At 40.7% G+C, this 57,671-nt stretch carries 43 protein-coding genes (1 of these 43 only partly in view); 26 read left to right on the forward strand and 17 right to left on the reverse strand.

Annotated features, from left to right (window positions below; translation table 11 throughout):
• The 17 genes from OC25_RS19140 to OC25_RS19220 form a co-directional block, all read left to right on the forward strand.
• Nucleotides 1-781: the 3' portion of a LacI family DNA-binding transcriptional regulator gene (locus OC25_RS19140; protein WP_039479415.1), read on the forward strand. It extends 233 nt beyond the left edge of the window; the window shows 781 of its 1,014 coding nt (coding positions 234-1,014); its start codon lies off the left edge, out of view; the stop codon is at nt 779-781.
• 433 nt (nt 782-1,214) lie between these two features.
• Complete coding sequence (locus tag OC25_RS19145; protein ID WP_039479418.1) at nt 1,215-4,190, forward strand: SusC/RagA family TonB-linked outer membrane protein; 2,976 nt, start codon at nt 1,215-1,217, stop codon at nt 4,188-4,190.
• 13 nt (nt 4,191-4,203) lie between these two features.
• The gene (locus OC25_RS19150; protein WP_039479566.1) at nt 4,204-5,793 is read left to right on the forward strand and encodes a RagB/SusD family nutrient uptake outer membrane protein; all 1,590 of its coding nucleotides are present in this window, start codon (nt 4,204-4,206) and stop codon (nt 5,791-5,793) included.
• 19 nt (nt 5,794-5,812) lie between these two features.
• Complete coding sequence (locus OC25_RS19155) at nt 5,813-6,829, forward strand: SusE domain-containing protein (protein ID WP_039479421.1); 1,017 nt, start codon at nt 5,813-5,815, stop codon at nt 6,827-6,829.
• A gap of 72 nt (nt 6,830-6,901) precedes the next feature.
• Nucleotides 6,902-8,842 carry a glycoside hydrolase family 13 protein gene (locus OC25_RS19160; RefSeq protein ID WP_082018657.1) on the forward strand — a complete coding sequence of 647 codons (1,941 nt, stop codon included), beginning with the start codon at nt 6,902-6,904 and terminating at the stop codon, nt 8,840-8,842.
• Between the two features lie 41 nt (nt 8,843-8,883).
• Nucleotides 8,884-9,570, forward strand: coding sequence for a beta-phosphoglucomutase (gene pgmB / locus OC25_RS19165; RefSeq protein ID WP_052266318.1), 687 nt, complete (start codon nt 8,884-8,886; stop codon nt 9,568-9,570).
• 91 nt (nt 9,571-9,661) lie between these two features.
• Complete coding sequence (locus OC25_RS19170; protein ID WP_039479424.1) at nt 9,662-11,980, forward strand: glycoside hydrolase family 65 protein; 2,319 nt, start codon at nt 9,662-9,664, stop codon at nt 11,978-11,980.
• Between the two features lie 158 nt (nt 11,981-12,138).
• Nucleotides 12,139-13,821, forward strand: coding sequence for an alpha-amylase family glycosyl hydrolase (locus tag OC25_RS19175; protein WP_245222085.1), 1,683 nt, complete (start codon nt 12,139-12,141; stop codon nt 13,819-13,821).
• A 70-nt stretch (nt 13,822-13,891) separates the two neighbouring features.
• Complete coding sequence (locus OC25_RS19180) at nt 13,892-15,265, forward strand: MFS transporter (protein WP_039479429.1); 1,374 nt, start codon at nt 13,892-13,894, stop codon at nt 15,263-15,265.
• Nucleotides 15,266-15,423: 158 nt separating this feature from the next.
• Nucleotides 15,424-17,304 (forward strand): alpha-amylase family glycosyl hydrolase, encoded by a 1,881-nt coding sequence (locus tag OC25_RS19185; protein WP_039479432.1) that lies wholly within the window; start codon nt 15,424-15,426, stop codon nt 17,302-17,304.
• 124 nt (nt 17,305-17,428) lie between these two features.
• The gene (locus OC25_RS19190) at nt 17,429-17,983 is read left to right on the forward strand and encodes an RNA polymerase sigma factor (RefSeq protein WP_039479435.1); all 555 of its coding nucleotides are present in this window, start codon (nt 17,429-17,431) and stop codon (nt 17,981-17,983) included.
• Nucleotides 17,984-18,179: 196 nt separating this feature from the next.
• The gene (locus OC25_RS19195) at nt 18,180-19,244 is read left to right on the forward strand and encodes a FecR family protein (protein ID WP_039479437.1); all 1,065 of its coding nucleotides are present in this window, start codon (nt 18,180-18,182) and stop codon (nt 19,242-19,244) included.
• A gap of 186 nt (nt 19,245-19,430) precedes the next feature.
• The gene (locus OC25_RS19200) at nt 19,431-22,706 is read left to right on the forward strand and encodes a SusC/RagA family TonB-linked outer membrane protein (RefSeq protein ID WP_245222087.1); all 3,276 of its coding nucleotides are present in this window, start codon (nt 19,431-19,433) and stop codon (nt 22,704-22,706) included.
• A gap of 19 nt (nt 22,707-22,725) precedes the next feature.
• Nucleotides 22,726-24,306: a SusD/RagB family nutrient-binding outer membrane lipoprotein gene (locus OC25_RS19205; RefSeq protein ID WP_039479575.1), complete on the forward strand. Its 1,581-nt coding sequence runs from the start codon at nt 22,726-22,728 to the stop codon at nt 24,304-24,306.
• A 419-nt stretch (nt 24,307-24,725) separates the two neighbouring features.
• Nucleotides 24,726-25,127: a hypothetical protein gene (locus OC25_RS19210; RefSeq protein WP_039479439.1), complete on the forward strand. Its 402-nt coding sequence runs from the start codon at nt 24,726-24,728 to the stop codon at nt 25,125-25,127.
• A 157-nt stretch (nt 25,128-25,284) separates the two neighbouring features.
• Complete coding sequence (locus OC25_RS19215; protein ID WP_039479440.1) at nt 25,285-26,844, forward strand: S10 family peptidase; 1,560 nt, start codon at nt 25,285-25,287, stop codon at nt 26,842-26,844.
• 497 nt (nt 26,845-27,341) lie between these two features.
• Complete coding sequence (locus OC25_RS19220; protein WP_082018658.1) at nt 27,342-28,304, forward strand: acetyl-CoA carboxylase carboxyltransferase subunit alpha; 963 nt, start codon at nt 27,342-27,344, stop codon at nt 28,302-28,304.
• Between the two features lie 171 nt (nt 28,305-28,475).
• Here OC25_RS19220 and OC25_RS19225 read toward each other — a convergent pair whose 3' ends face one another.
• Both OC25_RS19225 and OC25_RS19230 read right to left on the reverse strand, forming a co-directional pair.
• The gene (locus OC25_RS19225; RefSeq protein ID WP_039479442.1) at nt 28,476-31,517 is read right to left on the reverse strand and encodes a DUF2723 domain-containing protein; all 3,042 of its coding nucleotides are present in this window, start codon (nt 31,515-31,517) and stop codon (nt 28,476-28,478) included.
• A 216-nt stretch (nt 31,518-31,733) separates the two neighbouring features.
• The gene (locus OC25_RS19230; RefSeq protein WP_039479444.1) at nt 31,734-34,760 is read right to left on the reverse strand and encodes a glycosyltransferase family 117 protein; all 3,027 of its coding nucleotides are present in this window, start codon (nt 34,758-34,760) and stop codon (nt 31,734-31,736) included.
• Nucleotides 34,761-35,130: 370 nt separating this feature from the next.
• On the opposite strand from OC25_RS19230, the gene OC25_RS19245 reads away from it, so the two are divergent.
• From OC25_RS19245 to pth, 3 genes are all read left to right on the forward strand, one after another.
• Entirely contained in the window at nt 35,131-36,072 is a 942-nt protein-coding gene (locus OC25_RS19245; RefSeq protein ID WP_039479579.1) for a ribose-phosphate pyrophosphokinase, read from the forward strand.
• A 172-nt stretch (nt 36,073-36,244) separates the two neighbouring features.
• A complete protein-coding gene (locus OC25_RS19250; RefSeq protein ID WP_039479449.1) occupies nt 36,245-36,829 on the forward strand; it encodes a 50S ribosomal protein L25/general stress protein Ctc in 585 nt (194 codons plus the stop codon).
• Nucleotides 36,830-37,039: 210 nt separating this feature from the next.
• Nucleotides 37,040-37,600, forward strand: coding sequence for an aminoacyl-tRNA hydrolase (gene pth / locus OC25_RS19255; protein WP_039479452.1), 561 nt, complete (start codon nt 37,040-37,042; stop codon nt 37,598-37,600).
• A gap of 680 nt (nt 37,601-38,280) precedes the next feature.
• On the opposite strand, the gene OC25_RS19260 is transcribed toward pth, so the two are convergent.
• Complete coding sequence (locus OC25_RS19260; protein WP_039479455.1) at nt 38,281-38,946, reverse strand: tetratricopeptide repeat protein; 666 nt, start codon at nt 38,944-38,946, stop codon at nt 38,281-38,283.
• A gap of 122 nt (nt 38,947-39,068) precedes the next feature.
• On the reverse strand, nt 39,069-39,461 hold the full coding sequence (locus OC25_RS19265; RefSeq protein WP_143009655.1) for a hypothetical protein: 393 nt from the start codon (nt 39,459-39,461) through the stop codon (nt 39,069-39,071).
• Nucleotides 39,462-39,584: 123 nt separating this feature from the next.
• Here OC25_RS19265 and recF point away from each other — a divergent pair, with 123 nt between their 5' ends.
• Entirely contained in the window at nt 39,585-40,688 is a 1,104-nt protein-coding gene (gene recF, locus OC25_RS19270; protein ID WP_039479460.1) for a DNA replication/repair protein RecF, read from the forward strand.
• Nucleotides 40,681-40,971 (forward strand): DciA family protein, encoded by a 291-nt coding sequence (locus OC25_RS19275; RefSeq protein WP_039479462.1) that lies wholly within the window; start codon nt 40,681-40,683, stop codon nt 40,969-40,971. The genes recF and OC25_RS19275 overlap by 8 nt, the downstream gene beginning before the upstream one ends.
• 78 nt (nt 40,972-41,049) lie before the next feature.
• On the opposite strand, the gene OC25_RS27680 is transcribed toward OC25_RS19275, so the two are convergent.
• The 3 genes from OC25_RS27680 to OC25_RS19285 form a co-directional block, all read right to left on the reverse strand.
• Nucleotides 41,050-41,226 (reverse strand): hypothetical protein, encoded by a 177-nt coding sequence (locus tag OC25_RS27680; RefSeq protein ID WP_208599718.1) that lies wholly within the window; start codon nt 41,224-41,226, stop codon nt 41,050-41,052.
• A gap of 295 nt (nt 41,227-41,521) precedes the next feature.
• Complete coding sequence (gene bamJ / locus OC25_RS19280) at nt 41,522-42,289, reverse strand: BamJ family beta-barrel-assembly machinery protein (protein WP_039479464.1); 768 nt, start codon at nt 42,287-42,289, stop codon at nt 41,522-41,524.
• Between the two features lie 133 nt (nt 42,290-42,422).
• The gene (locus tag OC25_RS19285; protein WP_039479466.1) at nt 42,423-42,842 is read right to left on the reverse strand and encodes a nucleoside-diphosphate kinase; all 420 of its coding nucleotides are present in this window, start codon (nt 42,840-42,842) and stop codon (nt 42,423-42,425) included.
• Nucleotides 42,843-43,049: 207 nt separating this feature from the next.
• On the opposite strand from OC25_RS19285, the gene OC25_RS19290 reads away from it, so the two are divergent.
• The 4 genes from OC25_RS19290 (at nt 43,050) to OC25_RS19305 (ending at nt 47,175) form a co-directional block, all read left to right on the forward strand.
• Nucleotides 43,050-44,063 carry a DHH family phosphoesterase gene (locus OC25_RS19290; protein WP_039479468.1) on the forward strand — a complete coding sequence of 338 codons (1,014 nt, stop codon included), beginning with the start codon at nt 43,050-43,052 and terminating at the stop codon, nt 44,061-44,063.
• Nucleotides 44,064-44,107: 44 nt separating this feature from the next.
• The gene (locus OC25_RS19295) at nt 44,108-45,100 is read left to right on the forward strand and encodes an FKBP-type peptidyl-prolyl cis-trans isomerase (protein WP_039479470.1); all 993 of its coding nucleotides are present in this window, start codon (nt 44,108-44,110) and stop codon (nt 45,098-45,100) included.
• 153 nt (nt 45,101-45,253) lie between these two features.
• Nucleotides 45,254-46,222 (forward strand): FKBP-type peptidyl-prolyl cis-trans isomerase, encoded by a 969-nt coding sequence (locus OC25_RS19300; protein WP_039479581.1) that lies wholly within the window; start codon nt 45,254-45,256, stop codon nt 46,220-46,222.
• 317 nt (nt 46,223-46,539) lie between these two features.
• Nucleotides 46,540-47,175 carry a LuxR C-terminal-related transcriptional regulator gene (locus OC25_RS19305; protein WP_039479472.1) on the forward strand — a complete coding sequence of 212 codons (636 nt, stop codon included), beginning with the start codon at nt 46,540-46,542 and terminating at the stop codon, nt 47,173-47,175.
• Between the two features lie 43 nt (nt 47,176-47,218).
• Here the strand turns inward: OC25_RS19305 and OC25_RS19310 are convergent, their stop codons facing one another.
• The 10 genes from OC25_RS19310 to eat form a co-directional block, all read right to left on the reverse strand.
• Nucleotides 47,219-47,641, reverse strand: a complete 423-nt coding sequence (locus OC25_RS19310) for an SH3 domain-containing protein (protein ID WP_039479475.1) — start codon at nt 47,639-47,641, stop codon at nt 47,219-47,221.
• Nucleotides 47,642-47,649: 8 nt separating this feature from the next.
• Entirely contained in the window at nt 47,650-48,114 is a 465-nt protein-coding gene (locus OC25_RS19315; RefSeq protein WP_039479478.1) for a BON domain-containing protein, read from the reverse strand.
• 139 nt (nt 48,115-48,253) lie between these two features.
• Nucleotides 48,254-48,724, reverse strand: coding sequence for a CYTH domain-containing protein (locus OC25_RS19320; RefSeq protein WP_039479480.1), 471 nt, complete (start codon nt 48,722-48,724; stop codon nt 48,254-48,256).
• Nucleotides 48,724-50,673, reverse strand: coding sequence for a beta-N-acetylhexosaminidase (locus tag OC25_RS19325; RefSeq protein WP_039479481.1), 1,950 nt, complete (start codon nt 50,671-50,673; stop codon nt 48,724-48,726). The genes OC25_RS19320 and OC25_RS19325 overlap by 1 nt, the downstream gene beginning before the upstream one ends.
• Before the next feature lie 234 nt (nt 50,674-50,907).
• The gene (locus tag OC25_RS19330; protein ID WP_039479482.1) at nt 50,908-51,297 is read right to left on the reverse strand and encodes a DUF7793 family protein; all 390 of its coding nucleotides are present in this window, start codon (nt 51,295-51,297) and stop codon (nt 50,908-50,910) included.
• A 1-nt stretch (nt 51,298) separates the two neighbouring features.
• Complete coding sequence (locus OC25_RS19335; RefSeq protein ID WP_039479584.1) at nt 51,299-52,663, reverse strand: aldehyde dehydrogenase family protein; 1,365 nt, start codon at nt 52,661-52,663, stop codon at nt 51,299-51,301.
• A gap of 103 nt (nt 52,664-52,766) precedes the next feature.
• Nucleotides 52,767-53,477, reverse strand: a complete 711-nt coding sequence (locus tag OC25_RS19340) for a gamma-glutamyl-gamma-aminobutyrate hydrolase family protein (protein ID WP_039479484.1) — start codon at nt 53,475-53,477, stop codon at nt 52,767-52,769.
• 120 nt (nt 53,478-53,597) lie between these two features.
• Entirely contained in the window at nt 53,598-54,746 is a 1,149-nt protein-coding gene (locus tag OC25_RS19345) for an iron-containing alcohol dehydrogenase (protein WP_039479485.1), read from the reverse strand.
• Between the two features lie 82 nt (nt 54,747-54,828).
• Nucleotides 54,829-56,190: a glutamine synthetase family protein gene (locus OC25_RS19350; protein ID WP_039479487.1), complete on the reverse strand. Its 1,362-nt coding sequence runs from the start codon at nt 56,188-56,190 to the stop codon at nt 54,829-54,831.
• Nucleotides 56,187-57,503 carry an ethanolamine permease gene (eat, locus tag OC25_RS19355; protein ID WP_039479489.1) on the reverse strand — a complete coding sequence of 439 codons (1,317 nt, stop codon included), beginning with the start codon at nt 57,501-57,503 and terminating at the stop codon, nt 56,187-56,189. Before eat ends, OC25_RS19350 begins: the two co-directional genes overlap by 4 nt.
• Between the last annotated feature and the right edge of the window lie 168 nt (nt 57,504-57,671).

A 57,671-nucleotide genomic window follows, 5' to 3' on the forward strand; every position in this document is an offset into this window, starting at 1 on the left:
GGCCATACATGGTATAGAGCGGGTAGCGCGTGAAAACGGTTATCATATCCTCATCTATGTAACAGATGATGAATATAAAAAAGAGGTTAATTTTATCCGTCACTTGCACAACGGCAGGGCCGATGGCATTATCATGTCGGTATCGGGCGAGGCCAACGATCATAATTACCTGAATAAATTTGGCGCAAAACGTTTGCCTCTGGTATTTTTCGACAGGATTTATGAAGATATTGAAACCCCACGGGTAATTACGAACGATTACAACAGTAGTTTTCTGGCTACTGAGCACTTGATAGAGCAGGGGTGTAAGCGCATTGCCTACCTGGTGGTGAACAAAAGTCTATCTATCGGTAAAACCCGTATGCAGGGCTATATCGATGCGTTGACCAAACATGAGGTGCCATTTGATGAGCATTTGATTGTAGATTGCAGCAACAGCTATGAAGAAAATAGTGTGATCATTAAAGAGGCTTTGACCGAATTAAAGCCCGATGGTGTTTTTACTTCGGTAGAACGTTTGGCCTTTGCTACTTACTATGCCTGTTACGATTTAAAAATCAATATTCCGACTGATTTAAAAGTGATCAGTTTCTCTAGTCTCGAGATTGCGCCATTGCTAAATCCTTCACTTACCACCATCACTCAACCGGCAACAGAAATAGGGGAAGAGTCGGCCCGATTACTGTTCTCCATTTTAGATAATAATGCAGATAAAAACACCCCGAATGAGGTAGTTTTAAGTTCAAAAATTATCGCCCGGAATTCGACTTCAAAAGGCTAAAAAACAGCTCAAAAATCAGCTCATTTTTTAGCTTAAAAATTTCAAAAATTTTCGGCACTTAGTGTAAAATACGCAGAATTTCGACTCGTTTTCGGGAACGTTCCCGAAAATTGACTTTAAAATGATCCTTATTTTTCGGGAACGTTCCCGAAAAATAAGCTAAAAATGGCTTAGTGTAAAAAATACACTTTATTTTTGAATTTAACATTTTTAATTAATTGATTTTTAGGTAATTAATAATTTAACAATTATTTAACGTGACTTTTAGTTACGTCGAAAAACGATTTTTATGACCGAAAATTATCAACCGAAAAACAGCCCGAAATATATTTTTTAAATAAATTTTGAAATGTCGTTATGGGCTGTAAATTAGTCCTATGTGTAAATCACTATAATATTTAACCAAATTTTTATACTTAAACGAGCTTCAAATATGAGAGTATTTTACCTGTTAAAACAGGGGCTTTTGGTGCTGTTAGTTTTTTCAGCATTAATGGTAAAAGCACAAACCGGATCGGTGTCTGGAAAGGTGCTTGATGAAACCGGCTTGCCATTACCTGGTGCTTCCGTAGTTATTAAGGGAACAACCAGAAGTACAGCAACAGACGCAAATGGCGTTTTTAAACTGGCAGGATTATCGAATGGTTCGGTAACCCTATCGGCTAGTTTTATCGGTTATCAAACCCTCGATAAAACAGTTAGCGTTTCGGCAAATGCTACTGTCGATTTTCAATTGGTGCCCGATGCACAAAAACTTAACGAAGTGGTGGTAATTGGTTACGGTACAGCCGAAAAGAAAAACCTTACGGGATCTATCACTACGGTAAATGCTAAAGATTTTCAAAAAGGTACCATTACTACTCCTGAGCAATTGATTCAGGGTAAAGTAGCCGGGGTTAACATTGTTTCCAACAGTGGTCAGCCAGGTGTGGGTAGCACCATCCGTATCCGTGGCGGTGCATCGCTTAATGCCAGTAACGATCCTTTGGTGGTAATTGATGGAGTGCCATTTAGCGGTAACTCAATTGGCAATGCGCCAAGCCCGTTATCATTGGTAAACCCGAATGATATTGAAACTTTTACCGTTTTAAAAGATGCCAATGCAACGGCCATTTATGGTTCGCGAGCATCAAACGGGGTAATTTTAATTACCACTAAAAAAGGTGCTTCTGGTGCTCCGGTAATTAATTTCAGTACCAACAACTCTATCGCTACGGTAGCTAAAAAAGTAGATATTTTATCATCCGATCAAATCCGCAGTTTTGTAAATGCCAACCCAAATGCTTCTTATGATGATGGTAAGAAATTTACTGCTTTACTAGGCGGTTCAAATACCGACTGGCAGGATGAAATTTATCAGAATGCTTTCTCAACCGATAACAGCTTAAGTATTGCCGGTTCGTTTAAAGGCGTACCTTACCGTGTTTCGGCAGGTTATTTAGATCAGCAAGGACTTTTATTAACCGATCATTTTTCGCGTGGAACAGGTGCTATCAGCATTTCGCCAAAATTATTCCAGGATCACTTAAAAATCGATCTGAACCTGAAAGGTGCTTTAACCGAATCGCATTTTGCCAATTCGGGTGCTGTAGGTTCGGCTATTCAATTCGATCCAACGCAATCGGTAACTGCCAACAATAATTTTGGTAACTATTTCGAATGGTTAAGAAGCGATGGTTCGGTAAACCCGAATGCACCGCGCAACCCGGTAGCTTTAATCAGGCTTAACGATAACAATGGTAAAGCAGAAAGAAGCTTTGGAAATGCACGTTTCGATTATTCTTTCCACTTTTTACCTGAGTTACATGCCAACTTAAATTTAGGTTACGATATTTCTAAAGGTTATGGTTCAGTACGTGTTCCGATTTTTGCGGCACAAAGTGTGGCTACCCAGGGTTCTTACACCCGCTCTTTAAACACAGAAACCAATAAACTTTCTGAGTTTTATTTAAATTATGCCCATACTGCGGCCAGTATTAAAAGCCGTTTCGATGTAACTGCCGGTTACGGTTATTACGACAATTCTAAAACCGGTTATAATTTCCCATCATACAAAGGAACAGGTGAGGTATTGGTAAACCCGGTTTTCCCTTTCTCTACCGATCGCGATAAATTGCTTTCGTACTATGGCAGGTTTATTTATACTTTGGCCGATAAATACATCTTATCTGGTACTTTAAGGGCCGATGCTTCTTCTAAATTCTCAGAGAAAAACCGTTGGGGTTATTTCCCTTCGGCAGCTTTTACCTGGAGAATTTCGAACGAAAACTTCCTGAAAAACAGCGAATCGGTATCTGACCTGAAATTGCGTTTAAGCTACGGACAAACTGGTAATAAAGATGGTATCGGTTATTACGATTATTTGTCTAAATATTACGCTAACAGTAACACTGGTCAGTATCAGATTGGTAATACTTTCTACAATTATTACACACCGGCAGCTTACGATCCTGATTTGAAATGGGAAACTACAACCACTTACAATGCAGGTTTGGATTATGGTTTTATGAAAGGCCGTTTGTACGGAAGTATCGATGTGTACTACAAAAAAACTTCTGATCTGTTAAGCAAAATCAATATTCCGGTTGGTACCAACTTCAACAACGAATTAACCACCAATGTGGGTAATATGGATGTGAGAGGTGCTGAGGCCAGCTTAAATTTCGCAGCTATTAAAACCGAAAATACCAGCTGGGATTTAGGTGTAAATGTTGCCTATAACAAAAGAAAGGTAACCAACCTAACGCTTAACCCTGATCCGGCTTCGAAAGTGGGCGCTGGTGATATTACCGGTGGTACCGGTGTAACCTTAAAATACAATGCAGTTAACCAGATTCCGGGATCATTTTATGTATACAAACAGGTATATAATGCAGATGGCAAACCATTGGAAGGTGTGTATGAAGATTTGAACAAAGATGGTGTAATCAATACCAGCGATCAGTATTTCTACAAAGCTCCTGATCCAAATATTACCCTGGGTTTCAATACTACTTTTTCTTATAAAAAATGGAGTTTTACCACTTCACTTAGGGCAAATTTTGGCAACTATGTGTACGATAACGTTTCTTCAAACTTTGGTATCAGATCGAACATCTTAAGTCCATCGGGTGTAATCAACAACGCATCAACCGATTTCTTATTTACCAATTTCCAGAACAACCAGTTCCTGAGCGATTACTATGTTAAAAATGCTTCGTTCCTGAAAATGGATAATGCAGGTATATCTTACAATGCCGGAAAATTATCTAAAAACGGAAATACAACGTTAAGGATCTCGGCAAACTGCCAGAACGTTTTCACAGTTACAAAATACAATGGAATTGATCCTGAGTTAAGCAGTGGTATCGATTACAACCTGTATCCACGTCCGCGTACTTACACGTTAGGTTTAAATGTTGGTTTTTAATAAAGAGAGAGAAATGAAAAATTCATTTAAAACGATATTGGCATCAGGTATTTTATTGTTGTCATTAAATTCATGCAAAAAAGGAGACCTGAACGTTTTGCCTACCAACGATGTGACTTCGGCAAGCGTTTATGCTACTCCGACAGGTTACAAACAAAGTTTGGTTAAACTGTATGCAACTTATGCATTAACCAGTTCAACCGGGTCTGATAACAGCGATATCGGCGGATTAAACTCTGGTTTCGCAGATTTTTTACGCTTATTCTGGACTTCGCAGGAGCTGGTAACCGATGAGGCTATCTGTGCCTGGGGCGATACCGGTATTCCGGAACTGGATTACGGTACACCAAGTGTAGATAACCAGTTTTTAAGAGGTTTATACTCGAGGAGCATTCTGCAAATCACGGTTTGTAACGAATTTCTTCGCGAAAGCACACCAGAAAAACTGGCCTCGCGCAACATTACCGGCGCAGATGCTACTGCGATTGCAAAATACCGAGCCGAAGCCCGTTTTTTACGTGCTTACCAATATTGGGTATTGTTAGATGCCTTTGGTAACCCTCCATTCGTTACCGAAAACGATGATATTGGTAAAGTTGCCCCAAAACAAATTCAGAGAGCTGCCCTGTTTTCTTATGTAGAATCAGAGCTTAAAGCCATCGAAGGTGATTTGGCCGATCCGCGTACCAATGAGTATGGCCGTGCCGATAAAGGCGCCGATTGGGCTTTACTGGCCAGGTTATACCTGAATGCACAAGTATATACCGGTACTGCAAAATATACTGAAGCCATTACTTATTCAAGCAAAGTAATTGCAGCCGGTTATAGCTTAAAAGCCAATTACATGGATCTTTTTAAAGCAGATAACAACATCAACAATACCGAAAATATCCTCACAATTAATTATGATGGGGTAAACGGAACCAATTATGGTGGTACTACTTTTTTAATCAATGCTGGTATTAATGCCGATATGGGAACAGCATCGTACGGTGTGCCAAACGGTGGCTGGGGCGGTAACAGAACCCGTCAGAATTTGCCTGCGCTATTTCCTGATGCCAATGGCAGCGCCGATAAACGTGGTACTTTCTTTGGAGCAAAAAGTGCAGTAGATGAAATTGGTGTATTTACCGACGGTTTGCGCGTAACCAAATTCAAAAACGTAACCTCAACTGGTGTAACACCTGCATCATTAAACGGTACTTTCAGCTCGCTTGATTTTGCCTTATTCCGTTTGGCAGAGCAATATTTAATTTATGGCGAAGCTGTAGCCCGTGGTGGTTCTGGTGGTAATGCTGCTCTGGCATTAACTTATGTAAATGCTTTGCGTCAGCGTGCTTATGGCAATGCCAATGGCAATGTTACTGCAGCTGCTTTAACGGTAGATTTTTACCTGGATGAGCGTGCCCGTGAGTTATATTGGGAAGGTCACCGCCGTACAGATTTGGTACGTTACGGTAAATTTGCCGGTTCTACTTACCTATGGCCATTTAAAGGTGGCGTTAAGGCCGGAACCTCAATTCCAGCCTACCGCAACATTTACCCGATTCCGGCAGCAGATTTAATTGCCAATCCGAATCTGGTTCAAAACACAGGTTATTAATCTTCATATTTAATAAGAGATGAAATCAATATTTTTCAAAACCTTAGCCTTTTGCTTCCTGGCTTTATCGCTTTGGTCGTGCAAAAAAGATGAAACCCAAACGGTTTCGGTGGTTGGAGCAGCAGGAACATTAACTGCTTCTACAACTGCATTGAATTTGGTACAAGCCAATGGTGCGCAGGCAGCGTTAACATTAAGCTACCCTTTGGCTACTTCAACCGGTTATGTGGTGCCGGTAAATACTACCTTACAGTTTGCTTTAAAGGGTACCAACTTTGCAGCCCCAAAAGAGGTAGTAGTTACCACCAAAACTTATTCGCCAACCGTAACCGAAATCAACAACATGATTTTAGCCTTAGGCGGCAAAGTTAAAGAGCCTGCCCAGATAGAAGTACGTTTAAAATCTGGAGCTGCAGTAAACGATTTAACTTATTCGAATATCATTACCTTAAGTGCTACGCCTTATTTAGCCTCAGCATGGATTTATGTGCCAGGTGCTTATCAGGGCTGGGACCCGGCAACAGCTGATAGCTTAGTTTCTTTATCCAGTGATGGCGTTTATACTGGCATGATTGCCTATACTGCCGGAAATCTGGAATTTAAAATTACACCAGCCAAGAAATGGGATGTTGCCTATGGCGATGCCGGATCGGGGAGTATCAGTGCTTCTGCAGGAGCCAACTTAAAAGCACCTGATGCTGTTGTAAAACAGGTTACTGTTGATCTGAATAAAAAAACATTAACTTTTTCTACACCAAAAGAATGGTCAATTATTGGCGATGCAACAGCTGGTGGCTGGGGTAATGATACCGATATGAAAGTAACCAACGATGGTAAATCTAACTTTTACACCATTAAAGCAACTTTAACTACAGGAGCTTTTAAATTCAGGTTTGGTCACGACTGGACCACAAATCTTGGTGGTAGTTTAACCGCTTTAACCGCTGGAGGCGATAATATTGCCGTAACAACAGCCGGTACCTATACTATTACTTTAGATGTAGCGGCCAAAAAAGCCACTATGGTTAAAAATTAATCATTAACTAAAATCGCCCTGTGAAGATCGTTTTGATCTTTGCAGGGTTTTTTAACCTTTTAAAGTTTAAGCATGATCAGATTTCTTACCTCAGCTATTTTTTCTTCCGTTCTTTCTTTAAATAAAAATGCTCAAACTAAAATCCAGTCTAAAACCAAATCGACCGGATTAAAAAAAATATTCATTATCCTGGTGCTGCTATTGTCGGGTACCAGCCTCTTTGCCCAAAAATTAGAACGTATTGAACCCATGTTCTGGTTTACCGGCATGCAAAACCCTAAATTACAATTACTGGTACATGGCGATCAGATTGCCCGTTCAACAGTAACCTTAAATTATCCTGGCGTTAAACTCGTTAAGGTAAATAAAGTAGAAAATCCAAATTACCTTTTCCTTGATTTAAGCCTTTCGGCAACCGTAAAACCGGGAACGTTCCCAATTAATTTTCTCGTAAACGGCAAAAAAATATTCAGTTACAGCTACGAATTAAAAAAACGCGATAAAAGCGCAGGCCGGATTCAGGGCGTAACACAAAAAGATTTCATTTACCTGTTAATGCCCGATCGCTTCGCCAATGGCGATAAAAGCAATGATGTGGTGAAGGGTTTAAATGAAACCGCTTTAAACCGCGATAGCATGTACTACCGCCATGGCGGCGATATACAAGGGGTAATGAACCACCTCGATTACCTGAAAGATTTAGGCGTAACTACCGTTTGGATGACCCCGGAGGTAGAAAACGACATGGCTCAGGCTTCTTATCATGGCTATGCCGTAACCGATCACTATAAAATCGATCCGCGTTATGGCACGAATGCGCTTTACAAACAATATGTAGAGGCTGCCCATGCCAAAGGCATGAAAGTGATTAAAGATATTGTACACAACCACATTGGTACCCAGCACTGGTTTTATAAAGATTTACCGATGAAAAGCTGGTTAAACCAATGGCCAAAATATACCCAAACCAGTTACCGCGATCAAACCGTAATGGATACCCATGCCGCTACTGCCGATCGCAAGCAAATGCTGAATGGCTGGTTTGTACCTTCAATGCCTGATTTGAACGAGCAGAATCCTTATGTACAAAATTACCTGACCCAAAATCACATCTGGTGGATTGAATATGCAGGTATCGACGGACTGCGTTTAGATACTTATCCTTACAACGACCCGGCTTACATGGCCGATTGGGCAATTAAAATTAAAGCCGAGTTTCCTAGGCTGTCGATTTTTGGCGAAACCTTTGTAAACGGCGTTGCTAACCAGGCCTTTTTTACACAGGGCAATACCGTAAACCGTGGTTTCGATACACATTTGCCCGGCATTACCGATATGGCCGTTAAAGATGCCATTTACGAAGCTTTAAACGGCAAAAACGGCTGGACAGATGGCATTAACCGTTTATACGATGTAGTTGCGCACGACTTTTTATATCAGGACCCAACCCGCAATTGCATTGCACTCGATAACCACGATATGAGTCGCTTTTACTCGGTAGTAAACGAAGATTTCGATAAATATAAAATGGGGATGGCCATCTTATTAACCATGCGCGGTATCCCACAGATGTACTATGGCACCGAAATTCTGATGAAAAACTTCTCCAATCCGGATGGTCTCGTACGTTCTGATTTTCCAGGTGGATGGGAAGGAGACAAAAAAGATAAGTTCGTGGCCGATGGTCGCACAGCAAAAGAAAACGAAGCTTTCAATTTTGTTAGAACGCTGGCCAATTTCCGTAAAAATAGCGCAGCCCTGCAAAACGGAAAGCTGATGCAGTTTGTACCACAGGATGATGTGTATGTGTATTTCCGCTACAATGCCGAACCAAAAGGCGCTGTAATGGTTATTGTAAACAACACAGAAAAAGAGAAATCATTAAACACCGATCGCTTCGCCGAAAGAACAACTGGCATTACAACTGCTAAAAATGTAATCTCCGGAGAGAACATCGATTTTAAAAACATTAAAGTGCCTGCCAAGACAACGTTGGTACTCGAATTAAATTAATTTATTGCCGTCGACTTCAGTCTACGGCCAGAAATAGAAAGATGCAAGAAAATCTCAAATCTCAAATCTCAGGTCTCAAATCTCAAATAAAGGCATGTCTCTTCGACCTTGACGGTGTGTTGGTTGATACCGCTGTTTACCACTATCAGGCCTGGAAACGTTTGGCCAATACCATGGGTTTCGATTTTACCGAAGCGCAGAACGAACAGTTGAAAGGGGTAAGCAGAGTAGAGAGTTTAAATAAGATTTTAGCCTGGGGTGGAGTAACCAAAACCGATGCCGAGAAAGAAGAACTGGCTACTTTAAAAAATAGCTGGTATGTAGATATGATCACCAAAATGACTCCATCAGAGGTTTTGCCGGGCACGGTCGAATTCCTTACAGCCATCCATGAGACGGGTTATAAACTGGCATTGGGCTCTGCAAGTAAAAACTCCGCAACGATATTAGAAAGAACGCAACTGGCGCATTTCTTTGATGAAATTGTAGATGGTAATATGGTTACCAAATCCAAACCAGATCCCGAAGTTTTTTTAAAAGGCGCAGCACTTTTAGGTTTCAAACCAGAAGAATGCGTGGTATTTGAAGATGCCGTAGCTGGTGTAGAAGCTGCCAAAAGAGGAGGAATGAAAGCCATTGGAATTGGTGAAAAAAGCGTGCTTACCGAAGCTGACAAGGTAGTAAGCGGATTAGACAAATTAACAGTAAAGGATTTAGAAGAATTGTAAAGGAGCAGCAAGTAAGTAGCAAGTATCAAGTTGTGGATTTATCTTGATACCTAATACCAATTACTTGATACTAACTACTTGATACTAGAAAATGAAAAATTACATTAAAGCAGATGAGTGGAACATTATCGAAGAAGGTTTTGATCCACATTTAAATAAAATTTCGGAAAGTATTTTCAGTTTAGGTAATGGCCGCATGGGGCAACGTGCCAACTTTGAAGAAACTTACACCGGCGAAACCCTGTTGGGTAACTATGTAGCAGGCGTGTATTATCCCGATAAAACCCGCGTGGGCTGGTGGAAAAACGGTTACCCTGAATATTTTGCCAAAGTTTTAAATGCAGCAAACTGGGTAGGTATCGAAGTTAAAATCGAGGATGAAGTACTTGATTTGGCTATTGCAGAGGTGAGCGATTTTAAACGGGTATTGAATATGCACGAAGGATACCTGGAGCGTACTTTCACTGCTAAATTAAAAAGCGGCAAAACGGTTAAAGTTAAATCTACCCGTTTTTGCAGCATTGCCGATGATGAAGTAGGGGCAATCCGTTACAGCATTACACCTTTAAATTTCGATGGAAACTTAACTTTAACTCCCTTTATTGATGGCGATGTTAAAAATCAGGATAGCAATTACGATGAAAAATTCTGGGATGAGGTAACAACCCAGAGTTCAGCAGTTGAAGCTTATATTCAGCTAAGAACCAAGAAAACCGAATTTGAAGTTTGCACCGGAAGCCATATTCAGGTTTACCAAAACGGCAAACCGTTAGCAATTGATACTACAGAAGTACGCAAAGAGAAATTTGTAGGTCAAACTTTTGCAGTAGCGGTTAAAACAAATGAAGAAGTAACGCTGATTAAAATCGCGGCGAATTTATCTTCCGAAAATTATCCCAAAGAAGCACTTTTAAAAGAAACCCAATCGGTTATTTCCAGCGCTGTAGCTAAAGGTTTCGATACCTTATTGCAGGAGCAAGCCGCGGCATGGGCTACCAAATGGGAAGAAAGCGATATCGTGATTGAAGGCGATGTAGCTGCCCAGCAGGCTATCCGTTTCAATATTTTTCAATTGTTTCAAACCTATACCGGTAAAGATGACCGGCTAAACATTGGGCCAAAAGGATTTACAGGCGAGAAATACGGAGGCTCTACTTACTGGGATACCGAAGCCTACTGCGTGCCTTTTTATCTGGCAACCGCTCCACAGGAAGTGAGCAAAAACCTGTTGGTTTACCGCCACAAGCAATTGGGCAAAGCCATAGAAAATGCAGCTAAATTAGGTTTCAAAGATGGAGCAGCATTATATCCGATGGTAACCATGAACGGGGAAGAATGCCATAACGAATGGGAAATTACCTTCGAAGAAATACACCGCAACGGTGCCATTGCTTTTGCCATTTACAACTACATCCGTTACACCGGTGATGAAAGTTACCTGGCCGATTACGGTTTGGAAGTACTCATCGGCATTGCCCGTTTCTGGAAACAACGCGTTAACTGGAGCAATGAAAAACAGCAATATGTAATGCTTGGCGTAACCGGACCTAACGAATACGAGAATAACGTAAACAACAACTGGTACACCAATTTACTGGCTACCTGGTGCATGAAATATGCTACCGAAGCTGCTGAAATTGTACAAAAACAACAACCAGAAAAATACAATAGCTTGGTTAAAAGCTTAAATTTCGATCAGAAAGAATTTGCCGATTGGGCCGATATTATCGAAAAGATGTACTATCCGGAAGATAAAGCGCAGGGTATTTTCTTACAGCAGGATGGTTATCTGGATAAAGAGCAGATTTTGGTTAAAGATTTACCGGCAAGCGAGAGACCAATTAACCAGAAATGGAGCTGGGATCGCATATTACGTTCGTGCTTTATTAAACAGGCCGATGTTTTACAGGGATTGTATTTCTTTGAAGAAGATTACGATTTAGAAACCATTAGGAGAAACTTCGATTTCTACGAACCGCGTACCGTTCACGAAAGTTCTTTATCACCTTGTGTGCATAGCATTTTGGCTGCCAAATTAAATGATGAAGCACGTGCTTACGAATTTTATCTGCGTACCGCCCGTTTAGATCTCGACGATTATAACAATGATACCGAAGACGGATTGCACATTACCTCTATGGCAGGTACCTGGATGAGTGTTGTAGAAGGCTTTGCAGGTATGCGTGTACGCAATGGTAAATTGCAGTTTAATCCATTCTTACCTGGCAAATGGAAATCATTTTCGTTTACCATTGGTTTCAGAGGAGCTACCTTAAAGATTAATATTGCAGCAAACGGCATAAACATTAAAAATAACAGCACTGTAGACTTAGAAATCGGTATCAGAAACCAGTTTTATCAATTGGATGGAAATGCCGAAATTGAAGTAAATAACACCGCGTTGGTATGATTCTAGCTGTAAAACGTAAAATGGAAAATGTATCTTTCTCAATGATCCGTCATTGCGAGGAGGAACGACGAAGCAATCTCACTAGGATAGCACGCTTTGTGTCAATTCTATTTTTACTAATTTCATCATCATCCTTTGCACAAAAACAGCCCCGAAAAATGAACGATAAACAAATCGTTATCTATCAGTTACTGCCCCGTTTATTCGGGAATAAAAATACGACCAATATCCCTTACGGCACCATTCAGCAAAATGGTTCGGGTAAGTTTAACGATATTACCGATAACGCTTTGGATGGGATTAAAGAACTGCATGTAAACTATATTTGGTATACCGGTGCAATTGCGCATGCCAGCTTAACCGATTATTCGGCCTACGGAATCAAGGTAGATGATGCCGATGTGGTGAAAGGAAGGGCAGGGTCGCCTTATGCCATCCGCGATTATTACGATGTAGATCCCGATTTGGCTGTCGATGTTAAAAACCGCATGCAGGAGTTTGAAGCGCTGGTAAAAAGAACTCATGCTAAAAACCTGAAAGTGATTATCGATTTTGTACCCAACCACGTGGCGCGGAGTTATCATTCGTATGCCAAACCTAAAAATGTGATTGATTTTGGTGAACAGGATGATGTAACACAGGGTTTTAGTGCGAAAAATGATTTTTACTACATCCCCGGACAAAAATTTCTGGTGCCGCAGCATGAACCTAAACAAACGCCGGTTGCGGCTTTGCAAGATGGAAAGTTTGATGAAAATCCCGCAAAGGCAACGGGTAACAATGTGTTTGTAGCGCAACCCAAATACGACGATTGGTTCGAAACCATTAAGTTAAATTATGGGGTTGATTATCAGAATGGCGAGAAAACTTATTTCGATCCCATCCCACCGGTTTGGTTAAAAATGCGCGATATTTTAATCTATTGGACTCATAAAGGAGTAGATGGTTTCCGTTGCGATATGGCCGAAATGGTGCCCATTGCTTTCTGGAACTGGGTGATTCCGCAAGTTAAAAAGGAAAATCCTGATTTAATTTTCCTGGGCGAAGCCTATAATCCACAGGTTTACAAACAATATTTAGACGAAGGTAAATTCGATTACCTTTACGATAAAGTAGGTTTGTACGATGGCTTAAAAAGGTTAATCAGGAATGAACCGAACGCTGATGTAAAGGAGATCAGTACCGTATGGCAAAAGGAAAGTGCCGGATTTGGCCATCGTATGTTGCGGTTTTTAGAAAACCACGATGAAGAGCGTATTGCTTCATCAGGTTTCGCCGGCAAGGCTGAGCTGGCTTTACCCGCCATGGTGGTTTCGGCAACGCTTGGCGCTGGCCCCGTAATGCTTTATTTCGGTCAGGAAGTTGGCGAGCCGGGAAAAGGAGAAGAGGGTTTTGGTGGCGACGATAACCGCACTACTATTTTCGATTATTGGGGTGTGCCCAACCATCAGCAATGGATGAACGGAGGTGCTTTTGATGGAGGGAAATTAACTGATGATCAAAAGCAGTTAAGGGTTTATTACCAGCAACTGTTAAAGGTAACCACCGGTAGCGACGCTATTGTGCATGGCGATATTTATGAAGTTCCGTTAAGTGGAAATATGAATAACCGCATGTATGCTTTTATCCGTTACTCGGGCAAACAACGTTTGTTGGTAGTGGCTAATTTCGACAGAAACGAAACTTTAACCGCGAACATCGAAATCCCGGATCAGATTTTAAAGGTAAAATCTTCAGCCCCGGTTACCGAGCTGCTGACCAATAAAAAATTAAACATCCCTGCAGGAACGGCTATTCCGGTAAAGGTTGGACCAGTTTCGGCGCAGATAATAGCGTTTTAAAATAATGATGCATTAACCGCTAGAACGTAGAGCGCCATGCGCCATGCGCTTAGCGCTTAGACTAAAGAAAATGAGCTTAAAAACAGTATTTGAGAATCCGAAATTAACACTCGTTCAGATTATCAACATGAGCGTAGGTTTTTTCGGTATCCAGTTTGGTTGGGATCTGCAGCGTGCCAACATGGGCCGTATTTACGAAAACCTTGGTGCCAATCCAGATCAGGTTCCTTTATTGTTTTTAGCAGCCCCTTTAACCGGGCTGTTGGTGCAACCTGTTATTGGCTACCTGAGTGATCGTACCTGGCACCCAAGATGGGGCAGGAGAAGGCCATACTTTCTAATCGGTGCCATTGTAAGCAGTATTGCTTTAATTTTTATGCCACATAGCAGTGTATTGTGGATGGCTGCAGGTTTATTGTGGATTTTGGATGTTTTCGGGAACATTGCCATGGAACCTTTCCGCGCTTTTGTTACCGATAAATTGCCCGATAGCCAGGTTAACCGCGGTTTCATTATGCAAAGCATGATGATTGGTTTAGGTGGGAGCGTAGCCTCAGCCTTACCATGGATCATGAATAATATTTTCCATTTAACCAACACGGCAGAGCAGGGCAGCATTCCGGAAAATGTAAAGTTCTCTTTTTATATCGGTGCATTTTTCTTTTTTGCAGCTGTACTTTGGACAGTCTTTACCACCAAAGAATATCCGCCACAGGATGTTGATTTTAAAGAAAAAGTAAAAGCCAGCAACAAAGGTTTTGGTGGCGGCGCCAAAGAAATTTTTCAGGCCCTGCGCAATATGCCTAAAAGAATGCAGGTAGTTTCGCTGGTTCAGTTTTTTACCTGGCCAGGCTTGTTTTTAATGTGGTTTTATTATACCACGGCGGTTGCAGTTAATGTTTTCGGTGGTAAAGATGCAGCCGATCCGGTTTATGCCCATGGTGCCGATTTTGGTAGCTTAACGCTGGCTTATTATAGTGTGGTAACTTTCCTTTTTGCTTTAATCCTTCCTAAAATAGCTGATGCTTTAGGTCGTAAAACTACGCATGCCCTTTGTTTAATTTGTGGTGCTGTTGGCTTAATCAGTGTGGCCTGGGTGCATGATAAAAATATGTTGTATTTGTGTATGACGGGGGTTGGTATTGCCTGGGCAAGTATCCTTTCTATGCCTTATGCCATGTTAAGCGGTTCCTTACCAAAAGATAAAATTGGTATTTACATGGGTATCTTCAATTTCTTTATTGTACTGCCCGAAATTATAGCATCGCTGGGTTTTGGTTGGCTAATGCGCAATGTGTTAAATAACGACAGGTTACTGGCCGTTCAGTTGGGTGGCGGTTTAATGATTCTGGCAGCTGTAATTTGCTATGTGTTTATCCGCGAAAAGAAAACTGACGAAGTATTGGCCGCTAAACTGGAAGTCGAAGAAAACAGAAGTGTTTAATCAGAATTTAATCCAAAAATAGTCACTGACTAAGTGCAAAATATTAACCACAGAGTCCACCAAGAAAAACACAGAGAAAACGGAGTCCATTTTAAGTCTCAATGTGCTCTGTGAAAACTCTGCGGCCTCGGTGGTAAAACCAACGATAATCTAACCAAATGAAAAAAGTATTTTATCTCTTGCTGTTAGTAGCAGCAACGCATACCGCCTGCAAAAAAGCGGCTACAGATACCCCCGAACCAACACCGGTTAATCAAACAGCCGATTTACCGGCAGGTGCCAAAAATGGCGTGGCCTTTATCAATAATGGCACTTCAGCTATTGTAACCTTGTACGCTCCGGGTAAAACTTCGGTTTCGGTTATTGGCGATTTTAATAACTGGTCAACTACCGCCTCAGTGATGAAAAAAACACCGGATGGCAATACCTGGTGGGTACAAATTGATAACCTTAACCCTGCCACCGAATATGCTTATCAGTTTGTTGTAGATGGAAACCTTAAAGTGGCCGATCCCTATTGTGAAAAGGTGCTCGATCCGGATAACGATCAATATATCGCCGCAACAGTATATCCTAACTTAAAAGCTTATCCAACAGGTAAAACAACTGGTATTGTGAGTACAATGCAGGCTAATCAACCGGTTTATAACTGGAAAAATACCAGCTTTACCCGCCCGGATAAAAACAACCTGGTGATTTACGAATTATTGGTACGCGATTTTACTACCGAACACAGTTATGCATCAACGCTTGCAAAATTGGATTATTTAATTGGCCTGGGGATAAATGCCATTGAGTTAATGCCCGTTAACGAGTTTGAAGGCAATTTAAGCTGGGGCTATAATCCATCTTTTTATTTCGCACCGGATAAATATTATGGTACCAAAACAGCACTGCAAAATTTTATCGATGAGTGCCACGGTCGTGGTATTGCCGTAATTATGGATATGGTTTTAAACCATTCCTTTGGTCAGTCGCCCATGGTACAACTGTATTTTGATGGCGCTAAGCCCACCACTTCGAGTCCCTGGTTTAATGTAGATGCCAAACATCCTTTTAATGTGGGTTATGATTTTAACCACGAAAGTCAGGCCACCAAAAAGTTTTCGAAAGATGTAATGAAATTCTGGATGCAGCAATATAAAATAGATGGTTTCCGTTTCGATTTATCAAAAGGCTTTACCCAAAAGTCTTCAACAGATGATGCGCAGTTTAGGTTGTATGATGCAGGCCGGGTAGCCATCTGGAAAGATTATAACAGTTACATCAAAAGCATCGATCCTAATTTTTATGTGATATTGGAACATTTTGCAGAAGAATCGGAAGAAAAAGTACTGGCGGATGAGGGCATGATGCTTTGGAATAACCTGAACCATGATATGAATGAGGCTACCATGGGCTGGTTAGGCAGTTCTAATTTTCAGTGGGGATTTTATACCAACCATGGTTTTACCAAATCAGAAAACCTCGTGAGCTATGGCGAAAGTCATGATGAAGAGCGCCTGAATTTCAAAAACATCAGCTATGGCAACGGCTTTGGTAGTTATATGATTAAGGGTAATTTGGCTACATCGCTAAAAAGGGAAGAATTGATTGCCGCATTTTTATTTGGTATGCCTGGCCCTAAAATGATTTGGCAGTTTGGCGAACTTGGTTACGATGTAAGCATCGATTTTAACGGACGCACCGGCGATAAACCCATCAAATGGGAATATTTCAGCGATCCAAACCGCAAAGCTTTGTATGATGCTTATGCCAAATTCATCAGGCTAAAAAAGAACAACAGCATTTTTAACTCCACTAATTTTACTTACAACCTGGCCGGAGGGATTAAATACATTAAATTAACTGAAGGCAGCAATACAGTTGTGGTGGTTGGTAATTTTGATGTGATAAACCAAAGCGCCAATATCGATTTTGGTACAGCAGGTACATGGCTAGATGCAGTAGGCAGCAATGTTAGTCTGGCTTCGGGCACTTATACCGCAAACCTGGCACCTGGAGAATACCATATTTTCAGCAAAGTTGCTTTAAAGTAATTACAACCTCGCAGGTTTCTAAAACCTGCGAGGTTTGATGTTAAAAACCTGCGGATTTATTAAGGCGATTGGTAATAATCTTGTTGTTTTTAGTTAATATTGCTTTAACAACAAAGCATCCTAAATGAAAGATAAATTAGCGCATCACTTATTATGGGAACGATTACGTGCCGGCGATAAAGATGCGTTTTTTGATTTGTATGCTGAACTTTATTACCCGCTGGTTAATTTCGGGATTAGGGTCTGTGCCGATGCCGATACCTCAAGCGAAGCTACCGACCAGGTTTTTACCACCATTTGGGAGAAACACGAAACCTTAACCCGGGTCGACAATGTTGAAGCCTATCTTCGTACTTTTTTAAAACGTAAACTGCTGCGGATTCTGGAAAGAAAACGTAAAATCAGTGATGCGCTTTTTAATGCCGGTGCCGATGGCGACTGGATGGAAATGAGCTACGAAGAATTTATTGTTAAAGTACAAAGCGACGAACTGGTGAAACATCAACTTAAAAGTGCTTTAGAAAAACTTACCTTCCGCCAGAAACAGCTCATCCACCTTAAATTTTTTGATGGTTTCAGCTATGAGCAAATTGCCGAGCAAACCAATCAAACCATTAAAACAGCCTACAATACCATCTACGATGCATTAAAAATATTAAGGAAAGAGTTTAAAAGCTAATCCCATGGTTGGTGACTCTAATTCCATGGTTGGTGGCCCACCAACCAGCTAAGACTCTATGCTACCACCATGGCGAATTAAATTTCTTCATTTCCTGTACTTCCAGCGCACATATTTGGTTAGGTTAAAAAAAAGTTAAAATTTTCTTAGGAAAAAGTAAAGCTTTTTGGCACTGTTATATAAAAGGCAAATTAGCATGGTTGATAGAAGTAAATTCAATGCAGAAGACTTCCTTGTGGATAGCACTTTTCAGCAGTATTGTGCTGGAACAGATCCACTATGCATTGGATATTGGGAGAAATACATTAATGCACACCCCGAGCAGGCAGCAGTAATAGCTGAAGCGAAAAGATTATACGTAATACTGAGTGGAAATAAGCGCCCGTTAAACAAACAGCGCGAAAATTTAGCAGAAACCCTGTTTCCGGTAGCAGAAACCGTGAAGCTTAAAAATTACTTATGGCTTAAAATTGCAGCTGCCGTAGTGCTGGTGTTGGGTTCGGTGTTTTTATATCGTACATACCTCAATAAAAGCACTCAAAGTGTAGTGCCAGAGATTTACAGTTTTACCACTAAAGGTGGCGAGCGTAAAAAAATTATGTTGCAGGATGGTACCTCGGTTTTGCTCAATGCAAAAAGTAATTTAACCATTAGTAAAGATTTTAACGATAAATGTCGTGAAGTAACCTTAACCGGAGAGGCTTTTTTTGATGTAGCACACGATAAAGCTAAACCCTTTAAAGTGCACACTACCGATTTTAACATCAATGTACTAGGTACTGCATTTAATGTGAAGGCTTACGCTGATGAAATTACTTCGGAAGCCACCTTGATTCGTGGTTTGATTACCATGGAGGCTACGACTGGGAATGGTGGTATCATTACCTTAAAACCAAGTCAGAAGGTAACCTTTTATAAAACAATTGCACAAAAGCAGCCCGCTAAACTGGTTAAACCCACTGCACCAAAGCCCGAAATTACCATTAACCATTATACCAAGATTAAGGATAGTACCATTGTAGAAACGGCCTGGACCCAGAACCGCATTGAGATTTACGACCAGGACTTCGATGAAATTAAAAACATCCTCGAAAAATGGTACAACGTAGAAATCAGGTTTAAAAATCCAGAGATTGAAAAATACCGCTTTACGGCAACCATTACCAACGAGACAATAGCTGAAGTTTTACAAGCATTACAACAAACCGAAAACAATTTTAAATATGAGATAAAAGGAAAAAAGATCACCATTTCGAAATAGGAACAAAAAAGGACGGTGTTGGAGCACCGCCCTTATAGGTTTCCTTCTTGATTAATTAATGGCAGTTTATGCGCAAACAGATTGCTGCCAATAACTTATGCAACCAAAAAAAACAAAAATATGATTAATTATTACTTACTGCAAGGGCATCCGAGATACCGGAGGCTTTTAAAATTCATTATGCTAATGAAACTAGCCTGTATTATGGTTTTCATTACCTGCCTTAATGTTTCAGCATCTGTTTTTTCCCAGGAAAAAATTTCATTAGATGTGAAGAAAACAAAGCTGGCAAAGGTGTTACAAATTATTGAACAGCAAAGCAGTTACCATTTTGTTTACAGCTCTTCTTATGTGCCGGTAAACCGGGATGTAAGCATTACTGTAACCAATACTTTGGTTACCGATGTGCTGGCAGCCATTTTAAACAGAACGAACCTGAAATATTCTGTTTCTGATGGCGGTTTAATTGTCATTAGCAAAAATAAAGAAGTACCAATTACAGGAACCGTTAAAGATGCTCTTGGAGGTGCTTTACCCGGTGCCAGTGTACGTGTAAAAGGAACGGGTATTGGAACTTCTACCGATGTAAACGGTAAGTTTGCCTTAAATGCACCCGAAAATGCTATTCTGGTAGTTTCTTATGCAGGTTTTCAAACCAAAGAAATTGCAATCAGTACCAAAACCGTTATCGATATTGTACTTACCGAAGATACCAAGCAATTAACAGATGTAGTGGTTACGGCTTTAGGTATCAAGAAAGAAAGAAGAGCTTTAGGATATTCGGTAACACAGGTAGGTGGCGAAACACTTACACAAGCCAGAGAAAACAGCGTACTAAACTCGCTGGTAGGTAAAGTTGCCGGTTTAGATGTGAGTTCAACATCTGGTGGTGCGGGTGCGGCAACCAGTGTAATTATCCGCGGCGTTTCCAGTTTAGGTCAAAGTAGTCAGCCACTATATGTAATTAATGGTATCCCTATGGAGAGTGAGCCTGTTGGCCGCTTCAATGCCAATTCTGTTGGTAACAATGGCGGGCAATATGATAATGCTCCCGATCGTGGCGATGCCATCGGTAATTTAAATCCCGATGATATCGAAAGCATTTCGGTTTTAAAAGGAGCCGCCGCCGCAGCATTGTATGGGTATCGTGCTAAATCAGGAGTAATTTTAATCACCACCAAAAGTGGCAAAGGCAACAGTATCGAATTTAACAGTAACTATGTGGCTGAGCAGATTATGGACCGCACCAACTGGCAGTATGTTTATGGTCAGGGGGTAAACGGGCAAAAACCGGCTACACAACTTGCAGCAGCTTCAACAGGTGGTTCCAGCTGGGGTGCACGACTGGATGGTTCGAACGTGGTGCAGTTTGATGGGGTAAGCAGGCCTTATTCTGCTCAACAAGATAACATCGAAGATTTTTACAAAACCGGTAATAGCTTTACCAATACCCTGGCTTTAAATAAAACCTTTACAGGCGGAGTAATCCGCGTTTCAGGCAGCGACTTGCACAACAACTCAGTAGTGCCCAATTCAGGTTTAAACAGACAGAACTTTACTTTGTCGAGTACTTTCGATCCGATAAAAAACCTCGTAGTTGATGCCCGTTTCAATTACATTTTAGAACAGGCTAAAAACCGGCCGATGGTTTCGGATGGAGCGGGTAATGCCAATTACAATGCTGCATTTTTGCCAACCAGTGTAAACATTAACGATTTAAAACCCTGGAAAAATGATAAAGGAAACGAAATCCTGTACAATACAGGTAACCCTTATGCTACTAATCCATGGTTTGCAGCTTACGAATTTATCCACAACACCAAAAAAGAGCGTTTGTTAAGCTCGGCCAATGCCAAATATACCTTTGATAACGGACTGTTTTTACAGGCAAGGGCTGGGAGAGATGCCTACAATGAAACTTATCTGGGCGTAACCCCTTCCGGAACTGCTTACGATGCAGATGGTGGTTTTACCGAACAATTAACAAATTTTTCTGATATTAATGTAGACGGATTGATCGGTAAATCGTTCAAAATTGACGATTTCGCAATTACCCCTAATATTGGTGCCAGTTACCGCCGCACCAAATTAACGCAAACAACCAATCAGGGTGGCTCTTTCCAGATCCCTGGCATCTATACTTTATCCAATACCGGCGGAAAAACCGTTAGTGTGGTACAAAGTGATCAGGAAACACAATCTGTTTACGGTACTTTAGAATTAACCTATAAAGATATCTTCTATTTAACTGCTAGCGGCAGAAGCGACTGGTTTTCTACCCTGGCCACACCCGGAAAAGACAATAAATTAAGTGTGTTTTATCCGGCCATTAGTGGTTCATTTGTATTCTCTGAACTATGGAAACCATCTTTCTTAAGCTTTGGTAAATTAAGGGCAGGTTATGCTGTTGTGGGTCAGGGGGCCTTGCCATTTAAAACACAATTGTACTATAACCTGCGTAGCGAAACCGTTAACGGAAGTCCGATTGGTAATATTGTAAATCCGTCTATCCCAAATGCTTCATTGTTTGCTTCTAAAGCAAAAGAACTAGAAATTGGTACGGAGATGCGCTTCTTTGGCGACAGGTTAAATGTTGATTTTACCTGGTACAATAAAAAATCGAGCGATGAAATTCTGGATGTACCCACCTCAACCACTACAGGTTACAATGGCGCTACTTTAAACATTGGCGAACTGCAGAACAAGGGTATTGAAGCTTTAATTTCTGGCGTAGTGCTAAAAAATAAAGATTTTAGCTGGACATCCAGTTTAAACGGATCATACAACGATAATAAGGTAATTACACTGGCACCTGGTACGGCTTCACAATTGCTGGCCACTTCAAGAAGTAATGTTGGTTTTTTACAAAACATTGCAGGCTTGCCTGTAGGCCAGGTAATGGCTTACGATTTTAAATACGATGCCAGCGGAAACATTGTTAAAGATGCCAATGGTGCTCCTGAAAGAGGCGAACTTAAAGCTTATGGTTCTGCCTACAGTAAATGGAGTGCAGGCTGGAACAACGAATTTAATTACAAAGGGGTAAACCTTTCATTTTTAATAGATGGTAAATGGGGAGGTAAAATCTTCTCGGCAACCGATTATTATGGCTATGTTTTCGGACTGCACCAGGCTACTTTAGAAAACCGCGATGCCCTGGGTATTAACGCTGCCAATTATTACACCACCTATGCCAACAATGTTTCAAAACAATTTGTACAGGATGCCAGCTTTGTAAAATTCAGGCAGGTAATATTGGGCTATAATTTCCCGGCCAAAATGTTTAACAATAAGATCAAAGGCCTCAATTTAAGTTTTGTTGGGCGTAACTTATTCATCATCATGAAAAAGACAGATAACATCGATCCCGAATCGAGTTACAATGCCACTTTTCCGGGGATGGAGTTGGGTGGTGTGCCACCCGTACGTACCTATGGTTTAAATTTAAGTGTTAAGTTATAATCCTTTAAACGAATTGAAAATGAAAACGATCCTAAAATTATACGTACCACTTATTTTATCCGGATTAACCCTGATAACAGGTTGTACCAAAGACTTCGAAAAAATTAATACAGACCCGGTTTCGGTCGGACAAGACCAATATAATCCCAATTATTTATTATCAACCGCCCAGTTAAATTATACCGGAAGCATCGATTTTGCTTACGAAACCTGGAGGGGCAATTTAATTTATGCCTCTACCATGATGCAGGGCATGTCATCGGTAATTGGTTATTGGGCAGGAGATAAATATCTGCTGAACGAAGGTTACACCGCAGCCTACTGGGAAAAAGCCTATCCCGATCAGGTAAAATATGCGGCCGATCTGGTAGAATTTACAAAAGGCAAAGCACAATACAATAACGTTTATCAGATGGGCAGGATCTGGAAAGCCTTAATTTTTGAACGTTTAACCGATTTATATGGCGATGTACCTTATTTTGATGCAGGTAAAGGCTATTATACCGGCAATTTATATCCGAAATACGATGCACAACAAGCCATTTATACCGATTTATTAAAAGAAGTGGATGAAGCCAGCAATGCTTTAAATGCAAGTGGCGATGCGGTAACCGGCGATTTGGTTTTTGCGGGCGATATTGCTAAATGGAAACGTTTTGGCAACAGCTTAATGTTGCGGATGGCCATGAGGCTAACCAAAGCTGATGCAACCCTTGCGCAAACTTACATCAATAAAGCGGTGGGTAAAACCATGACAAGCGATGCTGATAATGCTTTTTTCAAGCATGATGTTAATGGTAGTCGTGTTACCCAGAACAGAAATGCCCAGGTATTATTGGGCGATGGCGGTCAGGAGAACTTTTACACCCGCTGGAGCAGTACTTTTATCAACTACCTGAAAACAAATAACGATCCGCGCCTAAGTAAAGTAGCTGTAACCAAGTTGTATTTAACTGATGCCACTAAAGATCAGAACCCGGCTTACATTACTACAGCAGCTGTGCAAAAAGGAATGCCTAATGGTAAAGATTTGAGTGGCATTGCCGGCAGGGATGTTCGTCAGGACCCATCATATACCGATTTTACAGATTATTCTTCGCCGAACCCCGGCATGCTGAAAAGGAATGGGAATACCTTTATTCTTACTTATGCAGAAACCGAACTGCTTTGGGCAGAAGCTGCACAACGTTATGGTATTGGTGGCTCAGCTGCTACGCACTATAACGCCGGGGTAACCTCGGCCATGACTTATCTATCCCAATACGATGCAGCCATGGCAGTTAATGCATCCGATGCTGCGGCCTACCTTACTGCACATCCTTACGTTCCTGCAAATGGTTTAGATATGATTGCCACTCAATATTGGGCACATACCATTACTATGCTCGATTTTTACGAAACCTGGTCTAACTGGAGAAGAACGGGATTACCTGTGCTGGTACCTGTTGTATATCCGAATAACAATACGGGTGGCTCCATTCCCCGTCGGTTCCCTTATCCGCTTTTTGAAGGTGTATCTAACGCTACCAATTATAAAGCTGCATCAGCAGCCGTTCCTGGCGGAGATAAACTGGTAGGTAAGGTATGGTGGGATAAATAAAACAAATCATCCCTTTTTTACTGACCGGCATTGCTAAAAGCAGTGTCGGTTTTTTTGTGCCATTGAATTAGATTATACCGGAAACGACTACAGATGCTCAGGAAGGGTTTTAAGAAAATGGTCAAACGTTTGTGCTGTGCCTGTTTCTTTACTCCTTATTTTAGCGTAACCAGAACAGTATTCCTGTAGTATTAAGTAGTGGCGTATATCGGGTTTGGTTTATTTTTGCGTGTTTTTATGTTGTTGTTAATCAAACGTTTGTGCTTAATTTGTTGGCGCTACCTCAATGCCAATGTTTTACCTTAGTTTACAGGGCTCAGGTTAATACTTCAGGTTATTGCATAATAAAAAAAGCAGCTATACTCTTGTACTTCACCTAAACCTTCAATTAAAATCTTAAACTTTAACCCTATTTAAAAATGAAAAAAGTAATCGGTTTATTGGCTCCCGTACTGGTTTTTACGGTTGGTTTGTTCAGTAGTTTTACCCCCGAAAAGGTAAAAGCTTCAACTCAGAAGTTTACGCCGCCGGGAGTAATTACGGTAACCAAGAATTTTACTACAAGTAATGGCTTGCCCGCGGTGGCTACGCTTCAATACACTTCAGGTCAGGTGTATTCGAGTATTACCATAACTATTCAGGGCGAAGGTAATGTGCCGTTAACATCGGTATCTCACTCATCTGGACCTATCTACGCTGATCGTTTTGAAGGCTATAAAGCAGGTAGTTATTACGAATATTTTGCCGATGTACTGGTAACCGGAAACCAAACCATAGGCTGGCAAATTTCAGATGTAAGTGTTGAAGCTGTGGTAATTTAATATTGCTTTGAATAAAGAACTACTGCTAAACATGGCGGTTTTTTGCGGGCCTGCATAGCTTAACGCCATGCAGGCTTTTTTATTGGTAACATTTCTAATGCGATTTTTGATTAACCACACAATAGTTTGATATTTAGAAACCAAACCAACTAACGCAATGAAATTCAGATTTGTACTTACCACCTTATTAATAAGCGGGCTTATGGCCCAGGCGCAACAAGGGCCTAAAAAAAATCAATCAAAAGAAACAGTTACTGCGACACAAGTTACGGTAAAAGAAGAAGCGAAACCAGGTACTAACGAAAGGAATATCAAAGTAGAAAGTGCAGTAGTGAGCAACCATTCGGTAACGATTGATGGCAAGGCCGTTCCGTATAAAGCAACAGCGGGCACCCTTCCTGTTTGGGATGAGGACGGAAAACCTATTGCAGGATTATTTTATACCTACTACGAGCGAAGCGATGTGCAAAACCGCGATAAAAGGCCATTGGTGATTTCTTTTAACGGAGGTCCGGGTTCTGCATCAGTTTGGATGCACATTGCCTATACCGGTCCGGTGGTGTTAAATATCGATGATGAGGGCTATCCGGTGCAACCTTACGGTTATAAAGAAAACCCCTATTCTATTTTAGATGTGGCCGATGTGGTGTATATCGATCCGGTAAACACGGGTTATTCGAGAGCCGTTAGTAAGGATATTCCTACAAACAAATTTTTTGGCGTTCGGGCCGATATTAAATACCTGGCCGAGTGGATCAATACCTTTGTTACCCGGAATAACCGCTGGGCCTCGCCTAAATTCTTAATTGGCGAGAGTTATGGTACCACACGCGTTTCTGGCCTAGCGCTTGAGTTGCAAAATAGTCAGTGGATGTATTTAAATGGGGTAGTACTGGTTTCGCCTACCGAGTTGGGGATTGATAGAAGCGGACCGGTTGATGCTGCTTTGCGCTTGCCTTATTTCGCTGCAACTGCCTGGTATCATAAAGCTTTGGCTGCTGATTTACAAGGCAAAGATTTAACAGCAATGTTGCCCGAAGTAGAAACCTTTACCATTAACGAGCTTATCCCGGCCATTTCGCAGGGTGGTATGCTAAGTGCCGATAAAAAGAAAGCCATTGCAGTTAAAATGGCGCGTTACTCGGGCCTTTCAGAAAAGGTAATTTTAGATTATAACTTTAACGTACCTACCGATTTTTTCTGGAAAGAACTGTTAAGGGATAAAGGATTTACTGTTGGGCGTTTAGATTCGCGCTATCGTGGCATAGATAAAATGACGGCTGGCGAGGGGCCTGATTATAATGCAGAGTTAACCTCATGGCTGCATTCTTTTACCCCCGCTATTAATATGTACCTGCGCAATGAGCTTAACTATAAAACCGATTTAAAGTACAACATGTTTGGCTCGGTTTACCCATGGGATAAAAGCGGCGATCAGACAGGCGATAACCTGCGCCAGGCCATGGCACAAAACCCTTATTTGCATTTGCTGGTACAATCGGGCTATTACGATGGAGCATGCGATTATTTCAACGCTAAATACAGCATGTGGCAGTTAGACGCTGCCGGTAAGTTGCAAGACCGCATGAGCTGGGAAGGTTACCGTAGCGGACACATGATGTACCTGCGTAAAGACGATTTAAAAACAGCTAATAACCATATCCGCGAGTTTATTAAAAAAGCCTTGCCAAAAGCAGGCGAAGCTGCTAAGTTTTAATCAGGATTTTAAGGATATACTGATTTTAGGATTCATAAATCGAGAGTTGACAAATTTATAGGCAAATTGCCATCGAAGTTGTCAACTTTTTTAATACAACTGACGCCAAGGTCCGTGTCTTCATGGACCTCTTTTTATTGAGCGGCAATGATTATCGTTACTCCTGCTTTCCATTGCTCCCGATGAAAAACCGGGATTCATTTCATCCGATAGCTATTGGATCAGGGCTAAGTAACCTAAGTCGGTGGCACAGAAAAGCGGCATAGCTGCAGTAGCCCGCATAAAATAAACCTGATCGGACGGATGCCGCCGTTCGCGGCAGGAGGGAGAGCAGGACAGGACAAAACCGAAGCAGCACTGCAATTGCTTTTCAAATTATCATAGCTTTTGTTACATGCATCTGTTAACTTGCTGAGTTAATTTATGCTTGTAAAAAACGCAAACAAAAAACTCATCGCTGCAAACTAAAAATAATTACTTATTTTTGTGGTTCAATTATGCAGCAGATAAAAACATCATTCGATTTTGAAAAACCTATCGCCGACCTGGTTCAGCAGATAGAGAAAGTTAAGCAAGTTGCCGAAAAAACTAAGGTAGATATGTCTGCCACTTTAGATGAGCTTGACGGTAAATTAGATGAAACGACCAATAACTTATATAAAAACTTAACCGGTTGGAACAAGGTTCAAATGAGCCGTCACCCGGACCGCCCTCAAACACTCGATTACATCAACATGATCTGTGATGATTTTATTGAGTTGCACGGCGATAGAACGGTTAAAGATGATAAAGCGATTATAGGTGGTTTTGCTTCAATAAACGGCCAAACGGTAATGGTTATTGGTCACCAGAAAGGTAAAAACACCAAAGAGCGCCAGTACCGCAATTTCGGTATGGCCAATCCTGAAGGCTACCGCAAAGCTTTGCGTTTAATGCGCTTGGCCGAAAAATTCAACAAACCCGTAATTTCTTTTATTGATACCATGGGTGCTTACCCGGGTTTAGAGGCCGAAGAACGCGGACAAGGTGAGGCTATTGCCCGTAACCTGTTAGAAATGTCGATCCTTCGCGTGCCGATTATCTGTATCGTGGTAGGAGAGGGTGCTTCTGGTGGAGCTTTAGGTATTGGTATTGGCGATAAAGTTTACATGTTAGAGCATACCTGGTACTCGGTTATTTCGCCTGAATCTTGTTCATCTATTTTATGGAGAAGCTGGGATTTTAAAGAAAAAGCTGCTGAATGCCTTAAATTAACTTCTGACGATATGTTTGGCAATAAGTTAATTGATGGGATCATTCCTGAACCTTTGGGCGGTGCACACCAGGACCCGGAATTAATGGGAAAAACCTTAAAAGAATATATTGTTAAAGATTTGGCTTCATTAGGCAAGCTAAAAACCGATAAACTGATCGAACAACGGATTGAAAAATTCTGTGAGATGGGTGTGGTTAACGAATAATCATCATTAACTAAAATAAATTTGAATCCTGTTTGGCATTGCCGGGCAGGATTTTTTATTAATCGCTTATTCCAAACCTCACAGGTTTTTAAAACCTGTGAGGTTTATTTTGCCACAAAAAAAGCAGCTACAAATTAATGCAGCTGCTTGTAAATTATTTTAAGATCCTTATTACTGTTGCGGACCTTGTGCCGGGAAGAACATCGATAAACGACCCTCCAGGTTGTTAAATGTTCTCTGAAGCTTATCGCTCAATTTATCCTGACCAGCGGCCTTACTGGTTTTAATCATCCTATCCAGGTAATATAAACCCGTTTGGATATTCTGCGAGCCTGTTAAACCTTTCGATTGTGAAATATCGGCCAAGTAATTTAATTCTTTATTGATGTAATCGCCTGATTTTTCTAAGATATCATTTGCCCTTGCAGTTTCGCCAAGTTTGTACAGGTTTTCTGCCATGTAGAATTTCACTACTACGGTACGGATACCGAAGAATTTATCAGGCATTACCTCATAATACTTATCGATAACTTTTTTAGCTTCAGCTATTTTACCATCTTTAATCAGGCTGCCCGTTAAGCTGCTGAAAATATTGGTGAAGATAAAAGTATCATCTGATGATTGCGGATCTAAATATTTAGCGGTTTTCATATTACCCCACTTAAATTTAGTCATCACGTTGTTGTATAAAACAGGAGTATTTAACTGCTCCGGACGCTCATCAGCTGAGGTAGTATCAGCTTTTAATGGCAATAAACGTAAAGCTAAACCTTCGCTGTATAAATACTTGTCTAAACCGTTATATTGCTCAGAAGGTACTGTAGAAGCGAAGTAAATCGGACGTTTCCAGTTGTTATGCGCAAGGATATCGAACATGGCCAAAGTTCCTTTGGTTACATATCCTTTGTTAAACTTCCAGTCCATTTCTGTAGTAATTTTCGAAGCATCTGCTGCCGAAACCGTTCCGGTGCTTACTACCTGCTGCGGATCTACTGTAATTTTAAAGTTTTTGGTTGGCAGGAAGTTAGATTTTGTTCCATCCTGCATCGGAACTTTATCGTTATCATCGTTTGATAATAATAAGTCGACCACGTTTTTCAGCTCAATGTTGCCTGCAAGTTTATAATCATCATAAGGCATTACATCACGCTCGCCCTGTACATATTGTTCAGGTTTCATGGTAATTGGCAAAGGTGCCGATTCGTTTTGTTTTTGGCGCAAACCGTTAATATACCAATCTGTATCGAATAAGCTCAGGTTTACAATACGTACATCCGGACGTACATTCTCTACTTCCTGAATGTACCAAAGCGGATAGGTATCGTTATCGCCGTAGGTAAATAAAATGGCATTTGGCGCGCAAGATTGCAGGTAATCTAAAGCAATATCATGCGGAACCAGTTTGGTAGAACGATCGTGATCATCCCAGCCTTGCGCGGCCATAATAACCGGTGCTGCCAATAAACCAATAACAGTGGCACCAATTGCACCTGCCGTTGGGCTTACTTTCTTAAATACCCATTCTTTAAGCGCTAATGCGCCTAGCCCAATCCATATGGCAAAAGCGTAAAAAGAGCCTACGTAAGCGTAATCCCTTTCACGTGGTTCCAATGGTTTTTGGTTTAAGTATAACACAATGGCAATACCAGTGAAGAAGAATAACAAACCCACTACACCTGCATCTTTTTGGTTGCGTTTAAAGTGCCATAAAGCACCAATAATGCCCATAATTAAAGGTAAAAAGAAGAAACGGTTATAAGCTTTGTTATCAATGGTTGATGGTGGCAAATTGGTTTGGTTGCCACGTAACCAGGAGTCGATAGGTTTAATACCGCTAATCCACTCGCCTTCAAAACCGCTACCCTGGCCTTGTTCATCGTTTTGGCGACCAACAAAATTCCAGAAGAAATAACGCATGTACATGTAGCCAATCTGATAGCTGGCTAAGAAACCTACGTTATCAACCAGGTTTGGTGTTTTAGCATCATCTAAATGCATCCATTCTTTGTAAAACTGTGCATGTTTAGGATCGTCGCTATACATGCGTGGCAACAAAGTATTGTTGTTGTACTGGTAATCGGTTTTTTTACCGGCCACTTCGTACTTTTCTTTTCCTTTTCTCCAGATGGTTTTTCCTTCGGTTACACCTACTCTTTCTGAATTATAGTTCGGGCCATAAGCCAGTGGTCTGTCGCCATATTGCTCACGGTTCAGGTAACTTAAGAAAGAGAAAGCATCTTTAGGGGCACTGTTGTTTAAGTTCGGATCTGCTTTAGCCCTGATAATAATCATCGAGAAAGAAGCATAACCGAAAATAATCAGCACGGTAGAAATTAATCCTAAGTTTAATAATTTCTTTTGGTGTGTAATCGAATAACGGATACCCCAAACCAAGGCTCCAATTAACAGAACAGCAAAGAATAAAACCCCTGTGCCAAAGCCCATACCCAATGTATTTACGAAGAATAAATCGAAATATGCACCGAACGAAACCAGGTATTGGATAATACCATACTGGATTACCGCCAGAATTAAAATACCAACAAGTAAGGTTTTGAAAATGCCAGCTGTGGTAGCTTTACCAGTTCTTTTGAAATAATAAACAAAAGCCAGTGCAGGGATGGTTAATAAGTTTAATAAGTGGATACCGATAGATAGACCCATGATATAGGCTATAAACAATAACCAGCGGTCTGCTCTTGGCTCATCGGCATGTGCTTCCCATTTAAGGATAGCCCAGAAAACAATCGCAGTAAATAACGACGATTGCGCATAAACCTCCGATTCAACTGCCGAAAACCAGAAACTATCAGAAAAAGTGTAAGCCAATGCACCAACAGCGCCGGCACCCATAATGCTAATCAGTTTTCCGGTTGTAAGTGCTTCGCCAGCTTTAACAATGGTCTTTTTAGCCAATGCAGTAATGGTCCAAAATAAAAACAAGATAGTGGCACCACTGGCAACAGCAGAACCTACGTTCATCCAGTAAGCAATCCGGGTTAAATCGCCGGTAGCAAAAATGGAGAAGAAACGTTGGATCATTAAGAATAAAGGTGCACCTGGCTGGTGAACTACCTGCATCCTGAATGCCGATGCGATAAATTCGCCGCAATCCCAAAAGCTCGCAGAAGGCTCTAAGGTTAAAACGTAAGTTATTGTAGCAATTAAAAAGCAGATCCAGCCTACTATATTATTAACTTTTGAATAATTCATTGGTTTGTTTAATGATATTAAAAATTGTTTTCACATAAAAATGCTGCCGAAATTAACTATTCTAGTCGATAAAACAGGTAATTTTTTAGATTGATTTAACAAAATTTAACGCCTTAATCCCATTCACTTCAAGTATTTTGACCAATCCTGAAAATAAGAAACCACGGACTAAAATGTAAAATCTGCCCGTGGGTGAAAAATTAAACTGTTTTTCGCTTAACCTGTAGGAAAAGGGGTAAACCTGGCAATGTGGTTATTGTATTGTTTTTCGAGGCTTTGGCTTAGCTCATTTTGTTTAAAAGCTTCGGTCAGTTTTACCATCTGACCCAAATAAGCCAGGTAAAAACGTACATCCTGCTCGGCAGCCAGTTGGTTTTTGCTTTCTGAAACATCTGCCAGGTGGGTAAGTTCCTCGTTTACATAGTCGGCCGTTTTTTTAATCATGGCATTTCCCTGGTTCAGGTCATTTAAGCGGTAAAGGTTTTCGGTAAAATAATAAGTGCTCATTACCTGGCGCATGCTGTAAAACTTAGCTGGGATTACCTCCAGAAACTTATTAGCTACTTTTTTACTTTCAGTAATTTTACCTTCGTTTAGCAGGCCGGTTAGCAAACCATTAAACATGTTCGATAACATAACTACATCATCAGAAGATTGCCTGTCTAAATGGTTGGCGTTTTTAATGTTACCAAACCCGTAAACGTTCATCAGGTTATTGTACAACGGTTTAATGTTAATGCGATCGAAATCTTGTTCAATTGTTGTATCTGGTTTTAGTGGCAGCAGCCTTTTGTTCAACCCCTCCGAATAAAGGTATTTATTCAGACCTAAATACTGCTCATCGGGCATTGCACCGGTAAAATAAATCGGACGTTTCCAGTCGTTGTGCACCAATATATCGAATAAAGCCAATGTACCCTTGGTTACGTAATTCTGGTTAAATGTCCATTCCATGCTGCCAGCAATTTTGCCGGCATCTTCTTTAGGAACAGTACCAGTATCTAAAACTTGCCGCGGACTTACTGAAAGTTTCAGGTTTTTGGTTGGCAACACATTGTATTTTGAGCCATCGTTCATGGTTACTTTATCTGCGTCGTTATCCGATAACAGCACATCTAAAATTTCTTTCAGTTCAATGCGCTGAGCAATTTTATAATCCTGGTAATACATAATGTCGCGCGTTCCGGCTACGTATTGGTTTGGCGTTATGGTAAGGGGGAGGGGCTCCGATTGGTTTTGTTTTCTCCGCATGCCATCAATGTACCAGTCGGCTGTAAACAGGCTCAGGTTTACCACGCGTACATCCGGGCGAATGTTTTCTACTTCCTGCGCATACCAAACCGGGTAGGTGTCGTTATCCCCGTAGGTAAATAAAATCGCATTGGGTGCACACGATTTCAGGTAATTAACCGACATATCGTGGGCTACATGGCTATCAGATCGGTTATGGTCATCCCAGCCTTGCTCTGCCATAATTATGGGGGCAGCAAACAAGGCAATAATCGATGCAAAAATACTCGCGCGTACTGGCGTTAATTTTTTAAAAGCCCAGTCTTTTAAGCCAAATACCCCCAGGCCAATCCAAATGGCAAAGGCATAGAACGAACCCACATAAGCGTAATCCCTTTCGCGGGGTTCAATGGGCACTGAATTAAGATATACTACTATGGCTATTCCGGTGAAAACAAATAGCAAACCTACAACGCCTGCATCTTTCTGGTTACGTTTAAAGTGCCAAACCGCGCCAATTAATCCGATAATTAAGGGTAAAAAGAAAAAACGGTTGTAAGCTTTATTTTCTACAATCGAAGGTGGCAGGTTTTTCTGGTCTCCCAGCCTGATGGCATCTACGGGTTTTACGCCACTTAACCAATTGCCCGCGCGACCGCCAAACTGGCCATCTTCATTATCTTGCCTGCCCACAAAGTTCCACATAAAGTAGCGCATATACATTTGTCCGGTCTGGAATGAAAACATATATTGCAGGTTATCCATTAAGGTTGGCTTATGCGTATCGTCAAAACCCATGTAATTTTTATAAAACTTAACATGTTCGGGTTTGTCGCTATACATCCGTGGTGCAAGGGTTTTATCGCCAAAAACATATTCAGACCTTGTTCCTGCCGATTCGTATTTTTTTTCACCCTTCCGGTAAAGCTGACCAGTTTCTTTGATGTCGATCTTTTCCGAATTGTAATTTTCGCCGTACAATAAAGGCCGGTCGCCATATTGTGCACGGTTAACATAGCTTAAAAAGTTAAATACATTTTCGGGGTCGGTGTTATTTAAATTGGGTTTGGCTTGTGCTCTGATAATTAAAAGTGCAAAAGAGCTGTAGCCGAATAAAAGCAATACAGTAAACAACATGATTAAATTTAGTGCCCTTTTATTTTTAAGGATGGAATAACGGATGCCATATACCAACCCGCCAATAAGTAAAACAGCAAAGCACAACACGCCGCTGCCAAATCCAAAACCTAAGGTGTTTACAAAAAAATAATCAAATTTGGCTGCCAACGCTACCACATACTGGATCAGGCCAAACTGTACTACAGCTAATGATAAAATGGATACGAAAAATATTTTCACAACACCTTGCCAGTTGGGCGAAGGGTTCTTTTTGAAATAATAAACAAATATTAAGGCTGGGATGGTAAGCAGGTTTAAGATGTGCACACCAATGGAAAGCCCCATAATATAGGCTACAAACAATAACCAGCGGTCGGCTTTGGGCTCATCCGCCTGCGATTCCCATTTTAAGATACCCCAGAACACAATTGCAGTGCAGAGTGATGATAAGGCGTAAACCTCGGCCTCTACTGCCGAGAACCAGAAACTATCAGAAAAGGTATAAGCCAGGGCGCCAACCAGGCCTGCACCCATAATGCTAATTGTTTTTTGAGTGCTTACGATTTCGTTCTTTTTAACGATGGTTTTTTTAGCGAGTGCGGTAATGGTCCAGAAAAGAAATAAAATGGTGCCTGCGCTGGCCAATGCCGAAGCCACATTCATAAAATAGGCGATTTTAGTTTTGTCGCCAAGGGCAAGGGTGGAGAATAATCGCTGGATCATCGATACCATTGGGGCTCCGGGCTGGTGTACAACCTCCATCCGGAAGGCCGAAGCGATGAATTCGCCACAGTCCCAGAAACTTACAGATTGATCTAAGGTTAAAATGTAGGTGGTTGCGGCAATAATGAAGCATAGCCAGCCCCCAATGGTGTTAATCCTTGAGTAATTCATAGTAAAAATTTAGTCTTTGATAATAAATGATTTAAGTGGTTCGCAGTAAAAAAAGTCGCAGAAAAAAAGAAAATGTTGCACGCTATAAGATGATTTTTTTATCTTTGCATCGCAGTCAGGAAGAGCGAGAAAGAAATTAAAAAATATTTTAAAATCACTCTTGCAAATTTGAAATAAGCTTCCTACATTTGCATTCCCTTTCGAGGAAATATCTTCGAGAAGTTTTTGTCCGATAGTATAAGGGTAGTACAACGGTTTTTGGTACCGTTTGTCTTGGTTCGAATCCAGGTCGGACAACGAAAATTTAACGTCGGATCATGTTTTAAATAGACATGATCCGATTTTTTTTAACAGCAAACTACACGGACCCATGCCATTGCAGTTCAACCCGGTAAAACTTTTTTCCGGAACAGGTTCTAAGGGATTATCACTTAAGATTGCCGAACACTACGGCAAGCCACTTGGTAACGTAACCATTCACAAATTCAGTGATGGCGAATTTCAACCTTCTTTTGATGAATCAGTTCGTGGTAGTGATGTTTTTCTAATCCAGTCTACTTACCAGCCTAGCGATAACTTAATGGAGCTTTTGTTAATGGTTGATGCCGCTAAAAGAGCATCGGCACATTACATTACTGCTGTAGTTCCTTACTATGGTTTGGCCCGTCAGGATAGAAAAGATAAACCACGTGTGGCTATTGGTGCCAAATTAGTGGCTAATTTATTAAAGTCGGCAGGTATCCACCGCATCATGACGATGGATTTGCACGCTGCACAGATACAGGGTTTCTTCGATATTCCGGTTGATCACTTAGATGGATCGGTTATTTTTGTGCCTTATATCAAAAGCCTTGGCTTAAAAAACTTAACTATCGCATCGCCTGATATGGGTGGTTCGTACAGGGCGCGTACATTTGCCAAGTTTTTTAATGCAGAGGTAATTATTTGCGATAAACGCCGTAAACGTGCCAACGAAATCGAATCGATGTCGATTATTGGAGATGTTCAAGGACAGGATGTTGTGTTAATCGACGATATTTGCGATACTGCCGGAACCCTTTCAAAAGCTGCTGCTTTGATTATGGAAAATGGTGCTGCAAGTGTAAGAGCGGTTTGTACCCACGCGGTATTATCAGGTAAAGCAATTGAAACGGTAGAAAATTCGGTGTTAACCGAGCTAATCGTTACCGATACCATTCCTTTAAAACAGGAAAGCCCAAAAATCAGGGTGCTAAGCACAGCAAGTTTGTTTGCAAGGGCAATTGCCAATGTAAACGAGCATGGCTCAATTAGCGATCTGTTTAGGGTATAGTCGGTTAATTGTATAAACTGGTTAATCGGTTAATTGTAGATTTTGCACTCAGTTAACCAATTTGAACAATTAACCAGTTAACCCAAAAGAGAATAATAAAAGTAGCAGGTAAAAAGCTGTAAATCAGTCTTGATACTTGATACTAAATACTAATAAATAAATATAAATAAAAATGAAAACAATCGCAATTAGCGGTTCTCCAAGAGAGAACGTAGGGAAACGCGATGCCAAGGAACTTCGTTACGAAGGTAAAGTTCCGGCGGTATTGTATGGTGGTAAAGAGCAACAACACTTAGCTGTAGTTATTGCTGATTTAAGAGACGTAATTTATACTCCGGAAGTAAACTTTGTAGAAATCGAAGTTAATGGTGCTAAAACTAAAGCTATCGTTAAAGATACTCAGTTTCACCCACTTACCGACGTATTATTACACGTAGATTTTCTTCAGTTATTCGATGACAAGGAAATCGTAATGGAAATTCCTGTTAAATTAACCGGAACTTCTCCAGGTGTTAAAATGGGGGGTAAATTAATCCAGAAATTACGTAAACTACGTGTTAAAGCGTTACCAGCTAACATGCCACAAAACGTAGAAGTAAGCTTAGAGAAATTAGAAGTGGGTAGCTTATTCCGTGTTCGTGACCTTTCAGGTGATAAATACGTAATCACTAACACTCCTGAAGATACTATCGTTTCTGTTGCAATGTCAAGAGCATTAAAACAAGCAGAAACTGAAGCTGCTAAAGGTAAAAAGTAGTATTGATTTCACAGATTAATGTGATTTCACAGATTCTAGAAGCGGTAGAGAAGCAATTCTTTACCGCTTTTTTATTTACACGAGGTTAATCCGCCAAACGCTAAACGCCATGCCCTTATGCAGGTACAGACTCAAGACTTCCAACTCCGGACTTCATACTTTTCGCTTTAGTCTTTCTGCTTTTAGCTTTTATCTTCTACATTTGCATCCATGAAATATCTTATCGTTGGTTTAGGTAATATTGGTCCGGATTATGCGCATACCAGACATAACATTGGTTTTGATATTGCCGATGAACTGGTTAAAGGTTTAAACGGAAGTTTCGATAATATCCGCCTGGCTTATTACGCCGAAGTGGGTTTTAAAGGCAAAAAGCTGCACGTAATTAAACCAACCACTTTTATGAATCTGAGTGGTAAAGCGGTAAACTATTGGATGAAAGAGCTTAAAATAGCGCCAGAGAACGTATTGGTAATTGTTGATGATCTGGCTTTGCCTTTAGGCAAACTCAGGCTAAAACTGCAGGGATCAAGTGCAGGGCACAATGGGCTTAAGAGTATAGAAGAAGTGTGCGGCGGACAAAACTATGCCCGTTTGCGTTTCGGTATCGGCAACGATTATCCAAAAGGTCGGCAGGTAGATTTTGTATTGGGTTTATTTGATAAAGAGGAGCAGTTAGAACTTCCTGCCTTAATTGATAAAAGTGTAGCCCTGATTAAGAGCTTTGTAACTGTTGGCCCGGCCCACACCATGACTGCTTTTAATAAATAGTTTTTAGTTAATCGGTTAACTGTTTAAATTGGTTAATTGTTCAGGTTGTCATCCTGAGGTGTAATTTATTGTATAAAATCAATAATAAGTGACAGCCTCTTCCGGGATCGTCATTTCGAGCGGAGTGCAACGTAGCCGAGAAATCTGTCTAAATAGATTTCTCCATTCCGCCACCGGTGAAGAACCGGCCGGCTCCAGTCGAAATGACGATTTTTCTATAAGGTATGTCAATAGTAGCGCAGCGAAGGATCTCATACTATAAAAATATTGAGATTTATATGCTCCTTAAGTGTTTTACACGATGGTAATAATTCGGAGTGTTCCTCGCCTCCTCACCATGCAACCCCGAATTTACCTGCTTCCCGCGCCACCTAAACCCGATCGCAGTGGTTCCGGTGCTTCTCCGCAACTTATATTACAAAGTTAATCAGCATCGGAAAAAACGGAGAGCGGGGCTGAACCAGGCCAAAAGCATCTGCCGCTGATTTTCAAATAAAATAAATCAGTTTTTTGGTATTTGGTGAGCCCACAGAAATGGAGCGGGATAAGGTACCATGTAGGTGAAAGGTCTGTATATAGATCTCTCCATTTCGCTGTGCTTCAGTCGAGATGACGGGGATACTAAACAAAAAAAGACCATCTTTCGATGGTCTTTTCTTTAATGTATAGTTAGTTAATGATTATTTAACTTGTTCTTGTGCTCTTGCAATGTAAGCATCAATTAACTGTGCTTCTGCGCTTTCAGGATATTGTGTTTTTACCTTAGTATAAGCATCAAGTGCACCTTTAAAATCTTTAAGGTTTTCGTTAACCAATCCTAATTTCTTTAAAAACATTGGCGAAGTAAATTTACTCGCTTTATCAGCAGCTTTTTTGTAATAAGTAGCAGCTTGTTTATAATCTTTTAATTCGCTGTAAGCATCGCCTAACAAACCTAAAGCCAATGGATCTGCAACCGGGCTACCTGTAGCGCTATATTTGCTTAAAGATTCTACCGCTTGTTTAAACTCGCCTTTACGTAAATAAATACCACCTAAGTAAAGGTTAGCTAAATTAGCCGATTTGGTGTTATCGTATTCTTTGGCAATTTGCTCAAAGCCCGGGAAACCAGCGTCGCCTTTAACTGCTTTGTTCGATAATGAATCTACTCCAACATATTGCTCTGCTTTGTACATTTTGCTCGCAGCTTCTTCAGCACGGCCTTTTAAGTACACGCCCTGATACCAAAGGTAGATGAGAACTAATACAACTACAGCGCCTGCTATAAAAAGTAAGCTCTTGTTATTCTCTTGTAAAAATGAACCTTTTTTAGTCGGTTGAATTGTCTGATTATCTGTTGTAGACATGTTTGTTTAAAAAATTAAGATTGCAAAAATACATTTTTCAATCAAAGTATCAATCTTTATTTTGAAGTATTTAATTAAACATTAGTTATTTAGGAACCAAAAGTGTAAAATGCCCGCGACAATTAACGGAGCAGGCTAATTAGCGTGTTAAACCAGGTTTGGTTGTCGCTAAAAATACCTGTACGGTTAATTACCAGGTAAACGGTTTGGCTTTGGGTGCGGCTAATGGTTGAGCGGATGCGGATAGGCTGCCAGAACAGACCGAAATTTTTAATGGGCGAAGCCGGAAACAGCTCGTCGAAACCCATGTAAACCTCTTCGATATTTGATAAAGGCACCTCCAGCTGTTCATCGCCCGTAATAAAAATCCCGTTCGAAGCCAGCAATATATTGCCCTCGTGTTTGTGTATCGGCTTTAAGAATGAAAATAAACCGGCTAATTTTTTAATCCAGCTCGTGCCCTTTTCATTGGTCAGTTCATGATCGTAAGACCATAGAACATTTCCCTCTAACATTTTTTGTGCAACCATTGAAATTTTTTCCTTGCTATGAAAGTACAATATTTTTAAATGTAATTAACGTTAATTTTAAACAATGAATGTTAAGCGGCTAAAAAAGGGTAAATTTGTGACATATTTATGTGGTTAAAGAACATTACCCTGCTCAATTTCAAGAATTATACCGACGCAGATCTCCGTTTTTCGGATACTGTGAACGTGTTTACGGGTAATAACGGATCGGGTAAAACCAATATGCTCGATGCCATTCACTACCTCTGCCTCTGTAAAAGCTATTTTAATCCCATCGATACCCAGCAGATCAAAACGGGTGAAGAAGTTTTTATGATCCAGGGAGATTTTGACCGTAGTGAAAAGAATGAAAAAATTTCCTGTGGCGTAAAGCGCAATCAGAAAAAGCAATTTAAACGCAACAAAAAAGAGTACGATAAACTTGCCGATCATATCGGGCTGTTCCCGGTAGTGATGGTTTCGCCTTATGATGTTAACCTGATTATGGAAGGGAGCGAAGAACGCAGGAAATTTATCGACAATGTGATTTCGCAAACAGACGGCCATTACCTCGATCAGCTGATTACCTATAACCGCATTCTGGCCAACCGCAATGCGCTGTTAAAGCAGATTGCCATTACGCGTAAATACGATCCTGCCTTGCTCGAGATTTTAGATGAGCAGCTGGTCATGGCGGGTAATAAAATATTTGGTATCCGTAAGGCTTTTATGGATGAATTCATCCCGATGTTTAACCAGTATTACACTTACCTCACCGAAAACAGGGAAGTGGTAGAGTTGAATTATCAATCGCAGCTTAACGAGGCTACTTTTGAAGAATTGTTAAAAAAAACGGTAGAGAAAGACCGTGTACTGGAGCGTACCACAACCGGGATACATAAAGATGAGCTGGCTTTTATAATCAGCAATATGCCACTAAAGAAATTCGGTTCGCAAGGTCAGCAGAAATCTTTTTTAATTGCCTTAAAGCTGGCGCAATATGCTTACCTGGCTAAAAACAAGGGGTTTAAACCTTTGCTTTTGCTGGATGATATATTTGATAAACTGGATGATAACCGTGTTCAAAAATTAATGCAAATGGTTTCGCATCATGATTTTGGACAAATATTTATAACCGATACCGGAAAAGAAAGAGTAAAATCGATTTTTGAAAAGATAGAAGTTGATGTAACTTTGTTTGAAGTTGATAATGGAACTGTAGAAAATGCGTAAACCTAACGATGTTACTTTAAAAGATGCCATAAGCAAAATGCTTGATGTGTACCGCATACGCCGTAAGTTCGATGAAACTTCCATTCTATCGGTATGGCCCGAAATTATGGGTACAGCTGTTGCTAACCGCACCAAGCAGATTTATATCCACGATAAAAAGCTTTTTTTAAGGATCGAATCGTCGGTAATTAAAAATGAACTGATTTTGGTACGTCAGGGTATTATCGAAAAACTGAATGAACATGCCGGAAGCGAAGTCATTACCGAAATGATCTTTTTGTAAATAAAGGGTATAAACTTTTGCCTATACCCTAAATATTTTACTGAATAAAACTCCAAACTAAAAACTCCAAGCTCCCAACTACCCTTTCCCTCCGCCAAATACCTTCGCTAAAATCCAGATCAGTAGCGCAACTACTACGACTACAATAATAATACCCGACCATACGCCGGCTTTAAAAATGCCTTCTACCAGCTCGCAGCTACTTAAGGTGGTACACAAAAATGCAATTAATGCTATTGGGAATATCTTTTTCATATTGATGTTGATTTTTTAATAGCAACAGCAGATAATGAATAAAGTTTTGGAGGGTTTAATAATTGATTTGCGGGTAGCGTCAAATCAATAACCGTGGCGTCAGATGTTACATCTGACGCGGTAGCTAATTCAAAGTAACAACGGTTTTGAAGGATCAGTCAGATGGTAACATCTGACTACACCGTGTGAGGTAAAAAAAATCCTCATTTCGATAGCCAGGCGACCATCGAAATAAGGATTACAAAAGATGGATAATGCTTACATGCTCCATCTTCCATTTTTTCCGGAATGGAAATTATTTTCCGTTTACCTTCAACAACTCAACCTCAAAAATTAAGGTGCTATATGGTGGAATATCTGCACCTGCTCCGCGCTCGCCGTAAGCCAGGTTGTAAGGAATATAAAATTTGTATTTCGAACCTGCAGGCATTAACTGAACACCTTCTGTCCAACCCGGAATTACACGGTTTAACGGGAAAGAAATCGGCTCACCTCTATCGTAAGAGCTGTCAAACTGTTTGCCGTTTAATAAAGTACCTTTATAATGTACCAATACCGAATCGGTAGCTGCTGGTTTAACGCCTGTGCCGGCAGTTAAAACCTCGTATTGCAAGCCACTTGCAGTAGTTTTTACGCCTTCACGTTTTTTGTTTTGTTCTAAAAATTCTTGTCCTTCTTTCATAACTGGTGCGTATTTAATTTTATTTGCTTCAATTTCTGCTTTGTTTTTAACAGCCGATGCTTTAGCTAATGCTTCATTGATGCATTGTTGCGCTTGTTGCTGATCTAAAATTACTTTTCCACCGGTAAATGCGTCTTTTAAGCCTTTTAATAGAACCTCGTAATTAAGGGTAGATAAACCGGTAGTTTTTAAACCGGCCCCGATTGAGGTTCCAAATGCATAGCTGGTAGAATCTAAAGTAGATTTTAATCCCACAACGGTTGTGGTTTTACTTACTGTGGTTGTTTTTTTTGCAACAGGTTTTTTTGCTGCAGTTTTGGTTTGTGCGTAAGAGGCAGCAGCAATACCCGAAAGGCATGCCACTAAGAAAATTCTTTTCATTGATTATTTATGTAGTAATTGTTTTTAGCAGGTAAATTGATAAACCTATTTTTAAAGCACGAAAGATACAAAAATGCTAAAACAATAAAACCCCGAATTTTCGGGGTTTTATTGCAAATATTTTGTTTGTTACTTAGAAACGCTCGTCTGCTTTGAAGAAGAAGTTTCCTTCAATTTCTGCATTCTCGTCAGAATCTGAACCGTGAACAGCATTTGCATCGATAGATTTTGCATATTTCTGACGGATAGTACCTTCTGCAGCTTCAGCAGGGTTGGTAGCACCGATTAATTTTCTGAAATCTTCAATTGCATTGTCTTTTTCTAAAATAGCTGCTACAATTGGTCCTGAAGACATGAAGCTAACTAAATCTTTGTAGAAAGGACGCTCAGCGTGTACTGCGTAAAACTGACCAGCAGTTTCTTCTGTTAGTTTAGTATATTTTAATGCAATGATTTTAAAACCTGCATTGGTAATGTCGTTGATAATAGATCCGATATGGCCGTTTGCTACTGCATCTGGCTTAATCATGGTAAAAGTTCTGTTAGTGCTCATTGTGCTTTGATATCATTTTTTTTGCAAAAATACGTTTTAATTGATGAATAATCAATAATCATTCTTTTTCAGTCGGGAATGGATATTAATTAATGTAGTACGGCTGTAAAAAGACAATTTCAGCCCGTTTTTAAAACAATGACGGGCCAAACTTAAAATCTTTCCATCCTATACTAAATTTACTTAGCTTTGCAGCGCAAAAAATATATGCTTACACTACCCGAATTAAAAACATTACTGGCTTCGCCACAGCACATTGTAATTACCACGCATCATAAACCAGATGGCGATGCAATGGGTTCATCATTGGGCCTGTATGGCTATTTGATTCAGAAAGGTCATCACGTTAAGGTAATTACGCCTACTGATTATCCTACTTTTTTACATTGGATGCCAAACAATGGTGATGTAATTATTTTTACAGAACAACAGGAAGAGGCCGCGAGGTTAGTAGCAGAAGCATCTGTTATTTTTTGTCTTGATTTTAACACCTTGAGCCGCATTAACGAACTGGGTGAGTTGGTAAGGGCTGCAAGTGCTAAAAAAATCATGATCGATCACCATTTGGAGCCTGAAGATTTCGACGATTACCGCTGTTGGGATATTAATGCCTGTGCTGCTGCGCAACTGGTGTACGAATTTATTGTAAATCAGTTACAGGATGGCGAGTTGATTAACAAAGATGTTGCCTCTTGCCTGTACACGGGAATTATGACCGATTCGGGATCGTTCCGTTTTTCGTCAGCTACAGCTGAAGTTTACCGCATTGCTGCCAACCTGATTGATTTAGGCGCCGACCAGGCGAAAATTCACGAACTGGTTTACGATAACTCAAGCGAAAACCGCCTGCGCTTTTTAGGCTATTGCCTGTCTAATAAGCTCGAAGTTTTAAGAGATTACAATACCGCCATTATTTCGGTTACCAAAGAAGAACTGGCACAATACAATAGCATTACCGGCGATACTGAAGGTGTGGTAAATTATGCGCTTTCTATTAACGGTATCCGTTTGGCTGCTCTGATTGTGGAGCGTACCGATAAAGTAAAACTATCTGTACGGTCGACAGGAGTTTTTCCTGCCAACGAGATCTGTAAAAAGTATTTTAATGGTGGTGGGCACAGAAATGCAGCCGGCGGAGCATCAGAAAAACCATTAAATGATGTAGTTTCGGAATTTAAATCGATATTAGAAGATTATAAAGAACAATTGCTGGCCGGATAGGACAGAATAAAACAATCAAAACTTAAAAAAGTCAAATTAAATTAATGAAAAAGGGAATTATTATTCTAGCTGCAGCCACTTTAGGTTTAGCTGCATGTAACAAAGAGAAAAAGGGAGCAGGAGGGTTATTGTATACCATTCACCATTCGGCTGGTAACGAAAAAATTAAAGAAGGCGATATCGTTAAAATGAACTTCATTCAGAAAAACGATAAAGATTCGGTATTGGCAAGCACATTCGACAGCGAAACTCCGGCAGTTTTCCCTGCACAGAAAAAAATGTACGCTGGTGATATGAATGATGTGTTAACTTTGTTCGGAGAGGGTGATAGCGCAACTTTTAAAGTGAATTTGGATACTATGGCTTTCCATAGCAAACAACCAAAACCTGAGCAATTCAAAAACGATAAATACATCACTTTTACTGTAAAAATCGAGAAAGTATTCAAGAAAAAAGCTGGCGAAGCTGATTCTACTTTCAACAAAAGAGCTTCAGAATTTTTCCAGGCAGATTACAAAGCAACAGCTGATAAAAAGAAAGCTGCTGAGCCTGCTAAATTAAAAGCTTATATCGACGATAATAAATTAACTACTAAAACTACTGCAAGTGGTTTACAGTACATTATCGAAAATGCAGGTAGTGCAGAAAAAGCAGCTGTTGGCGATACTGTATTAATTAATTATACTGGTAGAGTTACCAAAAAGAACAAAGATGGTAAATACAAAATCTTTGATACCAGCGATGAAAAATTAGCAAAAGCTGAAAATGAGTTTAAACCAGGTAAACCTTATGGCCCTCAAAAAATGCCTGTAGGTGGTACAATCCCTGGATTTACTGAAGGTTTACAGTTAATTGGTAAAGGTGGTAAAATCCAGTTAATTATCCCTTCTAACTTAGGTTACGGCGAGCAAGGTGCTCCACAAGTGGGTATTATGCCATTTAGCCCTATTGCTTTCGAAGTAGAAATTAAAGATATTATTAAAGGAAAACCAGCTCCGGTACAAGCTCCAATGCCTGCTCCGGTAGTTAAAAAATAATTTTTAATAACTGATTAAGAAAATCCTGCTTATTTATTTAAGCAGGATTTTTTTTGGTCGTTTTTTTGCGGTAGGAGCGAAATAAAACATTTCTACGATTTATTGAAGCTTATTATAGTCTATCTTTGTAGGGATTTATACGGATTAATGAAAATGAAAAACGGAATTATTATACTATTAGCTGCTGCTTTAGGCCTTTCGGCTTGTAACAGATTTGAAAAAGGCGAAGGCGATATGACTTACAAAATCTATAAAAGCGATGGTAAGCCAAAAATCCAGGATGGCGACTATGTAAAATTAAATGGTATACAAACAGTAGAAACCAATACTAATCCGGATTCGGTGATGGTAAATACTTACGATAATGAGCGCCCGGCATTTTTTGCGATTAGTAAATCAATGTTTAAGGGCGATTTGGCTTCTGGTTTAAAACTACTGGGTGAGGGTGATAGTGCCGTTTTTAAGCTGAATTTAGATTCGATGGAGAAATATTCGGGACAGCCGAAACCAAAAGGCTTAAAATCGAATATTGCTTCGTTTACCATTAAAATTGAGAAGGTATTGCATAAGGGAAAAGATCCGGATTCGATTTTCGATGCTAAAAAACGACTTTTCTTCGAAGCAGAATACAAGGCCCTAAACGAAAAGAACAAAGTAGTAGAACCAGCAAAAATTGCCAAATACATTGCTGATAACCAACTTAAAGTTACTACAGCTCCATCCGGACTGCAGTATGTAATTGCCGCACCGGGTAACGCAGAAAGAGCGGTTTTAACCGATACCGTATTAATCGATTATACAGGTCAGTTCACCAATAAAAAATCGAACGGAAGCATTAACGTTTTTGATACATCAGATGCTAAAACGGCAAAAGAAGCAGGTGTTTTTTCAGAAAGTGTACAATATGTGCCACGTAAATTGCCTTTAGGTCAATTGCCTCAAGGGGTAGTGCAAGGCATTCAGTTAATTGGAGTAGGAGGAAAAATTAAAATGATTTTACCATCACGCTTAGGTTTCGGCGAAAATGGTGGTGGCCCTATTAATCCGTTTACACCATTGGTTTTCGATGTAGAATTAAAAGGTATTATTAAACCCGGAATGGAACAGGTACTGAGTAAGTAAAAGCATAAATCAAATACTTAAGGCACAAAGTAGTACTACTTTGTGCTTTTTTTATGCTTGCTAAATTGTAAAACTGTAGGAGATAGTTAAATAAATGATTAAATTAGTTTAGCTAAAACTAATCATCCCGCATAGTTCGCTCATTAGTTCATGCGAAAACCTATTTAAAGTCTATCCTATCTGAGAACATAAAATTTATGGCTTTTAATAAAACGCGCTTACCCGGGTAAAAAGATGTAAACTAAATTGTAAAGCTTTGGCTAAACCATTACGGAGTAGTGCGGGTTATTAAGAGATAAATAGCTAAACTAAACTTTATGCAGAAGATTAAGGTCTTTTTGGTTGATGATACCCCTACGTTGACAAGATGCCTGGAAAAGGTACTAAACAAAGCTACCAATATCATGGTTGCAGGGAATGCCATTTTCACAGCAGCTAATCAAAAGGTTATTCAGGAAAATGTGCCTGATATTGTCATTATAAATTTAAGTAGTAACGAGAAAAGGGGGGCTGAGCTGGTGGGGATGATTACCAAAGAATTTATTGCGCTGAAAGTTATTGTGCTATCTACACACGATGATTTTAACAGCATTTCTGCCATGCTAAAATCAGGTGTTAAAGGATATTTACTGGCAGATGTAAAGCATTCTGAGTTAAATAAGGCTATTAATAAGGTAATGCAGGATGAGACTTATATTCAAAATACTGTTGCCGGTAAATTTATTAATGGCTATCAAAAAGAAAACCATGTTAAGGCCATCAATAACCTTTCGCCTCGTGAAGTAGAAATTATCAGACTGATAGCAAAAGAGCATACTTCTGCAGATATTGGGAAGATGCTTTTCATTTCAGAACATACGGTAGAAACCCATCGTAAAAATATCTGGCGTAAAGCCGGCGTTAAATCTATTGTTGGTTTGTTGAATTTTGCACGCGAACACCAGTTGATTTAAATGATAAGCCCCCAGAGTTTAAAACCATGAGGGCTACTATATTTTAGGCCTGTGCTTCTAAATATTGCGCGTAACAATAGCCTTCTTCACCATCGTTGGTTCTTACCAGCCACCATAAATCGTTACTTCTGTTTACCAGGGTAATGATTTCGCCATGCGCGGCTTTACCAACAATGGGCTGGTCGGTGCCAGGCCCCTTGCGGATATTTAAATTGCTGCTTTCTGTAACCACCTTGGCGTGGGTAACGGCAGCATCAATGGCTACATTTACATTCAGGACAAGATCGCCTGAAGTGAAATTAGGGTCAATTTGATTGTAAACTTCCCAAAGATGATCTTTAGTGGCCCCATCTGCTGCGGTACCATCAATGTATAAAATCCCATCCTGTTCCCTTACGGCTAAATCGGTAATACCTGCTGCAGTTGCTGCATCGGTTAGTGCGCTGTATTTATCTTGTAATGACATGGCTGCGGTTATTTAATGGTTAGTTTATTGTCGATCTTTTTGGGTTTTAATGCACTTAAATGCTGCATTAAGGTAATTAACGAAGCTTTTTTAAGCTCGCCTGTTAGCACGATTACACCATCCTTTACTTCGGCTTTTACCGTCGGGAAGTCTTTGGTCGCATCGGCAACATTTTTAATCAGAGCAGAATCATCTGCAATTACTACAGGAGCCGCTACGGGTTTAACGGTTAAGTTGTTGATGACAGATTTTACGCCTTTTTCTGCCTTTGCAATTTCTTCTGCTTTAGCTTTTGTGGCTTCATCATCAACTTCTCCTGTTAAGGTTACATCGCCTTTGGTAACCGCTACCGTAATGCCGGCAGCTTCTTTGGCCTGGATGGCAGCCTGAATGGCAGCATCTTTGGGTTTGCAACTGGCTAAAAATAGCGTGGCTGCAATCACCGTACTCATTAATAACTTGGTTGTTTTCATCCTTTTTGGTTTAATATTGATATGATTTAAAATTTAAAATATTTCAACTGAAATAATAATCTTATCGGCGGGATGAATTCGATTAAACTAATATATGAAATGCGTTTAATTCATTTATAAATAAAATTTAAATAAACTGTTAAATCCAGTCTTTATAGGGACTAAGGGTAAGATTGGAATTATAATATTTTTCTTCTTCGGTAACCTCGTGGCTTACCCAATCAGGGAGGCTAAAAGTTTCGGTTTCGCTTTCGAGCTCGATTTCGGCCACGATTAAACCTTCGTTCCGACCCGAAAAAACATCTACTTCCCATATTTTGTCTTCGAACACAATTTCATAACGTGTTTTTGAAAGTTCCGATTGTGAAAAATGATCCAAAAGTTCTACAGCTTCGCTAAGCGGAATTTCATACTCGTATTCCAGGCGTGTAGCACCAATGGTTTGCCCCTTTATGGTTAAAAAGCCTTTGGTTTCTGTTGCCCGTACCCTTACGGTTTTATCTTTATCGGTCAGTAAATAGCCTTGTCTAAACTGCTTTCCGGCTGGTTTAATCAGGCTATCCCATTTTTGTTGGTTGATCAGGAATTTGCGCTCTATTTCTTTACCCATTATTTAGTTCTTTTCTGTAGGTCAGCAACAGGCATGCTAATTAATCTGCCAATGGGCTGTTTACCACGGTAGGTAATTACACGTAGCATATTGGCATCTTTAGGTACCTGTAGTGCTCCGGTATATTTAGGGTAAAAACGATCGGGTGTCGAATTGTCAAAGCTATAGTAAATATCTAAGCCATCTATCTCGGGGGTTAACTCTACCATTAATTGTTTATCGGCACTGCGTTTTACCATAAAAATAGGGTCGTAAATGGCTGGTGAATATTTAATTTCGGCAAAATCCAGGCGTTTAAAATGCTGCTCTGTACGGTCAACAAAATTGGTCCAGTTTTTCTTTTCAATAGGGCTCCATACGGATTCGGAAATGGCAAAGGCACGTGGCCAAAGCATATATTCTACCTGGCGGAAGGTGAAAACCTGCTCCGTCCAAAGGTTAGCCTGGCCGCCAATAACATACTGCGCATTTACACTTGCCGGTACCGGATTAAATTGGTAAGCTTTATTTAATCTGAGCGATGCATAAACTTTAGGTTCGGTTATGGCATCGGCCTGCATGTAATCCAGGTAGGCAAAATCAGTTGGACTCATCACCACATTATGTTTATCGTTCGCAGCCTGTATGCCATATTTCATACCTCTCCAGCTCATTACAGCGGCAGTTGGCGATACACCACCTTCTAAAATCTCATCCCAGCCCATAAATTTTTTACCTTTTGCCATTACAATCTGCTCCACCCGTTTTTCGAAATAAGCCTGAACCTGCGGAATGGTTTTTAAGCCTTCTCTTTGCATCAGCTGCTTAATCTGGTCGTTCTTCTCCCAAAAATTATGCGAGGCCTCATCGCCTCCCATGTGGATGTACTCGAAAGGAAAAAGTTTGGCCACCTGGGTAATTACGGTATCTAAAAAAGTATAAACTTTTTCGTTGGCAGGACAGAGGGTATTATCTACCAGCGCAATTGGAGGGGCACCACGGCTCCAATCCATTATTTTTTCGCCCGAGCGTACTTTGTAATTCACGGCATCTGGTGTACATGAAAGCTCGGGATAAGAAGCAATGATGGCTAAACTATGGCCCGGTACATCAATTTCGGGCAGGATGTTTACAAAACGTTCCTGCGCATATTGTACCAGCTCTTTAATATCTTCCTGGGTATAAAAGCCCCCATAGGTACGGGGCTCATCTGGCGTAGGAGGAATAAAATCGCCAAAGGTTCCTGTTTTTTTAACGCTCCAGGCGCCTATTTCAGTAAGTTTAGGTAAACCTTTAATTTCGATGCGCCAGCCTTCATCATCGGCCAGGTGCAAATGCAGCAGGTTAAACTTATAGCGCACCATATCATCAATAAACTGCTTTACTTCCTGTTTGGTAAAAAAGTGACGCGCTACATCGAACATTAAGCCACGCCAGCCCAGTTTAGGGTAATCTACTACATCTACACAAGATGCCTTCCATTTAATATCTTTTACCAGTTCTTTACTTTCAATTTCGGCCGGGAAGAGTTGTAATAAAGATTGTACGCCATAGAAAATACCTGCAGGTTTATTAGCGGTAATGACTACCTGCGTAGGGTTTACGTTTAATTTGTATCCTTCAGCTCCTAGTTGGGTGTCATCCTGGGCATTCAGGATCAGTTTTATAGTAGGGTGTGTTGAGCTGGCTAAAGTGCTCACAAACTTTCCGGTAGCGGTTGTAATGCGGTCTGATAAGTAGGCAATCGACTGCTTAAGTTCGGCGCTTTTGGTTGTCTGTATAATTACATTTTCGGGTAAAGTAAAGGTTCCGGTCTTTTTCATCAACGATACAGGCTCCGGAATAATGGCGCAGGGGGTTTGAACAAGGCTACCTTCTGCGTCGCCGCTTTCAGTTTCTGAAATAATATTTTGAGCGAAAGTGCTTGCTGTAACGAAGCAGCAGGTGATAATCAGGAATAATTTTTTCATTAAATAATTAACTGCGGATTAACCGAATAAGTATTAACCTGCAATTTATTAAAAAGATTTTAATCGGAGGTGTTTGTGGGTTGAGAAATGTGTAAAGCATCCAGTTTAGTGCAGGGCAAGATGATAAGCATCTGCGTAAATCTGTTTAATCTGCGGGAAAATAAAGTGCGAAAAATTAAAATGTTGTCCCACAGATTTCGCTGATGAACGCAGAACTATATGGCGAAGATTAAATTACAAAAACCGTTTCAACCATTCCATAGCCTTTTTATCATCGGTAAACGATTTCATGGGGATGGGAGGGTTTTGAAATTTAAAGAGCAGCTTCATAATGAATTGAGCGAGACCAGGTTTCGATACCATAGCCATAGCAGTATAAATGGTAGGCAATTGTGCTGTCGAAAATTTTCGGGTTGCTTTATCCGGTACCGGTGAATTTTTGAGGTAAATTAACAGGGGTACTTTTTTGTTATGGGTGATTTCTTTTACCAGCGCTACATTGGCGGCGATATTTTCTACCGTACGTAAAATACTTTTACTGTAAGCAACCAGTATGCCTGTATCGGTAAGCAGGTAATCGGCAATTTCGCCTGCTATAAGCGAGTTGTCTATATTTTTTTCCATTCTAGCCCCTTAAATGATATCCTTTTGGTTTAGTGAATGCCCGAAGGCCCTGATGTGAAAGGGTTGCCCCAATGCCTGAATATTTCCTACCACTCCATGGAAGGGCAGCGCTTACCCTGTCGCAGCAATTCCAGTAACCCGAGCCTGCATCCAGCTGCGCGAGTATTTTTTCAGCCCGTGATTGATCAGCAGTATAAATAGCTGCGGTTAAACCATAATCGGTATCCTGCATCATTTTTAAAGCCTCGTTATCGTCTTTAACCTTCATGATGCCGATTATTGGGCCAAAGCTTTCTTCCTGCATCACCAGCATATCGTTAGTTACTTCGGTTAAAACTGTGGGCTCAAAATAATAACCTTTTCCCTGAGGGGCTTTACCGCCTGTTAGGAGTTTAGCTCCTTTGTTCAGGGCATCTTTAATCTGGTTTTCCAAAATTGCAATCTGCGCTTTTCGGGTTAATGCACCAATATATACGCCATCAGTTGTAGGTAAGCCACTTTTCCAGCTTTTTACTTCATCAACAAAGGCAGAGAGGTAGGCCTCGTAGTTTTTCTCATGCACATAAATGCGTTCAACTGAGCAGCAGCTCTGTCCGTTATTATAAAAAGCGCCATCGGCAGTGCCGATGGCAGCGGCAGCAACATCGGCCACATCTTCGGCAATGTACAGCGGATCTTTACCGCCCAGTTCGAGCTGGCAGGGTACCATTTTAGGCGCTACTTTTTCGTAAATGTATTTGCCGGTTTGGTAAGAGCCGGTAAAGAAATAGCCATTAAAATCCATTTCCAGTAAAGCTGCACCAGTTTTTTTAGCCCCCACGGCTACCTGAAAAACCTGTTCGGGTACACCGGCTTGCTTCAATAATTTTTCAATTTGAAGTCCGGTTAGTGTTGCATACTCGGATGGTTTGTACATGACGGCATTTCCGCTTAACAGGGCAGGGATAAAAACATTTACGCCCACCAGGTAAGGGTAGTTCCAGGCTGAAATATTACATACTACACCCAGTGGTTCGTATCTGATAATCTCTTTTAGTCCAGGTTCATCAACCATCACTTCATCCGAGAGGTATTTTTCAGCATGATCGAGCATCCATTTAATCCGTGCCCTTGCGCCGTTGATTTCATTGCGCGATTGCTGCAGGGGTTTACCCACCTCGCTGGTTAATACCGAAGCCAGTTCTTCCATATCCTCAGCCAATAAATCGCTAAACCTGGCGATAACCAAAATCCTTTCGGCAAGGGATTTACCGGCCCATAGTGGTTGCGCTTTTTTAAGGGCATCCAATTTGGTTTGAAGTGTTAACGGGGTATCTTCATGCAAAGTGCGTATTACTTCTTCGGTTGCGGGGTTAATGATCTGCATATTCTTTATTTTTTTACCACAGATTTTCACAGATGAACACAGATTTTAAATAGGGATTAACGTCCTCAATTAACCTAAAAATTGCTATCTGTGTTTATCGCTCTTATCTGTTAATATTTAGTTTTATCGCATTAATAAAGGCATTGTGTATATTTTTACTAAAAGGGCCTTGCTGGTCTTTTAACCTTTCGGGATGCCATTGTACAAACAGGAGAAAGGATTTTCCTTCGGGATGCATGCGCTCCATTGCCTCAACAACGCCATCTGCTGATATTGCACTGGCTACAAGACCTTTCCCGGTTCTATCGTTACTTTGGTGGTGATTGCTGTTTACCAGACCTTTATCGGTATTTACGATGCCGCTTAACCAGGATGAGGGGTTGATGGTAATTTCATGGTAGCGGTCTGATTTGTCGGGCATTTTAGCATGGTCGAATTTGCCCCAGGTAGGGATATCAGGAATCAGCGTGCCGCCAAAAAATACATTACCCACCTGTATACCCCGGCAAATACCCAGAACAGGGATGGCGTTGGCTTCGGTATAGGCCAAAACCTTAAATTCAAATTCGTCGCGGCTTTCGTCGATATCATCTTCATAGCAAAACGGATAATACTCCGGATGCTGGTAAAAACGGGGGTGTACATCTTCACCACCGGTTAATACAATACCCTGGCATTTTTTTATCTCGTCGAAATTATTGAGTTTATAACCCAGCTGAATTACTTCAACGGCTTCGTTGTACGATAAGACCCAATTGCGGTAAATATCAAATTTACTGCAATCTGTAACCCCAATTATTATTTTATCAGACATTACTATTTATTTTTTTGCCACAGATTTCACAGATAACACAGATTTGGATTGCGATTTTTTATTTATGTAATGCCGCCTTTTATCCGTGTTCATCCTCTTTATCTGTGGTTAATGATTACTTTAGAGCGCACTTAAGTATAATTGTTTAAAATCTTCGCGACTTACTGGTTTTGGATTGTTCGGGTGCGCAAAATCGGCAAAGGCTAAATCGGCAAGTGTTTCTATATGTTCATTTTTAACGCCAATATCACTTAATTTATGCGGAATATTTACTTTACTGTTTAAATCGAACAGATATTTTACAACGGCATCACCACTTTGCTCCTGAAGGTCTAAAGCAATGGCGATTTTTTTAAAACGGTCTTCAAAGCCTGCAATGTTAAACTGCATACCGTAAGGAATATTTACTGCATTGGCCAGGCCATGGTGCGTATCTAAAAGTGATGATAACGGATGTGCCAGCGAGTGCACCACCCCAAGACCCTTCTGAAAAGCAATTGCGCCCATCATCGAGGCCATTAACATTTTACTGCGACTGGCTAAATCAGGATGGTTTGTTGCCTGCACCAGCGAATCTTTAATCAATGATATTCCCTCCAAAGCAATTCCATCACACATGGGGTGAAAGTTTTTAGCCAGATAAGCCTCCATGTTGTGTGTTAGCGCATCCATGCCTGTTGCAGCGGTAATAAATGGAGGTAAATCCATGGTTAATTCCGGATCTGCAAAAACAATCTGTGCCATTAATTTAGGCGAAAACAGGATTTTTTTCTGGTGCGTTTCATCATCGGCAATAATGGCGCTCCGGCCCACTTCGCTACCTGTGCCTGATGTTGTGGGGATAGTAATAAAATGAGGCACATCGTTGGTCACATAAATATCGCCACCAATCAGGTCGTCGTATTTAAACAAATCTTCGCGGTGATTTACCCTTAACACAATGGCCCGCGCTACATCTAATGCTGCACCACCGCCTATGCCTATAATGCTGTCGCGGTTGGTAGCATCCCAAGCTTCGCAACCTTTATACACATCGCTTTTAACTGGATTTTTATGGATATCGCTAAATACTTCTACGGCTATGTTTTTTGAGCTTAGATCTGCAATAATGCCCTTAAAAAAAGGAAGCTGTGCTATAGTTGGGTCGGTAACAATTAAAGGGGCTTTTAAATTGTTTTTAGCCAGATAGGCCGGCAATTCTTTTACAGCACCTGCACCAAACCGAATGGCAGTAGGGAAGTTAAACTGATGGATCTTATCGAATATCATGGTGTTGTTTTTATTTTGTTGTTCATTAGTTCACGTCATGCTGAATTAATTTCAGCATCTCTTCTTTTGGCAAGACGCATCATTAAATAATTTCTAAATACCTTTTCAGTTCCCAATCGGTTACCACTTTGGCATATTGTTTACATTCCCACTCGCGGGTCATGCTAAAATGGGCAACAAAATCGGCTCCCAATAGGGTTTTGGCTAGCTCAGAATTTTTCATCTTTTGGGTAGCTTCGAATAAGTTGCGGGACAAGGTACCGTTTGATAAATCGGTATAACCATTCCCTTTGGTGGCAGGCTGCTCCAGTTTGAGTTTATTTTTAACCCCATAAAGCCCTGCAGCCAAACAGGCCGCAACTGCGAGGTAAGGATTGGTATCCGAGCCTACAATCCGTGTTTCTAAACGGGTAGCTTTTTTGCTGCCAGGTAAGGCGCGCAGTGCAGTGGTGCGGTTGTCTATTCCCCAGGTGAGGGTAGTAGGCGCCCAGGCACCTTCAACCAAACGTTTATAGCTGTTAATGGTTGGCGCAATCATAGGTAAAATATGCGGCAGGCAATGCAATTGACCAGCAATGTAACTTTTCATCGTTCCGCTTATTTTATCGGCATCTTTTTCATCGTAGAACAGATTGTTTTGATGCTGATTATCCCACAAACTCTGGTGTACATGACCGCTGCAACCGGGCAGGCTTTCGTTAATTTTGGCCATAAAAGTAGCCAGAATACCATGTTTATAAGCAATTTCCTTAACGGCGGTTTTAAACAAAATAGCCTGATCTGCAGCTTGCAGGGCATCGGCATATTTAATGGCGGCCTCATAAACTCCGGGGCCGGTTTCGGTATGCAGTCCTTCAATAGGAATATCGAATTTGTTCAGTAATTCGAACAGATCGCTCATGAATTCATTTTTATAAGTACTGCGCAGAATAGAATAGCCAAACATTCCCGGACTTAATGGCTTTAAATTACTGAAGCTTTTTTCGTGTGCCGTTTCTGGGGTTTCGGCAAAATTAAACCACTCAAATTCTTGTGCAAAATTGGGCGAGTAACCTTCGTTTTCACACTCGGAGATGATTTTTTTTAGCAGCTGCCGGGGGCAAACCGAATTGGGTTGGTCGTGCTCATCAATAAAATCGCCCAGAAAGAAGGGTACATCATTTTCCCAGGGGATTTTTCGAAAGGTATTCAGGTCTATTTTAACCTGGGCATCAGGATAGCCAGTATGCCAGCCGGTGTATTGTCCGTCTTCGTAAGCCAGATCTGCCGCATCCCAGCCAAAGGTAACATCGCAAAAACCCAAACGGCCTTCAACCAATGAAGCAAATTTTTCAGTAGCTACGTACTTGCCTCGTAAAATGCCATCGATATCGGCAACGGCTAATTTTACTTTACCAGAGGGATGGTTTTTAACATAATCCAGAATTTCTTTGCTTGTACTCATGCATTAACCTTTTTAAAAAGTTTGTATAAAAGAAAGATGCCTAAAATAATGCCCGAATAAATTAATCCTAATTTAAGATTATAAATCAGCATTGCGATAAAAGAAACACACGAAATAAACAATGCAACGATCGGAAATAGCGGGTAAACCGGGGTTTTAAAAGGGCGTGGCATTTCTGGCTTACTTTTCCTCAGTACCATGACTGAAATCATCGAAATGATATAAAGGGTTAAAGCCCCGAATACCGAAATGATGATAATTTCGGCAGTTTTGCCTGATAGGAGGGCTATAATTCCAATAACCATGTTGCCAATCAGGGCGTTTGCAGGGGTTTGGAATTTGGGCGAAATTTTACCCAAAATAGCGGGTATACTTTTTACCCTGCCCATTTCGTAAGTAGAGCGGCCAGCGGCCAGCACCAATCCGTGAAAAGAAGCCACCAGACCAAATAAACCGACCGTAATTAACAAGTGGTACATGAGGTGGTTGCTCCCGGTGATCATCGACAGGGCGAGAGGGAGAGGAGAATCGGAAGTTTCGCCAGATTTTCCATTTTTATACACAATGGCTTCCCAACCACCTATACCAACGGTTGAAATGAAAACGAGTATGCATAAAACCACCAGGGTAAATATTCCCCAGCCAAAACCTTTGCTGATATCGCGTTGTGGGTTTTTGGTTTCTTCGGCCACATTGGCTACGCCCTCAATGCCCAGAAAAAACCAGATGGCGAAAGGAATGGCTGCAAATACACCACTCCAGCCGTTGGGGAAATTATTGTGAATAAGGTTTGCTGACTGGAATTTGGGTAAAGTAATCCCTGAAAACAAAAGCAGCTCGCCCACAGCAAGCACGGTAACAATAACCTCGAACGAAGCTGCGGCTTTAACGCCATATACATTTAAAGCCGTAAAAATAAAGTAGATGGCAATCGCTGAGGTAAGTATGGGCACTTGTGGGAAGAAAGCATTAAAGTAGGCGCCAATGGCAAAAGCGATGGCCGGTGGGGCAAATATAAACTCAACCATCTGCGCAATGCCGGCAATAAAGCCCATGTTTTGGCCTAAAGCGGTATTGGCGTAATCGAAAACGCCGCCCGCTTTTGGGATGGCACAAGCCAGCTCGGCATAACTGAAACTAAAGGTAACATACATTACCATGATCGCTACTGTGGCAATGGCCATGCCTAGGGTTCCTCCTTTTTCGAGGCCTAAGTTCCAGCCGAAATACATACCCGAAATAACATACCCTACACCCAGCCCCCATAGCATAAATGGGGTGAGTGTTTTTTTTAAGCCTGTACTTTGCTCCATAAGTGCCTGTCCTGTTAATTTGGTTTACATTAATTTGCTCAAAAATGATAAAACTACTGGCCTCGGTATCTGCTGTTTAAATTAGTGATTTTTTTATTCTTATCTTATAAATTAATGGCGCTTAGGTTTATACGTTTTTTAATCAATATTCGGTTGATGGATGAAAAG

The sequence above is a fragment of the Pedobacter kyungheensis genome, assembly GCF_000812965.1.
GTDB lineage: Bacteria > Bacteroidota > Bacteroidia > Sphingobacteriales > Sphingobacteriaceae > Pedobacter > Pedobacter kyungheensis.

Coding starts and splice junctions, on each gene's coding strand:
- OC25_RS19145 (WP_039479418.1), top strand. CDS start 1,215: ATGAGAGTATTTTACCTGTTAAAACAGGGGCTTTTGGTGCTGTTAGTT.
- OC25_RS19150 (WP_039479566.1), top strand. CDS start 4,204: ATGAAAAATTCATTTAAAACGATATTGGCATCAGGTATTTTATTGTTG.
- OC25_RS19155 (WP_039479421.1), top strand. CDS start 5,813: ATGAAATCAATATTTTTCAAAACCTTAGCCTTTTGCTTCCTGGCTTTA.
- OC25_RS19160 (WP_082018657.1), top strand. CDS start 6,902: ATGATCAGATTTCTTACCTCAGCTATTTTTTCTTCCGTTCTTTCTTTA.
- pgmB (WP_052266318.1), top strand. CDS start 8,884: ATGCAAGAAAATCTCAAATCTCAAATCTCAGGTCTCAAATCTCAAATA.
- OC25_RS19170 (WP_039479424.1), top strand. CDS start 9,662: ATGAAAAATTACATTAAAGCAGATGAGTGGAACATTATCGAAGAAGGT.
- OC25_RS19175 (WP_245222085.1), top strand. CDS start 12,139: ATGAACGATAAACAAATCGTTATCTATCAGTTACTGCCCCGTTTATTC.
- OC25_RS19180 (WP_039479429.1), top strand. CDS start 13,892: ATGAGCTTAAAAACAGTATTTGAGAATCCGAAATTAACACTCGTTCAG.
- OC25_RS19185 (WP_039479432.1), top strand. CDS start 15,424: ATGAAAAAAGTATTTTATCTCTTGCTGTTAGTAGCAGCAACGCATACC.
- OC25_RS19190 (WP_039479435.1), top strand. CDS start 17,429: ATGAAAGATAAATTAGCGCATCACTTATTATGGGAACGATTACGTGCC.
- OC25_RS19195 (WP_039479437.1), top strand. CDS start 18,180: ATGGTTGATAGAAGTAAATTCAATGCAGAAGACTTCCTTGTGGATAGC.
- OC25_RS19200 (WP_245222087.1), top strand. CDS start 19,431: ATGAAACTAGCCTGTATTATGGTTTTCATTACCTGCCTTAATGTTTCA.
- OC25_RS19205 (WP_039479575.1), top strand. CDS start 22,726: ATGAAAACGATCCTAAAATTATACGTACCACTTATTTTATCCGGATTA.
- OC25_RS19210 (WP_039479439.1), top strand. CDS start 24,726: ATGAAAAAAGTAATCGGTTTATTGGCTCCCGTACTGGTTTTTACGGTT.
- OC25_RS19215 (WP_039479440.1), top strand. CDS start 25,285: ATGAAATTCAGATTTGTACTTACCACCTTATTAATAAGCGGGCTTATG.
- OC25_RS19220 (WP_082018658.1), top strand. CDS start 27,342: ATGCAGCAGATAAAAACATCATTCGATTTTGAAAAACCTATCGCCGAC.
- OC25_RS19225 (WP_039479442.1), bottom strand. CDS start 31,517: ATGAATTATTCAAAAGTTAATAATATAGTAGGCTGGATCTGCTTTTTA.
- OC25_RS19230 (WP_039479444.1), bottom strand. CDS start 34,760: ATGAATTACTCAAGGATTAACACCATTGGGGGCTGGCTATGCTTCATT.
- OC25_RS19245 (WP_039479579.1), top strand. CDS start 35,131: ATGCCATTGCAGTTCAACCCGGTAAAACTTTTTTCCGGAACAGGTTCT.
- OC25_RS19250 (WP_039479449.1), top strand. CDS start 36,245: ATGAAAACAATCGCAATTAGCGGTTCTCCAAGAGAGAACGTAGGGAAA.
- pth (WP_039479452.1), top strand. CDS start 37,040: ATGAAATATCTTATCGTTGGTTTAGGTAATATTGGTCCGGATTATGCG.
- OC25_RS19260 (WP_039479455.1), bottom strand. CDS start 38,946: ATGTCTACAACAGATAATCAGACAATTCAACCGACTAAAAAAGGTTCA.
- OC25_RS19265 (WP_143009655.1), bottom strand. CDS start 39,461: ATGTTAGAGGGAAATGTTCTATGGTCTTACGATCATGAACTGACCAAT.
- recF (WP_039479460.1), top strand. CDS start 39,585: ATGTGGTTAAAGAACATTACCCTGCTCAATTTCAAGAATTATACCGAC.
- OC25_RS19275 (WP_039479462.1), top strand. CDS start 40,681: ATGCGTAAACCTAACGATGTTACTTTAAAAGATGCCATAAGCAAAATG.
- OC25_RS27680 (WP_208599718.1), bottom strand. CDS start 41,226: ATGAAAAAGATATTCCCAATAGCATTAATTGCATTTTTGTGTACCACC.
- bamJ (WP_039479464.1), bottom strand. CDS start 42,289: ATGAAAAGAATTTTCTTAGTGGCATGCCTTTCGGGTATTGCTGCTGCC.
- OC25_RS19285 (WP_039479466.1), bottom strand. CDS start 42,842: ATGAGCACTAACAGAACTTTTACCATGATTAAGCCAGATGCAGTAGCA.
- OC25_RS19290 (WP_039479468.1), top strand. CDS start 43,050: ATGCTTACACTACCCGAATTAAAAACATTACTGGCTTCGCCACAGCAC.
- OC25_RS19295 (WP_039479470.1), top strand. CDS start 44,108: ATGAAAAAGGGAATTATTATTCTAGCTGCAGCCACTTTAGGTTTAGCT.
- OC25_RS19300 (WP_039479581.1), top strand. CDS start 45,254: ATGAAAAACGGAATTATTATACTATTAGCTGCTGCTTTAGGCCTTTCG.
- OC25_RS19305 (WP_039479472.1), top strand. CDS start 46,540: ATGCAGAAGATTAAGGTCTTTTTGGTTGATGATACCCCTACGTTGACA.
- OC25_RS19310 (WP_039479475.1), bottom strand. CDS start 47,641: ATGTCATTACAAGATAAATACAGCGCACTAACCGATGCAGCAACTGCA.
- OC25_RS19315 (WP_039479478.1), bottom strand. CDS start 48,114: ATGAAAACAACCAAGTTATTAATGAGTACGGTGATTGCAGCCACGCTA.
- OC25_RS19320 (WP_039479480.1), bottom strand. CDS start 48,724: ATGGGTAAAGAAATAGAGCGCAAATTCCTGATCAACCAACAAAAATGG.
- OC25_RS19325 (WP_039479481.1), bottom strand. CDS start 50,673: ATGAAAAAATTATTCCTGATTATCACCTGCTGCTTCGTTACAGCAAGC.
- OC25_RS19330 (WP_039479482.1), bottom strand. CDS start 51,297: ATGGAAAAAAATATAGACAACTCGCTTATAGCAGGCGAAATTGCCGAT.
- OC25_RS19335 (WP_039479584.1), bottom strand. CDS start 52,663: ATGCAGATCATTAACCCCGCAACCGAAGAAGTAATACGCACTTTGCAT.
- OC25_RS19340 (WP_039479484.1), bottom strand. CDS start 53,477: ATGTCTGATAAAATAATAATTGGGGTTACAGATTGCAGTAAATTTGAT.
- OC25_RS19345 (WP_039479485.1), bottom strand. CDS start 54,746: ATGATATTCGATAAGATCCATCAGTTTAACTTCCCTACTGCCATTCGG.
- OC25_RS19350 (WP_039479487.1), bottom strand. CDS start 56,190: ATGAGTACAAGCAAAGAAATTCTGGATTATGTTAAAAACCATCCCTCT.
- eat (WP_039479489.1), bottom strand. CDS start 57,503: ATGGAGCAAAGTACAGGCTTAAAAAAAACACTCACCCCATTTATGCTA.